The following is a 57,671-nucleotide window of genomic DNA, read 5'->3' as shown; positions in this document are numbered from 1 at the left end:
TGGCTCTCGAAGGTTTCGCCGGCTAAAATATCGGCTTTAATTTTATTGAGTCTTGCAATAATTTCGTTTTTATGCGCATCCGTTAATTTCGGATACATGGAGATTTGGGATAAACTTACCTCGTCTTTCACTTCCGGAAGCTGCTGTTTGAAGGTGTTGAAAAAATCGGTTACCTCATTGGGCGTAACATCGGCTTTATCGGTAATTCTGCCATATTTGCTTTGTCCGTAATAATTATCGCTGTCAATTTTTTCGATGGCGTTTTTCATTTCGAAAGAAGTACGGAATTTGTACGTGGACAACATGGTTCTTTCATCCGGAAACTGGCCCAAAATCTGGGTGTATTTTTGATTGGCGTTTTCTTTCAGCGCCGCCGAACGGTTTTCAATTAAAGTATCGCGTTTGGCTTCGTAAATAAGAAGTTTGTTGCTGATGATGCCTTCGATAAATTCGCATCTGTTCGATACATCTGCACCTTGTTGTTTTGAGAAATTCGCCTGATCCTCAATGTCGGATTCCAGGATAATTTCGTCGCCTACCACCACTGCAATACCATCAACCAAGTCGCCCGTTTTGAGCTGTGCATTCATTTTAACCCCAAAAAAGGAAAAAACAAAAGAAAAAAGTAGGACGAATTTTATATTCTTATTCATATTGGTTTTTTAACGATTTGCAAAATTATCATTCTCCACGATATAACCTGCATTTTTTATTATAATTATTTCTTAAAATTCTTTTCCAAATCCTGACGGAATTGCGGCTGAATGGTGATTTGTGTGCGGGCTTTCTGTTGATTAATTATTTCCTGAAGTTTTTCTTCGGTTACGGCATCTTTCAAAAGATCTGCCGCTTCAGTTTGCGTCATTTGCATCGGCGGAAGAATTTTGTCGATGGCGATCACCAAGGAGCGTGCTTCCATTTTTGTTTGATGAACGCCCGGTTTGAACGGCACTTTGTATTTCGTGAAAACCTCTGCATCTTCGGACATTTCGCCTTTTTCGAAGTTCACGAGCACTTGTTTTTTATCGTTGAGTTTGCCGTAATATTTGGCTTTCAGCACCTCCCAGTTTTTGGGATCTTTAATGCCTTTTTCAATTTCTTTATTGAGGCTTTCGTCCGCGATAATGGCTACCCGACCTTCCGCACGGTTGCCCCACATAAACTTATTTTTGTTTTTATTGTAGTATTCGGTTAACCATTCGGGATGTTTGGCTACTTCTTCATTTAAATATTTCGAAAAAACGTAGTCGGAATAAAGTCCTTTTTTAAATTCGTTCATCTGGGCCCGAATGTCCTTCTGCTGCGGAAAATCTTCACTGTAAAAACTTAGAAGATCCTGCCTGTTTACGCCCTCGATCGCATCGCTCCAAAAAGCCGGACTTAATTTTTCGGCTTCCGCTTTTTTATCGCCGATGATTTTTTTCAGATCAGCCACCGTTGTTTTGTGATTTCTATACTGATAAAGTACCGCGTTGTCCTTCGCCTGCGCAAAATTCGCATAGGATTTCTTCACATTTTGATAGTCCGGAAACTCTTTATAAGTAGGATCCGATTTAAGATAAGCAATCATTTTATCCTGCAGAACTTCTCCGTAGAGAGCGCTGTTTAAATCTCTCAGAAAAAACTCTCTGTTTTTATCCGTCAAAACATAAGGCTCTACATTATAAATGTTAAAAATAAAATAGCTCTCGCCGAAAAGAATCGGTTCGGGCGTATAATAACCTGCTTTTTTGCCCTGAAACAAAGCATAAACCTCATTCGGAAGCGTCGGAGAACCCATAACCACGCCGCCGTTTTGCTTTTCGTGATCATTCGCTCCGTATAATTTGGCAACATCCTGAAAACTTTTGCCGGCTTTGAGATCGGTATAAATCTTGGCTTTCGTGGCTTCGGAATTGGCGTCTTTCGGATAGGAAATGGTTCCGAAAATCATGTATCCTAAGCTTGGGCGGGAATTTAAAACCTTTGCGAAGGCAACAAAACCCGTGTTGTCGAAGAATTTGGTGTAAGAATTATTGGGCACTGCTTTTATTTCTGCGTAAAGATCATTGTCCACACTTCCGGGTTTAATAAAAAGGGCTTTCGGGTTTCCCTTCGTATATTTGGTAATCGCGTCGTCCATCGTTATTTTCCCTGCCTTAACGTCGTTGTAAATCTGCAGATAATTATTCGTGTCTCCCGCGGCTTTTGGAACGATGAACACCTGAACTTCCTTTTCGGTTTGATTATCCTTCATATAGCCGTTCAGGACGGGATTGATGACTTCTTTCGGATAAAAAAACTTCGACCGCAATTCGCCTTCTCTCTCATTCATTTTCTCCCGGAAGGCGGCAGTGGTATCTATTTTTTTCTGTGCTGCAAACTGCTGAAGCAAAAGGAAATCCTGTGTCGCGCTGAGTGTTTTTTCGATTCCGTTATTTTCCAGACCGTACTGATATTCTTTTTTGAAATCAGCCAGAGAAATGCTGTCTTTTCCGATGATCATGTACTGCGCAGACAGGGGATTGCCCAAAGCGGCCAGTAAGGCGATAGCAAATAATTTTTTCATAAGTCCGTCTTCTTTATAAGATGAAAATTAATTGGATTGATAAGAATATGAGATGAAGGGCCGGGCCAAAAGTTAAACTTTTACCTCGAAAGTGGTTAATTCTTTAAAATTTTGAATTCGCGCCACCAATTCCTTTTCTGTGATTTCCTGTAGTCTTTCGGTTCCGAATTTTTCAACCGTAAAAGATGCCATTGCCGAACCTACGATTAAAGCAGATTTCATATTCTCGAAACTGAAATCTTCCTTTTTCGCCAAATAGGCGGCAAAACCTCCGGCGAAAGTGTCTCCGGCGCCTGTTGGATCGAAAACATCTTCTAACGGAAGCGCGGGGATGGCAAATATTTTTCCTTCGTGAAAAAGCAATGCACCGTGTTCTCCTTTTTTAATAATCACGAATTCCGGACCCATTTCGTGGATCTTTTTCGCGGCTTTCACCAAAGAATATTCACCGGAAAGCTGTCTCGCTTCCTCATCGTTGATGCTGATCACATCTGTTTTTGCAATCATTTGAAGCAGAATATCCATTGCAGAATCCATCCAGAAATTCATGGTATCCAAAATAACCAGTTTCGGGCGCGTGTTCATTTTTTCTAGAACAGAAAGCTGAACGCCGGGGTGCAGGTTTCCGAGCAGTAAAATCTCAGCATCCTGCATGGATTCCGGAATTTTGGGATCAAAATGTTCCAAAACATTCACTTCTGTTACCAAGGTGTCTCTGGAATTTAAATCGTTGTGATATTTGCCGCTCCAGAAAAACGTTTTGCCGTCTTTTACGATCTCGATTCCTTCGATGTTCACGCCTCTGCTGGAAAGCATATCCATATCGGACTGCGGAAAATCGCCGCCAACAATCGATACAATGCCAGATTCTACATTCAGGACGGAAGATGCCAAAGTGATATAAGTTGCAGCACCACCTAAAATTTTATCTGTTTTTCCGAAAGGAGTTTCAATGGCGTCAAATGCAACCGATCCTACGACTAATAATTTCATATTTTTTATTGTATTAATGGGCAGTTACCCTGTAAATGTTCTTTTTTTATTTAAAAGTTTTAAACCATCTTATGATTCTCGTCTTTGCCTTAAATTGTGAATCTGATTACTTCCACTCAAAAGTGTCGATCAAATGGAGCAAATCTTTTTTAATATAATCCACAGCCGGCGCCAGCGAATCTGGTTTTGGTCTGGAGTTGAAATATAAATTGGCTGTGACGTAATGTCTTGTAGAATCTGTGACGAAGAACTGCAGATTGGAAGCCGTGGGTCCTTTAAGTTCATAAAAGTTTCCATACACTTTACGTTCGGGATAACTGAACGATTTCGTGTCGATAGAACTTGCCTTGATGGTATGTTCGTAAACCATCTTCTCCGATTCTTTTACGTGAAGCGCCAGATCGTTTTTAACGGGAAAATAGGTGATGAAGACTTTGGCCTTCATTTTCGGGTAGTCAATATAGTACCAGCACGGCTTTTTCGCATTTTCGATTTTTGCAAAGTCGGAATATTCAAACGTAAAATCACAGGGCGAAGAAAATTCTGCATATTTCGCGGTCGGATACTCTAACCGCAGGTCGCCCGAAGGTTTCGGCTGCGTCTCTTCGGCACAGGAAACTAAAGCCAATCCTAAAAAAATGATCAGGAGTTTTTTAAACATTGCGCAAAAATACGAATTAGTTTTAGATTACTAAAAGAGAATAAAAAGCCTAATTAAGCCAATCTTAATCCTGATAAATGTCTTTATAAAGGAAAGAAAGGTAATTTTCCAGCGGTTTTGGAAAGGATTTGCCATGAGATTCCTCAAAATCCGTAATGGTGAAATTTTCTTTCGCGGCAAAATCGGCGAACAATTTTGCGGAGGGTAAGGTGGTCTTCTTAATATGGATCGTTAGATTTTTATGCGTGAGTTTATGTAAAACAACCTTCTCCGCGAAAACGTAACTTTCAAATTCTTCCGGGACCGCGATTGGAAATTCATACAGTTTTTTCCAGATGAAATCCTCCTTTCGCTGTTGGATTAAAAATTGGTCTTCGTATTCCACAAAATAGTACGTAAGCTCTAAACTGGTTGGTTTTGCTTTTTTGGTTTTCACCGGAAATAAAGGAATTTTACCCAAATTAAAAGCGAGGCAATCCTCGTTCAAAGGACAACTTCCGCACAAAGGATTTTTGGGCTTGCAAATTTCGGAACCGAGATCCATCATGGCTTCGTTGAAGTGGCCGGCTTCATTTTCGGGCATCATCTTTAAGGCAAGTACTGAAAAGTAATCGAAAGCTTTGGAGTTGGAAATATCGAAATCATCGGCAAAAACACGCGACAAAACACGGTAAAAATTACCATCGACGGCGGCGATGTGCTTCCCAAAACAGATGCTGGAAATGGCGGCAGCCGTGTACTTTCCCACGCCTTTCAAACTCAGAATATCATTGTATTCTGCCGGAAATATGCCCTCAAAATCGTTAACGATCTGCAAAGAGGCTTTATGAAGATTTAAAGCGCGGGAATAATAGCCTAAACCTTTCCAATATAAAAGAACTTCGTTGATTTCCGCTTCCGCTAAATGTTGAACGGTAGGAAAGCGTTCGATAAAATTGCGGTAATGATTTAAACCCTGTTCGATGCGTGTTTGCTGAAAAATAATTTCGCAGATCCAAATCTTGTATGGATCGTTGGTTTTTCGGAAGGGTAAATCGCGGCCGTGGATTTGGTACCAATCGAGCAGTTTCCTACCAACGTGAAGAAAATCAGCATTTTGTTTTTTTGTTTTCAAAAATAGTTATTATATTTGCACACCAAAAATATAAATAAATAAAGGAAATGACAAAGGCAGAATTGGTAAATACCATCTCAAATAAATTGGGAACTGAAAAGAATGAAACTCAGAAGGTTGTGGAAGCATTCATGCAGGAAATCAGAACATCAATGTATAGCGGAGAGAATGTTTACTTAAGAGGATTCGGTTCATTTATCATCAAAACCAGAGCTGCCAAGACGGGCAGAAACATTTCTAAGAACACCGCGATCGAAATCCCGGCACACAATATCCCTGCTTTTAAGCCCTCGAAAACCTTCGTTGAAAAAGTAAAAACTAAAGTTTCAGTAAAATAATTAACAAACAAAGAATATAAGTTACAAACAAAAAAATTTAAATTATGCCAAGCGGAAAGAAAAGAAAGAGACACAAGGTAGCGACCCACAAAAGAAAGAAAAGAAGAAGAGCGAACAGACACAAGAAAAAATAATCTATTCGCGATTTACAATATAACAATATAGTTGGTGTTTTTATATAGTATAAAATTTCACCGACTATATTTTTGTTTTACCTCAGATTTAGAAGTGGCATACGGACTAAGAGCCGTAAATTTCGCCCCTTTTCGCGGTAAAAACACTTAAAATCCAGAAATAATTAAAATTTTAAAATTGAGTTTTGGAATCGAATTCTAAATCCCTTAATCCCTAAATTTTTTAATTCCGTACTATTACAAATGAAGAAAGAACTGATAATATCACATGAAGATGCGCAATCTAAAATTGCCCTGCTCGAAGACGGCCGCCTTTTCGAACTCCACGAACAGGAGGATAAGAGCGACTTTGTGGTAGGTGATCTATTTATCGGTAAGGTTAAAAAACTGGCTCCCAATCTTAATGCTGCTTTTGTTAGCATTGGGTACGAAAAAGATGCATTTCTGCATTACCAGGATCTGGGACCGCAATTACTCACGTACAAAAAATTTCTGCAGGACACGATCTCTAAAAAACAGCAAAATTCTTCGTTGAAAAACTTTGAAGTTCAAAAAGAAATCGATAAAAACGGAAATATCGAAAGAGTGCTCTCCAAGGACGACAGCGTTATTCTTCAAATTACAAAAGAACCCATCTCCACAAAAGGCCCACGAATTTCTACCCAGATTTCCTTGACGGGTCGGTTTCTCGTTCTGATCCCTTTCGACAGAAGCGTTTCGATCTCCAAAAAGATCGCCAATGCGGAAGAAAGAGAGCGTTTACGAACGTTGATCGAAAGCATCAAACCGGAAGGTTTTGGCGTAATCATTCGAACCGTGGCCGAAGGGAAAAAAGTTGCTGAACTCCACAACGATATGAATCAACTCATTCAGAAGTGGGAGAACACCTTCAAAAACCTTCAGAAAAATAAAGTTCCGAGTAAAGTTCTCAGTGAACAGGATAAAGCCTCCTCTATTTTGCGCGACAATTTTAATGCAGATTTCGTTTCCATTATTTGCGATGATGAGCAGATGGTTGACGAAATGCGAAACTACATTGAAGTCATTGCGCCGGAAAGAAAAAACATTGTGCAGTTTTACGATAAACCCATTCCTTTAATGGAATATTATAACGTAGAAAAGCAGCTGAAACAAAGTTTCGGCAAGCACGTTAACATTCCAAGTTCCAAAGGTGCCTATCTTGTGATCGAGCATACAGAAGCGCTCCACGTCATCGACGTTAATTCCGGTAACAATATTTCCTCCGGAAACGCAGCGAAAAACGAACATGCCTTAAACGTCAATAAAATGGCCGCCACCGAAATTGCCCGCCAGTTGCGACTGCGGGATATGGGCGGAATTATCGTTGTAGATTTTATCGACATGACGAACGCTGAACATCGCAGAGATCTTTTCGAACACCTGAAATCCGAGATGGAACGTGACAAAGCGCGCCACAAAATTTTACCCCCGAGCAAATTTGGGCTCATCCAGCTAACGCGACAACGAACGCGACCAGAAAATCAAATAGAAACCAAAGAAGAAAACCCCAATATCGACGGCGAAATTCTCGCCCCAATTGTTGTGGTGGAACGAATGGAAGAAGTGATCCGAAATATTATTCAAACCGAAAAAGGCAAGATATTTCTGCATGTTCATCCTTTCGTTGAGGCTTACTTAACCAAAGGTTTCCTCAGCATTCAGGTAAAATGGTTTTTAAAATACAAAAAATGGGTTACCATTATTCCACGGGATTCTTTTAAATATCTGGAATACAAACTGATTAATGCCGACAAAACGGAATTGATGAGTTATTCCAACTAAGAAGAAACTCTGAACAAAATTAGAAACTGCGGTACATTATTTACCGCAGTTTTTTTTGCGGCGCGCTGCAAATTTTAACCTTTCTTTAAAACAGATTGGCAATTGCTTTCTTTAAATTTGAAGTATGGAAGTTTTCGGAAGAGATTTACTCAAAAAAATACAAAATGCCAGGCTGGAAGGCGAAAATGCCCACCAAATTTATTCGCCACCATACAGACCAATTTTCACGTACGACCAAATTTTAGCTAAAAACCCGAAGTTTGCCGCGGTAGATATTCTGCTTTACTTAAAAAATAACGAATGGTATTTTCCGCTGATGGTGCGAACGGCAAACGAGCGCGACCGACATAGCGGCCAGATTTCTCTTCCGGGCGGAAAAAAGAAGATTCCGACGAAAATTTCGAGCAAACAGCTAAAAGAGAAACTTGGGAAGAAATGGGCATCGAAATGCATTACAACCGGATTATCCGCGAAATGTCGCCTATTTATATTCCGCCAAGCAACTTTTACGTGCGGGCATTTGTTTCGTACACCAAAAAGAACCCTGAATTTTTTCTTCAAAAAACCGAAGCCGTAGAACTCATCGAATTTCCTGTGACTGCTCTTTTGAGTCTGTCGGAAAAGCCCGAAATGAGGGTTCTGCCAACGTCGCGCGGCGTGGAAGTTCCCGTGATCAACTTCAATAATTACATCATTTGGGGCGCAACGTCGATGATCTTAAGTGAATTTAGCCACTTGCTGAAAAATTTGTAAATTCGCGGATTATGTTAATTAGATAATGGCGAAGAAAAATATATTCACCGACGCTTTCGGTAATCTCTATTTCCTGAAAAGACTGATTATTTTTGCTTTGGGAATGGTTTCCTACAGACGATTTAACGGTTTTAATAAATTGAAAATCACGGGAACCGAAAACCTGGTCGATCTGCCCGATTCCAACGTCCTGTTCGTGTCGAATCACCAGACGTATTTCGCCGATGTTGCTGCCATGTATCACGCCTTTTGTGCCGTCAACAACGGTTACCTCAATTCCATCAAAAATCCGATTTACTTACTCAATCCAAAAGTCGATTTTTACTATGTGGCTGCGGAAGAAACCATGAATAAAGGTTTTATGCCCAAAATTTTCAAACTTGCGGGCGCCGTAACCGTAAAAAGAACCTGGCGCGCTGAAGGCGAAAATGTAAATCGAATGGTAGATCTTACCGAAGTTGAAAATATTATGAAAGCCCTGGACAATGGCTGGGTTATTACTTTTCCGCAAGGCACAACATCGGCATTTGCACAAGGCAGAAAAGGAACGGCGAAATTGGTTAAGAACCAGCGGCCGATCGTAATCCCCATCAAAATAAACGGCTTTAGAAGAGCGTTTGATAAAAAAGGCCTTCGGGTGAAAGTAACCGGTGTAAAACCGACGATGGAATTTAAAAAACCGATCGATATCGATTATGATAAAGATGATTCCCACACCATCATGCACAAAATAATGGTCGCCATCGAACAAACCGAAGAATTTAATATTCTGCACGACTACGATAAAGAATTAAAAGCACAAAAAACAGAAACAGAGCATTAACCAGATAAAACCGATTCATGAGAAATATCCTTTTTGTATTTTTATTAGTGATTTTAACGGGTTGTAAAACGCAAAACAAATATTCGGATTTCGATTACAGCTACTCGCGAAGTGGCGGATTTGCGCCTATCTACGAAAATCTTTTAATCAAAGGCAATACAGCGCATTACTCTTTTGAAGGACAGGGAAAAAATATTAAAAAAGATTTTAAGCTTTCAAATGACGAAGTGCAGAATTTAGAAACCGTAATTGCGCAAAATAATTTTCGCACGATTCAGGAAGACTACAAAAAAGTGTACGATAATGTTGCGACATCAGTCAATGTGAAAACAGGCGAAAATTCCGGCAGCAAAAGCGATGCTTCTTTTATTATGGAAAAGGATAAACCGCGTTGGGAAGCAGTTGTCGCAAGTTTTCGGCAGATTATTAACGCTAAAGTTAAAACGGAAACCACCAAAAAATAATTTTGTTGAATGACGACTTTCCCTGCTGATCTCCTGACCTACTCTCAAAATAAAACCCGCGTCCTGATTTATACATCGCAACCGGCGGTTTCGCAGTTAACGGTGCAGGTTTTAGAATTTTATCACAAAGACTTCGATTTTTTTTCAAACAACGGCTTTTCTAAAAGAGAAGACCATGATTTTGTTGTTTTTGAAACTTCCAGGCTTGAAGAAGCAGCAGCTTTTAAACCCAATATCGTTCTGGTTTCGGATGAAATCGACCTGCAAACCGCTGACGGGCTTCTTCAGAACATAACTCCGGGCGGCGTTCTGATCTACTCCGAAAAATTTGACAACGTGGTAGAAAGTTCTACGAACTTTTTCCGAAAACTACCGTTTGCGCTTTCCAATTTTCAAAAAGACAACACCCAAATCACGCTCTCTACAGAAATGGGCTCTATTCCGCTTACGTCCGGTAACGAAGATCTTATTCGCAATTTGGACGGCATTAAATTACTTTGCCAGCAATTTGGCATCATGGAAGAAGAATTCTACGAACCGGTAATGAGTTTTGCCTGATTTTTCTTAAAAATTTCCGCAGAACTTTCACCTTAAAAATCATTTTCCGAAAGTCTGAAAATTTCATTAATTTTACATAACATCAAAAAGTAGTAAAAAATGAGATATCATCACTCCGGAAAAATTCCGCCGAAACGACATACCGTTTTCAAATCCGAAGAAGATAATTTCTATTATGAGCAGCTTTTCGGGACCGAAGGATTTCACGGAATTTCCTCCTTGCTTTACCATATCCACCGCCCTACGCAAATCAAATCCATCAGCGAACCGAAAGATGTTACGCCGAAGATTGCCGTAGAGAAAAACGTAACGCCGCGCATGTTTAAAGGCATGAACGTGACCGCGGAAGACGATTTTCTGGACAGCCGAAAGATCCTCATGTTAAACAACGATTTGAAAATGGGTCTTGCAAAGCCCCGAAAATCCACAGATTACTTCTACAAAAACGCGGAGTGCGACGAACTTCTTTTCGTACATGAAGGAAGCGGAACCATGAAAACATTTGTCGGAAATATCGAATTTTCCGTGGGCGACTATCTAATCGTTCCGCGCGGAACCATTTATCAGATGGAATTTAACACGGAAAACAATGTCTTTCTAATTGTGGAAAGTCATTCGCCAATCTATACGCCAAAACGTTACCGCAATGAGTTCGGCCAGCTCTTGGAACATTCACCCTTTTGCGAACGCGATATTATTGCGCCAACTTACGTGGAACCCATCGATGAAAAGGGCGATTTCCTCATCAAAGTAAAAAAAGAAAACCAGATCTGGGATTTCATTTACGCCACGCACCCGTTTGATGTTGTCGGATGGGATGGTTATTTTTATCCTTTTAAATTTAACATTAAAAATTTCGAGCCCATTACGGGAAGAATTCATCAACCACCGCCTGTTCATCAGACTTTTGAAGCCCATAACTTTGTTGTTTGTTCCTTCGTGGCGAGAATGTACGATTATCACCCGCTTTCCATCCCGGCGCCGTACAATCATTCCAACATCGATTCTGACGAGGTTTTATTCTATACCGAAGGAGATTTTATGAGCAGAAACCATATCGATCTGATGGACTTTACGCTGCATCCGGGTGGAATTGTTCACGGACCACATCCGGGAGCAATGGAAAGAAGCATTGGCAAAAAATCTACGGAAGAATTTGCAGTGATGATCGATCCTTTCCGACCTTTTAAACTGACGGAAGAAGCCCTTAAAATTGAAGATCCCACCTACAAAACTTCCTGGCTGGAAGGTGAAGATCACAGTTTGAAAGACCGGCTGCAAGAATAAATTTTAAAAACACCAATAAAGAAGCTGACTTTCGGGTTGGCTTTTTCTTTTGATGTTTAAAAATAATTTACATCAAAAAAGTTAAAACTTAGAAAAGACACGACGACCGTTGAAAAATTTCCCATAAACTGATTTTGCTCAGGAAGAATCCGAAGCGGAATAGGTAAATTTGATACAGGAAAACGGATCAATTTAAACTTTAAAAAAAATAACGAATGAGCCAATACGTAAGTGCCGAAGAAGCAGTTTCTCTGATCAAAAGCGGCGACAGAATTTTTTCCCACGGCAGCGCCTGCACACCGAATTTTTTCATCGACGAACTAGCGCGACAGTCCTCCCGGCTTCGCAATGTGGAATTTGTTTCCATCACGCAGCAGGGAAATGTGGAAATTGCAAAACCGCAGTATAAAGACAGTTTTTACATCAATTCGCTCTTCGTTTCAACGCCCGTGCGCGCAGCGGTTAATTCGGAGCGCGGCGATTTCGTGCCGGTTTTCCTCAGTGAAATTCCGCTCCTCTTTAAAAACGGAATTTTACCCATCGATGTGGCGATGGTCACCGTAAGTCCGCCGGATCAGCAGGGTTACTGCACACTCGGAACTTCTGTCGACGTGGCCAGAAGTGCCGTGGATACGGCAAAAATTGTGATCGCACAGGTTAATCCACGGCTCCCGAGAACGCACGGCGACGGCATGATTCATCATACCAAAATCGATAAAATGGTGTGGCATGAAGAAGAATTGCTGACCATCGATTACGGCGCAAAAGTGGGCGAAGAAGAAATGAGAATCGGGCAAAACGTAGCCGAACTCATCGATGACCGCAGCACTTTGCAAATGGGTATCGGCACGATTCCGGATGCGGTTTTAAAATGCCTGCACAATCACAAAGATCTTGGTGTTCATACAGAAATGATCAGCGACGGAATTGTCGATCTCGTGGCGAAAGATATTGTCAATAATAAATTCAAAGGCACGCATCTGAACAAAACCATCACGAGTTTTGCCTTTGGCACCCGGAAATTATACGATTACATTCACGATAATCCTTCCTTTTCTTTTATGGATGTGGAACACGTGAATTATCCCATCAACATCATGAAAAACAAGAAAATGGTCGCCATCAATTCTGCCATCGAGATTGATTTGACGGGACAGGTTTGCGCAGATTCCATCGGCACTTTCCAGTTCAGCGGAATCGGCGGACAGATGGATTTTATGCGCGGCGCGGCACTTTCTGAAGGTGGAAAACCCATCATCGCCATTTCTTCCCGAACCAAAAAAGGCGTCCCGAGAATTGTCCCTTACCTCAAGCAAGGCGCCGGCGTGGTTACAACGAGAGGCCACATTCATTGGGTGGTAACGGAATTTGGTACGGCTTATCTTTACGGCAAAAGTTTAAAACAACGCGCCAAAGCTCTTATCGAAATCTCGCATCCCGACGATCGCGAAATGTTGGAAAAAGCGACTTTTGAAAGGTTTAAATGCCTTTAATCAACACCAATCCCGGAATTTTTCGGGATTTTTTTCTTTCTAAAAAATACGAACGTGCCTGCATTCAAAATAAATCCGTAAAGAAGATGGACGCGGTAGATTTTCCTTAAACCTAAAAATTTTCGTAAATTGGCATATCTAAAATAAAAGAAAATGTCAACACTTACTTTCGCCGAAAAAATAGCCCAGGCAGAGAACTTTCTCCCCATTAACGGAACAGATTATATCGAATTTTACGTAGGAAACGCCAAGCAGGCAGCGCATTTCTATAAAACCGCCTTCGGATTTCAGTCCGTTGCGTATGCGGGACCCGAAACCGGTGTGCGCGACAGAGCGTCTTACGTCGTTCAGCAGGGAAAAATCCGGTTGGTTTTAACTTCGGGGTTGAATTCCGATTCTCCAATTTGCGAACATCAGAAAAAACATGGCGACGGCGTGAAGGTTTTAGCGCTTTGGGTTGACGATGCTTATTCGGCTTTTGAAGAAACGACCAAACGTGGTGCAAGACCTTATTTGGAACCAAAAACATTAACGGACGAACACGGCGAAGTGCGCATGTCTGGAATTTATACCTACGGCGAAACCGTGCACATGTTTATTGAAAGAAAAAATTACAAAGGCGAATTCATGCCCGGCTTCCAGAAATGGGAAAGTGCCTACAATCCCTCCGACGTGGGACTTTTATATGTAGACCATTGTGTTGGAAATGTAGATTGGGACAGAATGGTTCCAGTGGTGAAATGGTATGAGGACGTAATGGGATTTGTGAATATCTTAAGTTTCGATGATAAGCAGATCAACACGGAATATTCCGCGCTAATGTCGAAAGTGATGAGCAACGGAAACGGTTTTGCTAAATTCCCCATCAACGAACCGGCGGAAGGAAAACGCAAATCTCAAGTAGAAGAATATCTGGATTTTTACGAAGGAGAAGGTGTTCAGCACATCGCGGTGGCAACAAAAGATATTGTGAAAACAGTTACGGAATTAAAAGCCAGAGGAATTGAATTTTTACCGGCACCGCCAAATTCTTACTATGAAATGGTTCCGGAAAGAGTGGGAACCATCAACGAAGATCTTAAAATACTTTCGGACCTCGGAATTTTAATTGATTGCGATGAGGAAGGTTATCTGCTTCAAATTTTCACCAAACCCGTAGAAGACCGCCCTACCCTTTTCTTCGAGATTATCGAAAGACATGGCGCGCAGAGTTTTGGTGCCGGAAATTTCAAAGCCTTATTTGAAGCTTTGGAAAAAGAACAGGAACGTCGGGGAAACCTTTAACAAAAAAGACCACAGAAAGAAATTCTGTACAAAGAATATAATTCAACACGAATGAAAAAAATACTTTGCGCTGCAGTAATGCTGATTTCTGCCGCTGCAGTTCAGGCGCAATACGCTTCCATAAACACCATTTTGGATCAGTTGGAAGCACGAAGAGGAATTAACCAAAATCTGAAGAACGTTAATATTGACGACACCAAATTTGTCTTGGTGAAAGACTTTGAAGATCATACGGAAAGAAGTTTTATCGTCCTTAAAGATAATCTGGCGACGTATGTAGAAATGTTTGATGACAAAAAAACCGGTGAAACTTCGTCGAATGTTTTTTCGGGTGACATCGTGAGAACGCAGCACAACATCATTTCGTTACGCGCAGACAAACTAGAAGGGCAAAAAATTGCTTTACCCATTACAAAAACGCTGTTGATGACGAAACTGAAGAAAACACTTTATCTCGTGGATGTAAATACGCGGGAGCGCTGGATTGAAGAAAGCGCGATCAATAAGAACTAAATAATACGCAATAATCAAAAGGTTCGAAGTTTAAATTTATTTACGCTTTGAACCTTTATTTTAAACCTAAAAATGATGCAATCTTTTATAAACTACGACCAGAAGTCCGATTTTTCCATCCATAATATTCCGTTTGGCGTGGCCGTTTTCGCACAGGAATATATTGCCTGCTGTACGCGCATCGGCGATATGGTGGTCGATTTAGCAACGCTTTACGATTATGGATTTTTTGATGACGTAGCTGGGATAACGGAAAATGTTTTCGAAGCTTATACTTTGAATGAATTTATAGAACTCGGAAAACCCGTAACAAACGCCGTACGTTTAAAAATTCAGGAATTATTGATTGTGAATTCCAAACTGGCAAACGATGAAAAATCCATCAAAGACTGTTTCTTTGCGTTTGATGACGTGAAAATGATGATGCCGCTTCATATCCCCAATTACACCGATTTTTACAGCAGCATCGAACATGCCACCAACGTAGGAAAAATGTTCCGCGATCCCGGAAACGCCTTGCTACCGAACTGGAAACACCTCCCGGTCGGCTATCATGGCCGCGCTTCCTCCATCGTGGTTTCCGGTACCGACATCATCCGTCCGAAAGGGCAAACAAAACCCGCAGATCTGGACGCGCCTATTTTTGGGCCCTGCAAGCAACTGGATTTTGAGCTGGAAATGGCCTTTGTGGTGAATAAACACACCGAAATGGGTGAAAGCATTTCCACTTCTGAAGCAGAAGATGCGATTTTTGGAATGGTTATTTTCAATGACTGGTCCGCGCGCGATATCCAAAGTTGGGAATATGTGCCGCTTGGACCATTTTTAGGTAAAAATTTCGGCAGTTCCATTTCTCCCTGGGTGGTCACTTTAGAAGCTTTGGCACCTTTCCGCACCGAATCTCCAAAACAGGAACCGGAAGTTTTAGATTACTTAAAATTTGAGGGCGACAAAAATTTCGATATCAATCTTGAAGTTTATCTGCAGCCCGAAAACGGCACTGAAAACCTGATCTCCGAAAGCAATTATAAATTTATGTACTGGAATATGACGCAGCAACTGGCGCATCATACTGTAAATGGTTGTAATGTGGAGGTCGGCGACCTGTATGCTTCCGGCACCATTTCAGGCGAAAATCCGAAATCTTTCGGCTCGATGCTGGAGCTCACCTGGCGCGGAACTGATCCCTTAAAACTGAACGACGGACAGGAAAGAAAATTTATAGATGATAATGATACGGTGATCATGCGCGGTTATGCGGAGAAAGACGGAATGAGAGTGGGTTTTGGGGAAGTATCGGGAAAAATCTTGCCTGCGAATTAAACCTTAGTGCTTGTTAACACATAAGTATACTTTTCACTCCGCACATTTTAGTCGACATAAGATCACATTAGTTTGAAAGTTCAAATTTTATTTTATGGAAATAACCCAGAAATACATCAATGAACTGACGTATAAAATTACGGGGGCATGTATAGAAGTTCACAAAATTGTAGGACCCGGCCTTTTTGAAAATGTTTACCATGAATGTTTAAAAAAGGAATTGGATCTACTTAAATTGCAATACAAATCAGAACTCGAAATTCCGCTAAATTACAAAGGCAAGATTATTAATTGTAAGGTAAAATGTGATTTTCTGATTGAAAATTTAATTATTTTAGAGATAAAATCCGTTACTGATCTAAATAATGTACATCGCTCTCAAACAATAAACTATATGAATTTATTAAAGATTCCGAAATCTATCTTGGTCAATTTTAATGTAAATAATCTTTATTATGAAGGGCATGAAACTTTTGTCAGCAAATATTTTGCAACTTTAAAATAACGGTATCTTAAACACGCTGATGTGATCTAAAATATTCTCAAAATACTCCACTTAAACTTATATGACTTATGTGTTAAAGAGTCACTTCCAAAATATGAAAACAATCTCACCTCAAGAACTTAACAATTTTCAACTGCAAACGCTTCTGCAGACAGCGATTGCGCCGCGACCGATCGCTTTGGCTTCCACGGTTGATCAAGAGGGCAACATCAATTTGAGCCCTTTCAGTTTTTTCAATATGTTCAGTTCCAATCCGCCGGTTGTCATTTTTTCGCCGGCGAGAAGAGTGCGCGACAACACAACGAAACATACGCTGGAAAACGTTCTGGAGGTTCCGGAAGTGGTAATTGGAATTGTAAATTATAAAATCGTGCAGCAAATTTCGCTCGCTTCAACAGAATATTCAAAAGCCGAAAACGAGTTCATCAAAGCGGGTTTAACGATGAAAGACGCAGATTTAATTCGGCCGAAACTGATCGAAGAATGTCCCGTAAATTTAGAATGCAAAGTTCTCGAAATAAAACATTTAGGCACCGAAGGCGGCGCTGGAAATCTTGTTATCTGCGAAATCGTCAAAATCCATGTGCGCGAAGAATATCTGAATGATGACGGAAACTTAGATCAGCAAAAGTTGGATCTCGTTGCAAGACTGGGCGGAAACTGGTATTCCAGAAACAATGCAGATAACCTTTTCGAAGTGCCGAAACCATTAATTACAAAAGGAATAGGTTTCGATCGACTGCCGGATGAAATTAAATTAAGTAAAATCTTTACCGGCAACGATTTGGGAATGCTCGCCAACACAGAAGAATTGCCCGCGGGAAAATTTTACGGAGAGGAAAGTAAACATTTGGAAGCCCAGAAACTTCTTGGCGACAGCAAAATTGCGGAGGCGTGGAGAATTTTAGTAATTTAAAACCGACCTATTTCCGTATTAATAAAAAAGAGTGAAAAAATTCACTCTTTTTTTATTAGTTATCATCTTCTTTAAGGCTTAAATCTTTATTCAGATCAGGATTTAATTTCAGTTGTTTTTTATTTTGATTATTTCGAAATCTGATATTTAAAAATTCGACGAGCAAACTGAAAGCCAAACACGAATAAATAATATTTTTACTCACGTGTTGGTGAATTCCTTCCGCAACCAACATAACGCCGATCACCACTAAAAATGAAAGCGCAAGAATCTGTAAACTCGGATATTTATTGATGACATTCGAAATCGGGCCGGCAAAAGCCATCATCATTCCAATCGAAATCACCACCGCGATAATCATCAAAACCACATTATCCACCAAACCAATCGCGGTAAGAATGGAATCGAGGGAGAAAACCATATCGACTAAAATAATTTGAACTATTACCATCGTCATCAACGTAGAAGCGGCTTTTTTCGGCGCATGACTTTCCTCGTGCCCCTGCATCTTTCCGTTAATTTCCAACGTGCTTTTTGCAATTAAGAAAATGCCACCGACTAAAAGAATAATGTCTTTCCAACTCAATGAGAGCGGCAAATCGCTTCCGGGTTCGTCGATGAACGGAATTGTTACAATTGCTTCCTTCAACCCGATAATCCAGCTGATCATTAAGAGAAGTGCGATGCGAAAAAGCATCGCGAAGGTTAAACCCAAATTCCGCGCAAACTTTTGTTTTTCCTTTGGTAATTTATCGGAAATGATGGAGATGAAGATAATATTGTCGACCCCCAGAATGATTTCCAAAAAAGTAAGCGTGAGTAAACTGATCCAAATTTGGGGCTGCGCAAAATCCGGAAATTCGAGGACCGATAAAAGCATCATTGATTAAATTTTGAACCGATAAAACTACACCAAATCAGAAGAAATTTTATATTAAATTTTATTCATATTAAAACTTACAGATGCGCCTTTAAAAAAGCGATCATTTCAGAAGTTGCTTTATTTAATTCAGGGGGCAGTTCAGTTTGCGCCCACGGTTCTTTCGCGCCGAAGGTGTGATTGGCGTTTTCTATCAATACCAATTCCGAAGTTTTGCACCATTCATTCAGCAAAAAGGCTTCTTTATCCTTCACTGCATCGTCATCTGTTCCCTGAATTATTAAAAAAGGCTTCTCGAAATGCTGCGCGGCATATTGAATGGTAAAACGCTCTTCGTTCTGTTCAAAATCTTCAAAAAACTGAAAGTAATGCGGCATTTGCTGGTGCGTTCTTTTATTTTCGGAATACATTACGCCGGAAGTTTTCCAGTCTTCAAAACGCTGCTGGTTCGGAAAACGGTATTTAAAATTACTCACCCCCGCAAGCGAGATCAACAACTTTATACGCTCGTCTTCGAAAGCTTTGATCACCGAAATTCCACCACCACGACTGTGCCCGATAATGGCAATTTTTTCGGGATCTACGTTTGGATGCTTTTCGAAGTAATTTAAAACCTCATCATAATCCGACATTTCTTTGGAGAAATTATTATGTCCAAAAGCTTCTAAATCGCCGAAATCTTTGGGTTGTTCAACCGTTGTTCCGTTATGCGAAAAATTAAATTTAACAAAAAAGAAACCGGCTTCGGCAAATTTTTCCGCCATCAAATCCCAGGCACCCCAGTCTTTATAACCTTTGTAGCCGTGCGCAAAAACTACAAGTGGCAGCTTTTCAATGTTTTCGGGGTAAAAGGCATCGGCCAAAAAATCCCGGGTTAGCGGGTTTTTAATGAGGATATTTTTTTGGAAAGTAATCGGATTACCCATTATTTATAAATTTAAGTGGGGTTGTTACCGTTCTCCGGCATTTGAGGTTTAATTTCGGACTTTACCTCTTTGGTTACCGCTGGGTGTTTTTGTGCAGGGTATCGATTTGTTTCATCATCAGATTTTCCCTTCAGATAATCCGGCAGGTTTAATCCCGCCATATTAAAAAGATCATTAAGAGGCGGCACCGTTTTCATCATTCCGGACACAAAATTGGCGGTGGAGTTATTTCCGTCGCCGTTATTGCCACTGTCCCAAACCGTAATTTTATCGATCTTAATATTTTTCACGGCTTCAACCTGCGTTTTCACTAGTTCCGGTAGTTTTTCGATCAGCAAGAGCTGGAAGGCGTTTTTGGCATCGCCACCCGCAGCCTTTACCACCGCATCATAACCTTCGGCCTGCTTCGTCAGGATCTCATAAAGACCTTTTGCTTCGGCTTCCATCTTTAAGAAAATAGCATCGGCTTCACCTTTTGCATTTAATCGAATTCTTTCTGCATCTGCCTCTGCATCTATAATTATTTTCTGCTTGGAAATCTGAGCCGGCACCACAACGTTTGCCAGTTGCGTAGAGCGTTCCCTTTCGGCTCTGGCTGTTTCTGCTTTCTGTTCTGCTAAATAGGATTCTTCCAAAGCTTCTGCTGCCTGCACTTTTTCTGCGGTCATCGCGATTTTAAGAGCTTCTGCCTCTTTTTCCCGTCTTTGTGCATCGGAATTTGCGATGGTAATTTTCGCGTTGTTTTCTCCCTCAACGGCAATGGAATTCGCGAGAGAAGTCGCAATCCTGGATTCGCGCATGGCTTCGGCTTTTCCGATGGATTCATCTTTTTCTGCGGCGGCAATACTTACTTCTCTGTCTTTTTGAGTAACCGCAATGCGGACATCACGATCACGATTTGTTTCGGCGATCTCAATATCTTTGGAGCGGTCTGCTGAAGCTTTCCCCGTTTCCCCGATTTTTTCTTGCTCGGCCACGGAAATTTTCGCTTCGTTTATGGCTTTTGCAGCAGCTTCTTTTCCTAAAGCTTCAATGTAACCGGATTCATCTCTGATATCGGTCACATTTACATTGATCAGTTTCAACCCGATTTTCTTTAATTCGGTATCGACATTTTTAGAAATATTATCAAGGAATTTATCACGATCCGTATTAATTTCTTCAATGGTCATTGTTGCAATTACCAAACGCAGCTGGCCGAAAAGGATATCTTTAGACAATTCCTGGATCTGCTCCGGAGTGAGGCCCAACAATCTTTCTGCGGCATTTCCCATGGTATCGGGTTCCGTAGAGATGGCAATGGTAAAGCGACACGGAACATCAATCCTAATATTTTGTTTAGAAAGGGCATTTGTTAAATTGGTGTCAATTGAAATGGGTTTCAGATCAAGATAAGCGTAATCCTGAATAACCGGCCACACAAACGCGCCGCCACCATGAATGCATTTGGCAGAGGATCCGCCAGTTCGACCATAGATGACCAAAATTTTGTCGGACGGACATCTTTTATAACGTGAAATCAGGGCTAAAAAAGTAACGAAAAAGACGAATACCGCTACTAAAATGAGAATAATTGTTCCAGACATATACATAGTTTATTTTGTTTGAATTTATACGGGAGCTACGATTAAAATACCCTCGGAGATTTCTACTACTTTTACCGATCGGCTGGAAAGCAGGGGGATTTCAGAACGCGTCATCGCCTGAAGTTCGTGATTAGAGCCATTCACAGAGATTAACACTTTTCCTTTCCCCGACATTCCTGCCGGAATCGTAAGATAAACTTCGCCACTTTTTCCGGCTAAATTTTGAATGTTAAACGTATTGTCTTCTGTGAGTTTCATAATCTGCACAATCAGAAGAAAGAAGATAAAAATGAATGCGACTCCTACCGCGAAAGCGAGCGTTACAAGGAGCGTTTTGTTTGTAATTGTGTGGAAGAAGGCAACTCCGGTCCACCCAAATCCGAGGAGAAAGTTGACTAAATTCCGGAAAGAAAATAATTGAAAAGGAGCATCTGCATGATCCAGATTGCCATCGAAATCAGCATTTACGCTGTCCGACGAATCGCTGCCGATAAAAGTAAGAATGGTTTGAACCAAAAATATTAAACTGGTGATGAGCGCGATATACCAAAATCCTTTTTGGAGCGGCTCCATTCCGTCGAGAAAATCTAACATCTTGTTTTTTACAAATATAGCTTTTTAAGGGAAATATTAGGAGAAATTCGTAACTCTGTTTCTTAAAAAACTGCATCATCTGCAATAAAAAACCCTTTCAGCCTTTGAAAGGCTGAAAGGGTTCTGAATATTTACAATCTAAATTTTACCAGATCTTAATCCGTTCTTCCGGCGCGCGGTATAATTTGTCGCCTGGCTTGATGTCGAACGCCTTATAGAAGGAATCCTGATTCACCAACGGCGCAAAAGCGCGGAAATATCCCGGGGAATGTGGATCGGTTTTCACCTGGTTTACCATGTATTTCTCCGTCGATTTGGTGCGCCAAACGGTTGCCCAGCTCATGAAAAATCTTTGGTCCTGCGTGAATCCGCTAATGGGTCCCGGATCGCCTTTATCTTTCAAATACATTTGCAGCGCGGTGTAAGCCACCGCGACACCGCCAAGATCGCCAATGTTTTCACCACTCGTAAACTTACCGTTGATGAAACTTCCCTTTACAGGTTCGTAAGCATTGTATTGCTCCGCCAGTTGACCAACTTTTTCGTCGAAATTTTTGCGGTCGGCATCCGTCCACCAGTTGTTCAGGTTTCCGTCGCCGTCGAAACGCGAACCCGAATCATCAAAACCGTGGGAGATTTCGTGTCCGATCACGGCACCGATTCCACCGAAGTTAACGGCCGGATCTGCTTTGAAATTAAAGAAAGGAGGCTGCAAAATCGCCGCCGGGAAAACGATTTCGTTGTTAGAACCGCTGTAATAAGCGTTCACGGTTTGTGGCGACATTCCCCACTCCGTTTTATCGACGGGTTTTCCGACTTTATCCAGGTTTTTAGCATACTGCCACGCACTGATGTTCTGCAGATTGGTAAAATAAGTTCCACCATCATCGGGCGACGTTAGCTGCAGTTTCGAATAATCTTTCCATGTATCGGGATAGGCGATTTTCACGGAGAATTTCGCGAGTTTTTCCTGGGCTTTCACTTTTGTTTCCGGCGACATCCAGTCGTTGTCTGCGATGTGTTGCTGGAAGGATTTTTTCAGATAACTGATGTAGGTTTCCATTTGGCTTTTGGCTGCTGCCGGGAAATATTTCTCTACATACAATTTACCGAAAGCTTCGCCCAAAACACCATTAATAACGCCCAAACCTCTTTTGTTCATGGCTCTCTGCTCTTCCTGACCCTGAAGGTATTTGGAGTAGAAATTGAAACTGATATCGTCCAATGCTTTGTTCAAATTCCCTGCGTTGCTAGAAACCATTCTCGCCTTCATATATTCTTTCAGGAGCGGCAGCGTTCTTTCATTCATCCAAGAATCCATGTTCTGGTAATATTTCAGTTGGCTTACGATCACTTTATCGGTTTTTACACCGGCGTCCGTTAAATATTTCGGAAGATCTACGTGCTTCACCATTTTTGAAAGTTCCGGCAATGTTTTCGGGTTGTACCGCAAATTAGCATCGCGGTTTTGCTCGTTCGTCAACATATCGTTGGCCAGTTGTTTTTCGAAAGCGACTACGCGCTGGGCGGTTTGATCGGCATTTTTATAACCAATGGTTTCGAAAAGCTGCGCCAAATAGTTTTTGTATTCTGCTAAGGTTTTCGTGTTCGCGTCATTTTCTTTCTGATAATAATCGCGACCCAAACCTAAGGAAGCGCCACCCAAATAAACAGCGTTCATGACGGAGTTTTTCATGTCGGCACCCACACGCCACGCGTAGAAAGGATTATCGCCGGTTTTCGTGGCTTCGGTTAAATAAGTTTGTAATTGCGCAACCGATTTGATGTTATCGATTTTTTGCAAATCGCTCTTGATCGGGTTAATACCGTCGGCGTTGCGCTTGTCCCAATCCATGTAAGAGCCGTAAAGGTTTTGAATTTTTTGTCCTTCGGAGCCGGCTTCGAATTTGTCTGTCAGAATTTTATTCAAAATTTCTAACGAAGAATTATCTACATCTTCTCGAAGCGCGTTGAAACTTCCCCAACTGGATTTGTCTGCGGGAATCGTGGCCGTTTTCATCCAGTTCCCGTTAACGTAATTAAAGAAATCGTCCTGTGGGCGGACAATGGAATCCATATAGGAAAGATTGAGCCCTTCTTCGGCGATGGCGGCTTTCGTTTCTACGGGCGTTTGCTCGCTTTCCTGCGTCGCGGACGTCGTGGTGGCGCAGGAATTAAGAAATACGCTACCTGAAAAAGCAAGCACAGCAATTGTTATTTTTTTCATAAGACTGATGGTGATTTTTGATTTATTTCAAAGATAGTTAATATTTTGCGGAATTGTCATACTTAAGCGCCTCCTATTGCGTAAGCGATTGCAGCGGCATCCTTTTTTTGCCGGGCGGTAGCCAGGCAAAAAAAGATAAAGCGGAAAGCGCGGCCTGAAGGAGGGATTGGAGCGCGAGCGAAGCGAGCGCGTAAAGACCGACTGAAGGATACGCCCCAAAAAAATCACCCCAAAATGGAGTGATTTCAAATTATTTAGTCCCAAAACTTACCAGATTTTAATACGGTCTTCGGGTTTTTTGTAAAGCTTGTCGCCTTCCTTCACATCAAAAGCTTTATAGAAAGCATCGGTATTTACCAAAGGTCCGGTCGCTCTGTAAAGTCCCGGTGAATGCTCGTTGGTTTTAATCTGATTGAGGAGCGAAGCTTCTTTTTGCAAAGTTCGCCAAACGGTTGCCCAACTCATAAAAAAGCGCTGATCCTGCGTATAGCCGCTGATTAATCCGGGATTTCCGTGATCTTTCAGATACATTTGAAGCGCATCGTACGAAATATTAACGCCACCCAAATCGGCAATGTTCTCCCCGTTTGTAAAGGTTCCGTTCACGAAAGTTCCTTTTACCGGTTCATACTTATCGTACTGCGCGGCGAGCGCTTTTGTGGCTTTTTCGAAGTTCGCTTTATCTTCTGCGGTCCACCAGTCGACAAGATTGCCGTCGGCGTCGAACTGTGCGCCGGAATCGTCGAATCCGTGCGTCATTTCGTGACCGATTACGGCTCCGATTCCGCCAAAATTAATGGCTGCATCCGCATTCGGATTAAAGAATGGTGGCTGTAAAATTGCGGCCGGGAAAACGATCTCGTTGTTCAACGGATTGTAGTAGGCGTTTACGGTTTGTGGCGACATACCCCATTCGGTTTTGTCCACAGGTTTCCCAATTTTGTCCAGATCTTTCTGGTATTGCCACGCCGTTACATTCTGAAGATTTTTGTATAAAGTTCCGCCGTTAGCCTCCGAGTTGATGGTGAGTTTGGAGTAATCTTTCCATTTGTCCGGATAAGCAACTTTCACCGTAAATTTGTTGAGTTTGTTCAACGCTTTTTCCTTGGTTACAGGCGACATCCATGCTAAATTGGTGATGTGCGAAGCAAAACTTTTTTTCAGATAGTCGATGAGTTCCACCATCTGCGTTTTTGCGGAAGCGGGGAAATATTTCTCTACATACAACTTACCGAAAGCTTCGCCTAAAACACCGTTAATGACTTCAAAGCCGCGTTTGTTTTGCGCTCTCTGCTCTTGTTGTCCTCTCAGATATTTGCCGTAAAAATCGAATTTTTTCTGGTCCAGATCTTTCGTAAGGTAACTTGCACTGCCCGAGATCAAATGAAATTTCATGTAATCTTTGATCAGCGGAAGGTTTTTCGCGGTAAGGAACTTGTCCAGATTCTTGTAGTATTTCAGTTCGCCTACAATCACCTGATCCGTATTCACGCCTACTGAAGTTAAATATTTCGGAAGATCCACGTTTTTTACCATGGCAGCAAGCTGCATCATCGTTTCCGGATTGTACTGCAAAGTTGCGTCGCGAATCTGCTCATTCGTGAGATAAGTCTGTGCGATACTTTTTTCGAAGTTGACGATATTCTGCGCCGTTGCAGAAGAATTTTTGTAACCTAAAACATCCAGCATCGATGCTACATATTTTGTGTATTCCGCTAAAGCTTCCGTGTTTTTCGGGTTTACTTTCTGATAGTAATCGCGGCCCATTCCAAGAGATGCGCTGCCTAAATAAACGGCGTTCATCTTCGAATTTTTCAAATCTGCATCAATTCCCCAGGAATAGAAAGGATTTTCGCCGTTTTTCGTGGCTTCGTTCAGGTAGTTTTGAAGGTCGGACATATTTTTAATCGCGTCGATTTTCGATAAATCCTGCTGAATCGGCGCAAGGCCATCGGCATTTCGCTTATCCATGTCCATGTAAGTCTGGTACAGATCCTGAATCTTTTTTCCTTCGCTACCGTCCGCAAACTTGTCATTCAACAGGGTGTTAAGGATGGTCATGGAATTGTTGTCGGTATCCTCAGCGAGTTTGTTGAAACTTCCCCACGTAGATTTGTCGGCCGGGATTTGGGCGGTTTTCATCCAGCTTCCGTTTACAAAATCGTAAAAATCATCCTGCGGACGAATCGATTTGTCGAAGGTGGTGAAGTCCAGACCTTTTTCAGGTGCTTCTTTCGGCGATTCCAGCGGCGCAGGCGCGGCCGGCGTTTCGGGTGTCATCGGTGGTCTTGTTGCACAGGAATTCAGTGCAATAATTCCTGCAAAAGCAAGAACACTTATGTTAAATTCTTTCATTGGAGTAGATTATTATAATTATTTAGTCTGATTTTTTTTAAAACGTTACACTCCAACTCATACAATGCTATTTAAAGTTGATTTTGCCGCCGATAACGTTTTTCACCTGGCGGTCGTCCGGATCACCATAAACATCGATAACGCCGCCGGCTCTTGTGGTGGCACTCACAGAATCTGAAACGTTGACTTCCGCAATTCCGCCCGCATTTACAGCAACCGTTGCGGTTTGAGAATCGATATTTTTCCCTAAAAATTTTCCGCCTGTATTCACCAAAACATCCTGATGATTTGCCGTGCCGGAAAGCTCCAGCTGGCCGCCCGAATTGGTTTTCGCGTTCAGGGTTTCGGCCTCGAGGCTTACATTTATTTTGGAACCTTCGTTGGCCACAAGCGTGAGCATTTTGGATTCCAAAACATCGCGCGAGGAAATGGAGGAACCCTGACTTGCCTGAACATCATTTAAATTTTCGTAAAAAACTTTTACGGAAACGTTATCGCCCTGCATTACTTTCGTCGGAGCCATGCGGATTTTGAGCTCACCGTTTTTGTTCACGGTTTCCAGATCGGCATTTCCATCCGTTTCGACTTTGCTTTTTTCGGAATGAACTAAGACGACATTGATTTTGTCGTACACTTTCAGAGAGGAAAAATCACCCACATTTCTCGTGTTTTGCGAGAACGCGAACTGTGCCGCAACAATTAAAAAACTTCCAAGTATTTTTTTCATAATTAATTTTATTTTTAAAGAAACGTTTTTGGCAGCCGAATATTTTAAAATATAAAAAGAATTAGAATTTTTCCTGTAAAATCACTTCCACCAAATCCTGCAAAACCCGCTGAGAAACGAAATTTGCGAAATCATTTCGCTCCAGATGCGGCAGAAAAAGCCGTGTTGTTCTTTCGAAATTTTTCACGCGAACTGAATAAAATACGGTTCCGACTTCGCTGTTGAATTCGTCGGAATTAGGGCCGGAAACGCCGGTCGTGGAAAGGGCGATGTCGGTTTTGAACAAATTTTGGCAACCCAAAGTCATTTCCTCTGCGACTTCGGCTGAGACAACGCTATTTTCCGAAATGGTGGTTGCGGAAACACCTAAAATTTCGATTTTCTTCTGGTAATCATATGGAATAATTCCACCCACGAAATAGGCAGAACTGCCGGAAACAGATGTAATTAAACGCGCCAACTCGCCACCGGTGCAGCTTTCGGCGAGGGAAAGACTGAGTTTTTTCTGCGTTAAAAGTTCTTTCAGGATTTCCTGAATTTCGTTGCCGTTCCAGGAGATGACCCTGTCGCCGATCAAAGGCTTTACTTTTTCAGCTTCGTCGTCGAGTTGTTTTTCTAAAGCGGCTAAATCACTTCCAACCGCGGTTAAGCGAAGTTTTACGCGGTTTCCGATGGGAAGATAGGATAATGAAATATTTTCCGGAAGTGCCAATTCCCACTCCTCGATCGTTAATGCGAGCAGACTTTCGGGGAAATTGACGACGGAAATCATTCGCGAAACGATATGATCTAAAGCAAATTTGTCTTTCAGAAAAGGAATAATTTTGTCCTTAATCAAAGGTTTTACTTCGTACGGAACGCCGGGAAGACAAATGGTAATCTTGCCGTTTTCTTCGATCATCTGGCAGGGCGCGGAACCGTGTTCATTCTGAAAAATATGCGCTTTGGACAAAACCACCGCCTGGTTTCTGTTGATTTCTAACAGATGCTCTCTATTTCGTTTAATGAAAAGTTTCCGCAAATGATCGAAGGTATCATCATCCAGCTGGAGTTCATCGTTGAAAAACCGGGCGAAAGCGATTTTTGTTTTATCGTCTTTCGTCGGACCGAGACCGCCAGTTGTGATGACGAGATCGGCGATTTCGTGGGCGGATTTTAAGGCATTAATGATGGTTTCGATGGTGTCGGAAATCGTAAAGATCTGAACGACAGGAATGCCGATGTTTTTGAGGTGGTTAGCGATAAAATTGGAATTTGTGTCGACGGTGTTGCCGGACAAAATTTCGTCGCCGATGGAAATAAGAGCTGCTTTCATTTAAAAATTTGAGATGATAAAATTAGGGAATTAGGAAAGGGCAGCGCGTTTTTTTTGCTCGAATTTGGATTCGAATGACAGCAATAGATTATGTAAATGCCGCCCTTTGTCTTTATTTAAGGCGAAAACGGCGTTGGCGCCGTTGGATGGTTCAATTCTTGTTGAATGGTAGGGGAAATTATTTCGGAAGAAAAACGCTCCTTCATTTTAGCCCCGATTGAGCGGTATGTTTGAGCTCTCCCGGTTTGGCTCCCGAAAATTCGGGAGCCAAACCGGGAAGCGAGTAGTGAAAGCGGGCACGATTTTCGAAAGAAACTGAAACTTTATTGCTTCAAAAAAATTAAAAAAAATAAATTATGATTACTTTAATCCCCGACGTGCCCGAAAATGTGGCCGCGTTTAAAGCCAGCGGAGAAATTACGAAAGAAGATTTTGAAAATCTTGTGATTCCGCACGTGAAAGCAAAAGTGAACACCTTCGACGAACTGAATTACCTTTTTTACATCGACACCGATCTGGACCAGTTTACGGTGGGTGCGTGGATGAAGGATATTTTGGTGGGCCTGAAAAATCTTACGAAATGGAACCGCGCCGCAATTGTGACGGACAAAAAATTTGTGCAGAACTTCACCGATGTCTTCAGTGTTTTGATGCCTGGCGAATTTAAACCTTTTCCGCAGGACGATGTGGAAAACGCCCTGTACTGGTGCGCTAATGGAAATGAAATTGGAGATCATTAAAAAAATAAAAATATGTCAACAGAAAATTTAAATCAGGCGGAAGCCATTGAAAAACTAAAGGAACTTTCGGAAAGTGCGAAAATCTGTATGTTCTGTACGAATCTCGAAATGCTTCCCATTACTGCACGGCCAATGGGTTTGCGCGAAACGGATAAGGACGGAAACCTTTGGTTTTTGAGCAGCGACGCGAGCAACAAAAATTTTGAAATTAAGGAAGATAACCGCGTACAACTATTTTTCATGAACGACAGCAACTCGGAGTATCTGTCTGTTTTCGGGAAAGCCTTTATCTACAAAGACAAAAGCATGATTGAAGAAAAGTGGACGCCCATCGCCAATGCGTGGTTTGAGGACGGGAAAGAGGATCCGAAGGTTTCAGTAATCCGCGTGGCACCGGAAGAATCCTATTACTGGGATACAAAAGCCGGAAAATTGGTATCGTTCCTCAGTTTTGCCGCTGCTGCAATTTCGGGCAGAAAGACGGACAATGACGATGGCGTGGAAGGTAAACTTCATGTATAATTAAAAATCAAATACTATCATATTATGAAACCAGACTTAGGAATAACACAAAAAAACTTAACCGCAGTTAACGAAATTTTAAATAAAGTTTTGGCGAACGGCAACATTTTATACATCAAACTGAGAAAATTCCACTGGAATTTATCGGGCGATAACTTCATGGAGCTTCATCTTTTATTTGAAGATCAATATACAGCGGTTGCAGAAGCCGTGGACGAAGTTGCTGAAAGAATCAGTACTTTAGGGGGAACCGCCATTGGAACAACCAGCGAATTCGCGGAGCAGTCTGAATTGAAAGAATCGCCGGGGGAAGTTCCGAATACGCAGGGAATGCTGAAAGAATTAGTGAGCGATCACGAAACCATCGTAAAATCTCTTCGCGAAAATTTAGACAAATGTGAAGAGGATTATAACGATGCAGGAACGGCAGATTTCCTTACCGCATTGATGCAGCAGCACGAAAAAATGGCGTGGAAACTGCGAAAATATTTTAAAGAATCTTAATGATGTCAATGCGCACGGGAAAAGTTAAACCTTCCTTACCGCAGATTTCATTGAAACAAAATCCCTCTTTTACGGAGGGATTTTTTGGTGTTTTTATTTAAATATTTCATCAAAGAAAGCTTTCATATCCTTCCAGGATTTTTCGTCGGCTTCTTTGTACCAGTGCCCTTTTTTAATCGTACCAGAATAAAGCCCGAAAAATGTTATTTATTTTTTAAGGTTCATCTGTTAAAACCTCATCTTTGCACTTAAATATTTTTTATGAATTTAATTTACGAGCCGTGGCCGTGGTACGTAGCGGGACCTTTAATTGCTCTAACGATGTTTACTCTGCTTTTTTTCGGGAAGCGGTTTGGCATGTCTTCGAACCTCCGAACGGTTTGCGCGATCGGCGGCGCGGGCAAAGTTTCCGATTTTTTTAAATTTGACTGGAAGAAAGAACGCTGGAATCTTACTGTGGTTATAGGCGCTATGATCGGTGGATTTTTCGCGTCTCATTTTATGTCTAACAATAAAGTGGAAATCAATCCGGAAATCGCACAGGAACTATCGCGGAATTATGGCATTACCAGCGCGAACAAAGCCTATTTACCGCCGGAATTGTTTGGCACCGAAAATCTAAGCGACCCATTTGTTCTGGCGGTTTTAATAATCGGTGGATTTCTGGTGGGTTTCGGTACGCGTTACGCAGGCGGCTGAACATCGGGCCACGCTATTTCGGGCCTGAGTAATCTCCAAATACCCTCGCTGCTTGCCGTTATCGGTTTCTTTGCAGGCGGTCTGGTGATGATTCATTTTATTTATCCCTTAATTTTTTAAAAAATGAAATACTTTAAATATTTAGTTGTCGGCATTTTTTTCGGCATTATCATGTATAAATCGGAGGCGGCTTCGTGGTTCAGAATTTACGAAATGTTTAAATTCGGGTCCTTCCACATGTACGGCATCATTGGTTCTGCAGTATTATTGGGCGTTATCGGTGTTCAAATTATCAAACGAAAAAATATCAAAACATATAAAGGCGGGGAAATGGCTTTAGAGCCGAAAGATAAAAGTGTGGTGCGCTATCTTTTGGGCGGATTTCTTTTCGGCTTGGGTTGGGCTTTGGCAGGCGCTTGTCCCGGACCGATGTACGTTTTGGTTGGCGCGGGATTTCCGTCGATGCTCATTGTAATCGCTGCCGCAGTACTCGGGACTTTTGTTTATGGTGTAATTAAAGATAAACTGCCGCATTAACCGAAATTTTAGAAAAACTATAGATTTCTTTTGACGTTTTTAAAACAGAAATTTTTCGGGTTTTAATTCATAGTTCTACCCGTTTTTCTCATTGTAAATAAAAAAAACCAAAGCAAAATAAATTGCTTTGGTTCCATGAAATGCCTTGTCTGAAGACGGTTTCCTGCTAAGGAAAATCATTCCCAGATCAACTTCAAAACTGTTCTTAGTTTTTAATAAGTTTCGTGGTTTGAAGTCCTTTGTCTGTTTTTACTTTTAAGATATAAAAGCCTTTCGTCAGCGCAGAAAGATTAATCTGATTATTCGCAACTTTCTTCGAAGAGAAAACCATCTGTCCGGCCGCACTGTAAACTTCGGCAGATTCTATTTTATCGGCCGTCTTAATCGTAACGATATCTACAACCGGATTCGGGTAGATACTCATTTTTGCAGAAAGTGCAGTATCATTCGTGGCTAAGTCTTCTGCCGGCAGTTTGATCAAAAATCCTTTTGCATCGCCTTCGGCAAAATTAGCACCGATTCCGCCCAGGTACTTTCCGTCCGGCGAAATTCCGGTGGGCACTGCGAAAACAATTCCCAGATCATCGAAGCCTAAACCTGCAACGTAGTCGTTAAGATTTACTTTGCCGCCTTCTTTCGTCCAGATGAAACCTTCGGCCAACAAAATACTCTGCGTAGGATCGAAAGACAAGCCCAGCGCTGTTTTACCGTCATCGGACAAAACCGACATGCTTGTAATGTAGTCCGGATTATCGCTGCTTACGAAAACTGTTCCGTCTGTTTCATTCCAGATATATCCTTCGCCGGTTGTATTTTTAATGCCGACCACCGTTTTTCCGTCTGCACTTACGCCGGTTGCGGCGCCGAGAATATTTCCGTCATTATCTTTCAAAAGTTCCTGTACACCGTTTCTCCAGATTGCACCCTGACGAACGCCGTTGATTGCATCCTGCCAGCCTACGATAACGGAGCCGTCTGCACTTACTGCATCAGCGCGCGAACTTCTGATAGGAACGGTGGTCCCCAGGCCTACGATGGGTTCACCGTCTTTCCAGTAAACGCCTTCTGCACGTGCGGAAGTTGTCCAGGCCAGACCGACAATGTTTTTTCCGTCGGAGGACATGCCCCACGCGGAGGAGGTCCCGCCACTGGAGGAAGCTCCCAAATGCCCCAAAAATGATAATTCCTGTGTGCCCACATTATAAAGTACGGCTTCTTCCTGATCAGCGTTCGAGGGATTGGGTACAGACATGGAGATGACCGAGCCGTCGGCAGAAATATTCGCATTTCCCGAAACACCGGTTTCGCCACCCTCTCCTATTATTGTTCCGCTGTTCGCTTCGGACCACATAAAAAATGCACTGCCGTAAACATTACCAACTGCGACACCGGTATTCGAAATATCGCTCACCTGCACATAACTTCCAAGATCGCTCACCTGAGCCTTTGATAATGCAAGCGCACAAACTCCCAGCGCCAGAGTGTAAATTTTTTTCATGATATTTTTATTTTTAATTAATTAGTGACAAACAGAGTTTTTCCGGGTTCCAAAAAGAAGAACATGGCTTGTGAAATGCATGAAAATAGAAAATTTACAAAACTGCACTACTGAAAATCAGTTGCTTATATTTTTAAAGAACTGGTCTTACGTTTTCCGTTCTATGGTAAGTCGTGTATTTTTAGGATTTTTACAGCCGGAAGATTGGGAATTTCAGGCTCAAAAATCTTTTTGATAAGGATATAAAAAAAGAGTCTGCACGCAGACTCTTTTAATAATATTTTTTTCTAAAACAGGCTTTTTAAAAGCAAGCCGAAACCGCTTTATTAATGGTTTAGTGAATATGTTTTTCCGCGTGATATGAACTTCGCACCAAAGGCGAACTTTCGACGTGGCGGAAACCCAAATCTTTCGCGAAAAGCCGGTACTCTTCGAATTCCTCCAGATCCACAAAACGTTTTACGGGCAAATGTTTTTTTGTCGGTTGTAAATACTGGCCTAACGTAATGATATCCACGTTCGCATTTCGAATGTCTTCGATGGTTTGCATCACTTCATCTTTCGTTTCGCCGAGTCCCAGCATCAAGCCTGTTTTGGTGCGGTTTTGTCCGGCTTCTTTCATATATCGGAGTACTTCTAAACTTCTTTCATATTTGGCCTGGATCCTTACTTCTCGCGTCAAACGTTTTACGGTTTCCATGTTATGAGAAATAACTTCCGGCGCAACACCGATCAGGCGGTCGATATGTTTTGTAATTCCCTGAAAATCCGGAATCAAAGTCTCCATTGTGGTTCCGGGCGAAATGCGACGCACGGCATTCACGGTTTCGGTCCACAAAATGGAACCCATATCTTTCAAATCATCGCGGTCAACAGACGTCAGCACCGCATGTTTTATTTTCATCAGTTTAATGGAACGCGCCACTTTTTCCGGCTCTTCCCAGTTGACATCCAAAGGTTTTCCGGTCTTCACGCCGCAGAAGCCGCAACTTCTGGTGCAGATGTTTCCTAGAATCATAAAAGTCGCCGTGCCTTCGCCCCAACATTCGCCCATATTCGGACAGCTTCCGCTTTGGCAAATGGTATTGAGTTTATATTTATCGACCAAAGTCCGGAGTTCGCGGTAATTTTTTCCTGTCGGAAGTTTTACGCGGATCCATTTTGGTTTTTGAATGGGAGTTGCGGTAAGGGTTTCGTTCATTTTTAAGAATAAGTTACAAATTTAGGGATTTCAGAATTGTTTTCATCAATCCTCGAACTCGTTTGTTTTCAATAATTCCGAAAGGACTTTTTTGGCGCGCATAATGCGGACTTTCGTGTTGGCAATCGTAATGTTAAGCTCTTCTGCAATTTCTTTGATGCTTTTCTCTTCAAAAAACCGCAGGCGCAGGATGTCCTGATATTTGGAATCCAGACTTTCGATGATGGTAACAATTTGCTTTTGGTCTTCCGCAGAAATTAAAAGTTCTTCGGGCGAGAGCGCAAAATGATTTTTAAAATCATCGAAATTATCGGTCGAATCTTCGTTTTCGCGGCTTTTCTTTCGCCAGTAGTCGATGACAGAATTTTGGGCAATGGTGAGAATCCAGGTTTTAAACTGGAAATTGGGATCGTACAAATCGAGTTTCGCCAAAACTTTAGAAAAGACCGAAACCGTGATCTCATCGGCCACATTTTCGTTCTGCACTTTTTTCATTACAAAACTGAAAACATCCACCCAAAATAAATTAATAAGCTGGGTTTGCGATTTCTGATTTTTACTTTTAGCCAGCGAAATCAACGTAGAAAGATCTTTATTTTTCATGAGAGGTACAAAGATAATCAATTTGAAAGCCATTTTTCGCTACTCTGTGTAAAGTAGTTGAAGGAGGATTCGCAGTAAAATTAATTTAAAATCCTTACTATTGCATAAATAAAATGTACCAAAATGAATCCTAAGAAAAAATATAAAAAACAGATTTTAAAAACATTAAAAGAACTTGCTATTTCCGAAAATGTTTTGCTGGAAACGATGACCAATTTAATGTTATTGAAGGAATTGAAGGAGAATAATATATCGTTCAAAAAAGGCGATACTTTTTCGTTTGAAGATAATATTTTCGATTACAGCGAAGATAAAAACATCCGCAGAATCTCTAAACTCCGCAACAAAATGCTGAAAACGATGTTGAAACTTGTGGACAAGAATAGTTTAAAGGATAAAGAAATTGAATTTTTAGCTTAATAATCGGCTGATTTCATTTTCCGTTTATACATTAATAATGTTTTCAAAATACTGTTTCATCATTCTAATTCCTAAAAAATGAAATTCGGACAAGTTGAAGACCCATCGCAGGTAGATTTTACGCTGCCGAAAGATCACAAAAGCACCACTGCTCTTCTGAAAAAATCGAAGACAAAAAAACTCGAGATCTGCATTGGTTGTGCGAAATGGAACAAAACCGACCTGAAAGGTTTTTACCCAAAAGGCACGAAAGACGAACTCACTTATTACGCGACACAATTCAACTCTGTAGAGCTGAACGCCACCTTTTACCGTATGCCGAGTGGCGAACAGGTGAAAGAATGGAAGGATAAAACACCGGCTAACTTTAAATTTTTCCCGAAAATCAGCAATACGATTTCGCACTTTCGGCGTTTGCTGAACATCACCGATGTGGTGACGAATTTTGCGACGGCAGTTTTAAACTTCGACGAAAAACTGGGCATGGTTTTTTTGCAACTCCACGATAATTTTAAGCCGAAAGATTTCGACAGACTCGAAAACTTCATCAAAGACTGGCCAAAAGAAGTTCCACTGGCGGTGGAACTCCGCAACAACGAATGGTTTGCCGACGAAGAAATTTTCGACAAAACCTGCGGTCTTTTCGAGAAACATAAAATCACGAACATTATTGTGGATACGGCCGGACGACGCGATATGCTTCACATGCGTCTTACAACGCCCGTTGCCTTCATCCGTTATGTGGGTGCCAATGCAGAAAGCGATTATGAGCGTTTGGATGATTGGTTGGAAAGACTTAAAATCTGGAAAAAGGAAGGTTTGGAAAAACTTTATTTTTTCGTTCATCAAAATATTGAGAAAGCTTCTCCACTGCTTTCCGCTTACTTTATCGAAAACCTCAACAGAGAATTTGACACCGAAATTCACGTGCCTCAAATGGCAGAGGTAAAAACTAAATTTTAAAATATTTACGGCTTCAATCATTCAAATTCAGAAAATAAAAGATAAAAATGTCTTTTATTACGGTTTTGTTTTATAAATTAGCAAAAGATATGTTTTCAAAATCATGTGAATATGGGATTCGGGCGGCAATTTACATTGCAAAACAATCCATGAAAAACCGGAAGGTAAGCCAAACCGAAATTGCGAAATCGATAGACTCTCCCGTAGCTTTCACCGCAAAGATTTTGCAAAAACTAAGCAAAATGAATGTGATCCGCTCTTCAAAAGGACCCACGGGCGGTTTTTTTCTGGAGATACCGGATCTCGATCGGGTAAAACTTTGGAACATTGTGGTCGCTATTGATGGTAACAGCTTGCTGGAGGACTGCAGTTTGGGACTTCAAAAATGCAATGCTTTAAGACCCTGTCCGTTGCACGCAAGTTTTGTAAAAATACGCGAGGACATTCGGATAACTTTGGAAGGCACTTCGCTGCGATTTTTGGCAGAAGAGGTTTCCGGCGGTTTAGCATTTTTAAAAAGGTAAATTTTTCTCTCACAATAAAGGACCTTCGTCCGCTAATTTATTATTTATGAATAATTCGTTATTTGGAGAATCCGGAATACAGCTGACACTTTTGTTAATCGTAATTCCAGTTCTCGTCGGCTTAGTGATTGCCGTGGTGAAAACCTTCTCTACCTACAAAAATCTTCGCGCCAGGCATCAACTTCGGGAATTTGAAAAAAAATAGAACACTTATCACCGCAGGAAATTGAGCAGTACGAAAAGCGCAAGAAAGAACTCGAATATCAGCTGCCGAAGAATGAACTGGCGGGAACAATCCCGGCTTCCGACGAAAAAGGCATCATCAACAATATTAATACGATTGAAGACATCCGCGTAATTCCGCACAAGAGAAGTCCGCTTGCACAAAATTACGTTTCACCCGAACTTTCAAAACTGATCCTTTATTTTCTGGGTTTTGCTGTGCTGTGGCTTCTGGTTGGGACTTCCGTGGGAGAATATTTAGGAATTAAATTTGTGGCGCCGGATGTTGATCATCAAAGTTGGCTGAGTTTCGGGCGGCTTCGTCCCGTTCACACGAATCTCGTATTTTGGGGCTGGTCCTCCTTCGCGATGGTGGGTTTAGCCTACTACGTGATACCGCGCGTGAGCAATGTAGAAATTTATAACCTGAAACTGGGTTATTATACTTTAATTTTAATGAATGCTTCGGTGATTTTGGGTTCTCTTTCTTTAATGGCGGGCATCAACAACGGCGGCGGCGAATACCGGGAATACATTTGGCCCATTATGGCGCTTTTTGCTGTGGCAATTATCCTTACCCTTTATAATTATTTGATGACGATCGCGCGGCGAAAAACCACAGAGATTTACGTTTCCAACTGGTATATCGTGGCCGCAACAATGTACATCATTGTGATTTTAGTCGTGGCTTATTTGCCCTTCTGGCAAAATGGTTTGGGCGAAACGATTATTCAGGGCTATTATATGCATCAGGGCGTCGGAATGTGGTTTATGTTTCTTTCTTTAGGGTTGATGTATTATTTTCTGCCCCAACAGCTGAACCGGCCTATTTATTCTTACAGTTTAGGAATTCTGGCGTTTTGGACGCAGATTCTTTTTTATACCTTAATTGGAAGTCATCATTTCATCTTCAGCGCCATTCCGTGGTGGATGCAGACGGTCGCCATCGTGGCGAGTGTCGGAATGGTAATCCCGGTAGTTGCGGGAACAACCAATTTTCTTTTAACCTTTAAAGGAAACTGGTACCAATTGAAAACCAGTTACACCTTACCTTTTTATCTGATTTCGATTATTTTTTATTTTACAGGATCGATGCAGGGAACCGTGGAAGCTTTTCGGTTTACAAATCTCGTTTGGCATTTTACCGATTTTACGGTAGCACATTCGCACATGACGATGTACGGCATCATCACGTTTATGCTGTGGGCATTTATGTATACTCTGGTTCCGCGCCTCACCGGAAAAGAACCGCCAAAAGCCTGGGTTGGGATCCATTTCTGGCTGGCTTTAATTGGCCTGATATTTTACACCTGGTCTTTAATGATTGGATCTACGGAAAAAGGTTTGCTGTGGATGGCGAAAAAACCCTTCATCGACAGCGTGGTAGCGATGGCACCTTTCTGGCTATGGCGCGCGATAGGCGGAACCATGATGTGGATCTCCCATTTTGTTTTTGCGTATAATTTTTACAAAATGGTGAACGGAGAAAAAGAAATTAAAATCCCAACATCGCCGGCGGAAATTCTGGCTGCGAAGCGAAAACTTCAGAACACTGAATTTAATCCAACAAAATAAAATCCGTAAGATGAATTTTTACAGCAATCATAAACTGCTATTTTGGACAGCATTGATATTTTTTCTCTTTCTGACTTTAAATATTGCCATCTTACCGGCGATTCAAAACCAGCAGGTCTACAAACCTCTGCCCAACGCAAAACCGTTGACGAAAGATGAGCTAGCCGGAAAAGCGCTGTACGTAGCCAACGGTTGCATCGCCTGCCATACGCAACAGGTGAGAAGTGTTGAAATGGACAAAGTTTTTGGCAGCAGACCGAACATCCCGGCAGACTACGCCATGAACCGCCGTACCGATGTCTGGAGAAATACCGCCAATTTGTTGGGTTCGGAGAGAACGGGGCCGGATTTAACCAACATCGGTGAAAGACAACCGAGTGTCGACTGGCAATTGCTGCACCTTTACCAACCTCGCGCCGTGGTAGAACAATCGGTGATGCCGGCTTTCCAATGGCTCTTCGAAGAAAAACAATATACGGATAAGGGCGATGTGGAAGTAAAAGTTCCCGAACAATTCTTAAAACATAAATTCAATAAAATTGTTGCTAAGAAAGAAGCGCTTCAGTTGGTTGCCTACATCCTGTCCTTAAAACAGACGAAACTGCCCGACGGCGTTGTAGCCCCGGAATTTCTTTACAAACAGAAAGAAAAAGCGCAGGCCGCGGTTGCCGCGGGAGGCTTGCCGGATGGCGCAGAAATTTACGCCGGTAACTGCGTTGCCTGTCATCAGGCCACCGGCGAAGGTTTGCCCGGCGCGTTTCCACCGTTGAAGGGAAGCCCCGTGGTTTTAGGTGATGATTTAAAATTATATGTAACCATTATTATGAAAGGTTACAGTGGCAGACCGGGATTTGGCGTGATGCCGCCGGTGGGAACAACCGCCAACTTTACACCCGAGATGGTTGCCGCGCTGATGAATCACGAAAGATCCAGTTGGGGGAATTCCGCGAAACCCGTAACAGCCGCGGAAGTGAAAAAAATTATGGACGAAATAAAATAAGTTCAACATTAAAAAAACGTTATGAAAAATTATAGAAATCTCATTTCCTTTTTATTAATACTTTCGGCGAATTTTGCTTTTGCGTGCGACGCCTGCAAACTTCAGCAGCCAAAAATAACGCAGAGTTTCACACACGGCACAGGGCCTGAAAGCAAATGGGACTGGGTGATTGTGGCAGTGATTGCAGTTATTACGGTGTACACTTTAATCTATTCGCTGAAATACCTCATCAAACCCGGCGAGGAAGATAAAAATCACATCAAACATTCTATTTTAGATTAAAATTTAAAAAGATGACCAAAGATAAAACCAACGTTCTGCTTTTCATCGACGACGATCCGAAACCCATCGCCGATCTGGAGACGCCCATCGTCTTCGATTTCGATACGACAAAACTTACGGATGGCGAACACGCGCTGAAGATTGTGAGCCAGTCGCCGACGGGACGGGAAGGAATTCGGCACATTAAATTTACGGTGAAAAACGGCCCTTCCATCAGCATCGAAGGCTTAAAGGAAAACGACATTGTGGATGGCTCTTTTCCGCTGATGATTAATGCTTATGATAAAGGAAACCAGAAGAGTTTCGTTATTGAGGGCAGCGAGACGCCGCAAACCATTCCGGTCTGGATGTGGGTAATTATTATTTTAATCGCGGGCTGGAGCGCTTACTACGGCATTACTTACTTCAACGGATTTCCGGAGTAATTTTCTATTTTATAATTGTTATCGGCTTCAAAATAATTTTGAAGCCGATTTTTTATAATAATAAACCACAGAAAAATTCTGTGGTTTAATTATTTATCAATTATGAAGTTTTACGCTTCACAACTCGAGCAACTGACAAAATTCACCATCATTTCTTTCGAAACTGACGAACTTCTTTGGTAATACAAAGTTTTTACGCCTTTTTTCCAGGCTTCGATGTACAGATAATTTACATCTTTCACAGGCATTGTGGAAGGAATTTGCAAATTCAAACTTTGCGCCTGATCGATGTACTGTTGCCTTTGCGCGGCCTGCGAAATAATTTCCATCGGCGAGATCTCACGGAAGGTTTTGAAAACTGCTTTTTCCTCGTCACTCAACTCTTTCAATTGCTGTACAGAGCCGTGGTTCAACATGATGGTTCTCCACGTATCTTCGTTGTCCAGACCTTTTTCCTGAAGCAACTTCGCGAGGTATTTGTTTTTGCGCATAAAGTTGCCCTTCGCCAAACCTGCTTTGTAATAGTTGGACGCAAACGGCTCTATTCCGGGTGATGTTTGTCCCAGGATCGCAGAACTTGAAGTCGTCGGCGCGATGGCCATAGTCGTTGTATTTCTCATACCGTAACCCTTCAGAATTTCCGGTTCCCCGTAAATGTTGGCCAGTTCCTGAGAGGCGAGGTGAGATTGCTCTTTGATTTGGCGGAAGGCTTTCGCGTTGAACTGTGTTGCTTCAAAAGATTCAAACGGAATCATATTTTTCTGAAAATATGAATGATATCCTAAAACCCCCAAACCAAGCGCTCTGTGACGCAACGCAAAATTTCTGGCACCGGTCAAATAGTAATTTCCCTCCGTTTTTTCAATAAATTCCGACAAAACTGCATCCAGGAAATAGATGGCAAGTTTCACCGCATCGGTGTCTTTCCACTCGTCATATAATTCCAAATTCATGGAAGACAGACAGCAGATAAAGGATTCCTCTGCATTCGAAGGCAACATGATCTCCGAACAGAGATTACTTGCATTGATGGGTAATCCAAGGTCTTTGTAGACCTGGGGCTTGTTTCTGTTCACGTTATCGGTAAATAAAATATATGGCAAGCCTTTCTGTTGGCGGCTTTCGAGCACGCGTGCCCAGATCCTGCGCTTGTCCATATCGCCATCAATCATATCCTGCATCCAGTAATCCGGCACACAAATTCCTGTAAACAAGTTTTGGATCGGACTTCCAATATCTTTGATCGATAAAAATTCCTCAATATCACCGTGATCGACATCCAGATACGCTGCAAAAGCACCACGGCGAACGCCGCCCTGCGAAACCACATCCATAGCGGTATCATAGAGTTTCATAAACGAAACGGCACCCGAAGATTTACCGTTGTCGGTAACGGCGGTTCCTCGGTTCCGAAGTTCGCCAAAATAACCCGAAGTTCCCCCGCCAATCTTCGTCTGCATAATCACCTCGCCCAATTTGTGCGTAATTCCTTCGATATTGTCCGGAACGTGCACGTTGAAACAGGAGATGGGCAAGCCGCGTTCTGTTCCCATATTGGCCCAAACCGGCGAAGAAAAACTGATCCAACCTTTCCTGATCATCTCTTCAAAGGCTGGCTGTAACTCAGGTTTGTATAATCTTTTTGCCGCTGCGGACGTAATTCTCAGGATTGCACCGTCTACGGTTTCTCCTTTGAGGAGATATCCGCGGTTAAGCATTTGCTCGGACTCTTCATTGAGCCACCAGATTTTTGATTGTTCTTCCATTTTACTTAAAATAATGGGTTAAAAAATTAGTGAGGAATGATGGCAATCCATCTGAACCTAATAAAAAAACGACTAAAAAAAGTAATATAAATACTACTTTCTTAGAAATTGAAATTGATAGGCCATTAAGACTACCCCATTTCTCGATTTTAATTTTAACCATAATATATTTGTTAAATTAACTCGAGATCTTCGTAGAAGCTTTTCCACGATACTTTTATAAATCAGCCCCGCTTTCCACTCTATCTTTTTCGGTGATTTCGGCTCCGCTCAATCACCAAAAAAGGATGCCGTTGCAATCGGGGCTATTACCTCTGTCGTTTGTTTTTCGAAGATTTTTTTTACCAATAGGTCGCCGCTCCGCGGCTTTCTCTTCCAAGATCTGATGTCTACCAACAGGTCGCCGCTCCGCGGCTTTCTCTTTTCAAAAACATTTCTTTACCAATGTGTCTCCGCTCTGGCTTTATGCCTCGTGTAATGATCACTCGCTACCAATTGGTCACCGCTCCGCGGCTTTCTTATTCTAACCTCTGTTTTACTACCAATGTATTGCCGCTCCGCGGCATTTTCTGTTTAAGGTTATTTCAGTTTCATTTAAATCTTATAGAACTTTTTAATTTTTTGTAAGTTCTTATTTAAGGCCTATTATTCGTCACGCTCAAAAGGATAGTTCACCATTGCTTAATACTTTCGCAGCTTTTGGCGCTCGCTTCGCTCGTGCCACTATTACTTCAATTTCCTCGAGGCTTTTCTAAAACCTTGACAAGGTTTCGAACCGTGACAAGGTTAAATCCCGAAAGAGCTTTTATCAACGAAATATTTTTATTCTTCTAAAAATATTTTTCTACAGGCTCAGAAGGATATTTTTTTGTTCCTGACTACTTTTCATACCTATTGGCGCTCGCTTCGCTCGCGCCACCATTACTTCAATTACCTCGAGGCTTTTCTAAAACCTTGTCAAGGTTTCGAACCTTGACAAGGTGGAATCCCCAAAGAGCTTTTATCAAAGAAATATTTTTATTTTTCTAAAAATATTTTTCAAGAGACTCAGAAGTATAATTTTTTTCCTGCAGAATACTTTTCATACCTGTTGGCGCTCGCTTCGCTCGCGCCCCCTAATATTTTCTAATCCCAACCGCGCTCCGACTTGAACGGAGCTCTTTTTTGCAAAACGAAGTGGCGCAAAAAAAGCGGGAGTGGAAGGCGGAAAAAGGCGCCCAAAACTCCTAAAACAAATCGTTCTCCGTAATGCTCTTGTCGTGTTTCGTGTAATCCACCGGTCTTTTCGCGAAGAAATCATCCATGGAATTGGCGAAAACCTCTTCCTCAAACCAAACCATTGGGCGGTATTGCTCCGGCGTAATGTTGTAGCGCGGTTTCATACCGATCTTTTTCAAACTGTCGTCTACGCGGTATTTCATAAAGTTCAGCAAATCATCCTTGCCGATATTGTCGATTTCGCCAAGCTCGAAGATCCAGTCCAGGATTTCTTTTTCGAGCTCGATGGAATGATCCACCAACGTGTAAATATCTTCGATGTCGGAATCCGTTAAAAGATCCGGCTGCTCCTCGCGGATTTTGTTGATGAGGTACATGCCGGCATTCGCGTGAATCTGTTCATCAACGGACGTCCAGGCGATGATGTTGGAGACGTTTTTCATATAGCCTTTGAACCTCGTGAAGGATAAAATGATCGCAAACTGCGAAAACAAAGACACGTTTTCAATTAAAATACTGAACAGCAACAGGGAAGAAACATATTCTTTCGGTGTGGTTGAATTCGCGTGTTTTAAAACATTGGACAGAAAATCGATCCTCTTTTTGATCGCCGGAATTTCCACCACCTGATTAAAGGAATCGTTATATCCCAAAACTTCCAGCAATCTGGAATAGGCTTCGGAATGGCGGAATTCGCACTCCGCAAAAGTTGCACCCAAACCGTTAAGTTCCGGCTTCGGCATGTGGTTATACAGGTTTCCCCAAAAAGTTTTTACGGAAACTTCGATTTGAGCAATGGCTAAAAGAGCATTTTTGATGGCATTTTTTTCGTGCGGCTCCAGCTGCGACTGAAAATCCTGAACGTCGGCCGTGAAATCTACTTCGGAATGCACCCAAAACGATTTGTTGATGGCTTCTACGAACTGCAGAATTTCCGGATATTCGAAAGGTTTGTAGCTTACTCTTTTGTCAAAAATTCCCATGCTCAAGTGTTTATAATTTATAATGTAGTGATCTTTGTGGATAAAACCAACGTTTTATTTAAAACGCTGATTTCCTGAATTTTAAATATTAAATTTATCCGCAATTCACCGAATATTTTTTCGGAAGTGTGAATCACAAAAATAGAAAATTGAAGCTGATTTAAAAAGGTCTAAATACTAAAAGGCTGACTTTGAAGCCTAAAAGTTTTCCACAAAGACACAGACGATGCACTGCGAGTGGCTTTACGACCAATAAAGGGGCGATTGAGCAGCGGAAGGCAGTTTAGTCTTAAACAAACCTGCAGTTTCCTTTTTAATACAGGCCGTAGCGGTTAAACAAAACTTTTTTGAAAAAGGAAAAACTTCTTTGTAACAAAGCCCTTAATTTTCATACTTATATTTTAAATCAATTCTACCGCTGAATGTTAGTAATTAAGGACTTACATAAATCATACGACACCGGAAAAAGTAAACTCCACGTTTTGAAGGGTATAAACCTGAATATCGACGAAGGCGAGTTTGTCTCCATCATGGGAAGTTCGGGTTCCGGCAAATCGACGCTCCTCAATATTATTGGGATCTTAGATGAAAAAGACGAGGGAATTTATAACCTCGACAGCATTCCTATTGAAGATCTTACGGAAATTAAAGCCGCCGAATACCGCAGTAAATTTCTCGGATTTATTTTCCAGTCTTTTAATTTGATCGGCTACAAGAATGCTTTGGAAAACGTAGCACTTCCGCTTTATTATCAGGATGTTCCGCGTAAACAAAGAAATCAGAGAGCTTTGGAATATCTGGATAAAGTTGGGTTGGCAGATTGGGCAACGCATATGCCGAATGAACTTTCTGGCGGGCAAAAGCAAAGAGTCGCCATCGCGCGAGCTTTAATCACGGACCCGAAAGTCATCCTAGCAGATGAGCCAACCGGCGCCTTAGATTCGAAAACAACGTACGACATTATGAAACTGCTGCAGGAAATTAACAGCACAGGAAAAACAATTATCGTTGTGACCCATGAACCCGACGTGGCTGCGGAAACCAAAAGAAATGTTATCCTAAAAGATGGCATTATCGAGAGTGATGAATTTATTATTCAAAGAGTTTTAGCCTAAAACGCAAGTTAAAAAACAGCTACAAAAGCAAACCTGAAGATTATGTTTGATATCGACCGCTGGAGAGAAATTTTTGAATCCATTCGCAGTAATGTATTGCGGACGGTCCTTTCGGGTTTTACCGTGGCGTTGGGCCTCTATATATTCATCGTCCTTTTTGGGATTGGTACGGGATTGAAAAACGCTTTTACAGAAGGTTTTGCGCGCGACGCCACCAACTTAATTACCATTTTTACGGGTAAAACAACCATTGGCTATGGTGGTTTGCAGGCTGACCGTAAAGTGATCCTTAAAAACAACGATTACGAACAGGTAATTAAAAGCGATCCTGAAAAAGTTGAAAGTTCTACGCCGCGATATTCGACGAACCTTACCGTGAAATATGGCAAAGAAAGCGGCAGTTACCAGATTAGCGGCGCAAATCCGGACGAGAAGATTATTGAAAACCGAAAACTTACCGAAGGGCGTTACATTAATGCACTCGACATGAACCGCAAGCAAAATGTAGCAGTAATCGGACGAATGGTGCAGCGCGATCTCCTAAAAAATGGCAGTCCCATCGGGAAAGATCTGGATATTAACGGCACATTTTTTAAAGTGGTCGGCGTCTTTTCAGATGACGGCGGCGATTTCGACGAACGCATGATCACCGTTCCCATCACGACGCTGCAGCAAATGAAGAAAGGCTCTGATACCGTAAGCACCATTTTTATAACGTACAATACGGCGCTTTCTCCGGATCAGGCTATCAAATACGGCGATCAGCTGCAAAAGGAACTAAAAATAAAAAATAAAGTATCTCCCGACGACGAGAATGCTATCGTAGTCCGCAACAACGCGAAAAACATGGGCGAAACCTTTCAGTTTTTATTCATTATCACCCTTATCGTAAGTTTCATTGGCATGGGAACGTTGCTCGCCGGCATTATCGGCATCAGCAACATCATGGTGTATATCGTAAAGGAAAGAACGCAGGAAATTGGCGTGCGAAAAGCCATCGGAGCAAAGCCGAGCACTATTGTTGGCCTAATTATGCAGGAAAGTGTTGTTATTACTGTGGTTTCCGGATTTATTGGTGTGGGTTTGGGGGTTTTATCTTTGAGTTTGATTGGCGACAGTTTAGAAAAATATTTTATTAAAGATCCGTCCGTCGGTTGGGGACTTATTTTCGCGGCATTCATCAGTTTGATCATTTCCGGCCTGATTGCAGGATTTGTTCCCGCCTACCGCGCCAGCCGAATTAAACCGATTGAAGCCTTAAGAGCTGAATAACGAATAAGGAATTCCAAAAAAACAAAGTTTTTATATGAACATTATTTTCAAAATAGATACGTGGCAAGAAATTTATCATTCCCTTCGGAATAATAAGTTGCGTACCTTCCTCACCATGATCGGTGTGGGTTGGGGGATGTTTCTGTTTGTTTCACTTTTGGGTGCAGCAAAAGGCATGGAAAATGGTTTCGATAAAATTTTCTCCGGCTTTGCCACCAATTCCATTTTCCTTTGGGCCCAAAACACCACCATTCCCTATAACGGTTTTCCAAAAGGTCGAAAAATGGATCTCCATTTGTCTGATATCGATCTGCTTCCAAAAAAAATACAGGAAATCGATTATATTTCGCCCCAGAGTTCGCGCGGCAAATTTGGGTCGCCGGGCGAATCGTTCTCCCGAAACGGCAAAACCGCCACGTATACGGTAACAGGAGATTTTCCTGTAGGAAACAAGATCTCCGAAAAGAAGCTTATCTATGGCCGGTATTTGAATGATGCCGATATCTCCGGCAACAAAAGAGTAATCGTTATTGGCGAAGAGATTTACAAAAATTTTTTCGATGCCAAAAAAAATGAGAACCCCATCGGAAAATCCGTCAATGTAAAAGGATCTTTTTTTAACGTCGTCGGCGTTTTCCGCGTGAAAAAAAATGGTGGCCCCGATAATGATCAGTCCGCATTTATTCCTTTTACAACCTATTCTAAAATGTACAATGAGGGCGATAAAGTAGGTTTCTTCGCTATTGTGAGCAAACCTAACGCCGATCTGTCCCTTGTAGAAGAGGAGATAAAAAATCAACTCAAAATTAAATACAATGTTTCGCCGGAAGATACCAATGCTTTCGGGAGTTTTAATCTGGGAAAAGAATTTGGTAAACTCACCGGATTTTTAACTGGGATGCAGCTTTTAACCATCGTGGTGGGCAGTCTTACCATTTTGGCAGGCGTTATTGCCATTTCCAACATTTTGCTGATCACGGTAAAAGAACGAACAAAGGAAATCGGAATCCGGCGCGCTTTGGGCGCAAAACCCGGCGAAGTACGCAATCAGATTTTGCTCGAAAGTGTGGTAATTACTTTGTCCTCGGGGATTTTAGGATTTATATGCGGTATTTTTGTGTTGATGATTATTAATCTGATCACGAAAGACCAGGATGCCTTTCCGTTTTATAATCCGACGGTAAATTACGAACAGGTTTTCGGCGCCATGGCCGTGATGGTCATTTTGGGCTTAATTATCGGAATGATTCCGGCGCAAAGAGCCGTGCGGATTCGTCCGATCGAAGCGCTGAGATCCGAATGATGATGGATGTTGTATAATAGATTTTGAGTGATGGATGATGATGGGCTTTTTATTGAAAAACGAAACTGCGACCCGACCTGAATGGAGCTCTTTTTGCGAGGAGGCACGACGAGCAAAAAGCGGGAATGGAGGGCGGAGAAGTCGCCCAAAAAAATAGAAGAATATAATAAACTAATAATATGAAAAAGAAATTCACTTTAAAAAAAGGAATTTATCTCTTTTTGGGGTTGATTTTAGCAGGCGCTTTAATCATGGGAATCAGCTACCTCATTAAATCGAACAGTACCGAAAGCGAGGCCTTTCTTACCAAAAAACCCGTCGTGCAGAATATGGACGATAAAGTGATGGCCACCGGCGACATTGTGCCGCGCGAAGAAATTGAAATTAAACCCAACATCTCGGGCATTATCGACAAAATTTTGGTGGATGAAGGCGATCATGTAACCGCAGGACAGCTGGTAGCGACGATTCGGATTGTACCAACGATCCAGAACATCAACGCTGCGCAACAGGAGATCAACAGCGCGAATCTGCAGATCAGCAACGCGCGAATTAATATGGATACGCAGCAAAAGCAATTTGCCATGCAACAAAGGCTTTTTTCGCAGGGCGTGATCTCTAAACAGGAATACATTTCTGCGCAACAGCAACTGCAGTCTACGCAGCAGCAACTGCGGAACGCGCAACAAACCCTACAAACGGCGCAAAAAAACCTGCAGATTGCGCGAACAGGCACCACACCGGAACTGGCGAGTTTAGCGACGACACAAATCCGGTCCAAAGCCACCGGAACGGTTTTGGAAGTTCCCGTGAAAGTGGGAAGTCAGGTAATCGAAGCGAACTCGTTCAACGCCGGAACCACTATTTGTTCTATTGCAGATCTTAATTCCCTCATTTTCCAGGGCACCATCGACGAAGCGCAAGCCGGAAAACTGAAAGAAGGCATGGAAATGAATGTCGTGATAGGAGCGTTGCAAAATAAAACCTTTCCGGGACGCGTCACCATGATTGCACCAAAAGGAAAAGACGAAAACGGAACCATTAAATTCCCTATTGAAGGCGATGTTTTTAACAAAACCGATGAATATATCCGCGCAGGATTTTCTGCGAACGGCGAAATTATTTTGAGTTCTCAGAAAAATGCGCTTCTTTTGGATGAATCTTTAATCCAATACGAAAAAGTGAAAGGCAAAGACAATTCTTTTGTTGAAGTAAAACAACCCGACGGCAAATTCAAAAAAGTGAATGTAAAACTGGGCGCGAGCGACGGAATTAACGTGCAGATTTTATCTGGAATCACGAAAGATTCGGAAGTAAAAGTTTGGAATCCATCCGATAAAGACAAAGAAGCATTAAAGGAAAAGAAAGCTAAATAGAGACGAAGACACGCTCCCACAAATAGATCATCCCGAAACTTTTCGGGATTTTTTTATTTAGCTCTGCGAATCAGTAACACCAAATTTAGAAAAAGCAGGAGGAAATCGAGCGTGATCCAAATAGCGGTTTTCATGTTTTCGACCTTCAAGGCGGTCACAAGATCTTTTGAAATGTCGGAAAGTTTTGCGCTTTGATTGATGTAGTTCCGGATTTCCACAATCTGGTCTTCATTTTTATTGGGAACGGCATGTTGGGAGAAATACACGAGATTCTTCTTGCCCATAAATGCAGCAATCCAAAACTGATCGGAGTTTTTCATATCGAGATGATCGATCCTGTAGAAATCGCTGCGTATGTTTCCCACGTGTCGAGTTTCGTATTTTGAGGCTGTCGAATCCGCACTATTCACTTTTATGATATAGAAATCCAGGGGAAAAGGAAGTTTGTTGATTACCTGAACCGTTAGCGCATTCGGCTTAAACTGCGCTAAACTTTTGGTAATAAAATAATAGCCAAAAATCGCCACCGCAAAGGTGATGGCAGAGATTCGGTAAATCCGCGACCATTTCTTCATCCTTCCGCTTTTAAACACGGAAAAAAACAGACCGGCTGCAAGAATGATAAACAGCAGAAAAAAGAGGTAAAACATGCAGCAAAGATAAATTAAAATTACACAGATTGATTAACGGCGGCATTAATTAGCACTGAAAACTCAAAAGGAAAAATACGTTGTTTTGTTTCTGAATTTTAGCTCACGTTCCATTCTTTTTCAAATTCCGACAGGAACTTCAGCATAAAATCGTGTCTTTCCTGCGCGAGGGCTTTTGCGGTTTCCGTATGCATTAAATCTTTTAGAAGCAGAAGTTTTTCGTAAAAGTGATTGATTGTGGTGCCTTCACTTTTTTTATATTCCTCCTTCGTCATATTTAATTTTGGCGCAATTTCCGGATGATACATTAAGTTATTTTTGAATCCGCCGAAATTGAATGTCCGCGCAATGCCGATGGCACCAATGGCATCGATACGGTCGGCATCCTGAACAATTTTCAGTTCGATGGGTAAAACTGCAGGAACTTCGTCCCTGTTTTTGAACGAAATATTTTTAATAATAAATAAAACCTGCGCTATCATTTCCGGTGATCCATTTTGACTTTCCAGAAATTTCCCTGCAATTTTTAAAGCTAAGGTTTCGTCGCCTGCATGAAATTTGGGATCCGCGATATCATGAAGCAAAGCGGCAAGTTCCACCACGTCCAAGTTGCAGTTTTCGTTTACAGCGATTTTTTTGGAAAGTTTCCACACGCGTTCGATGTGAAACCAATCGTGCCCGGCTTCCGCGCCTTTAAGCTGTTCCTGAACGAAAGCGACCGTATTTTGAATTAAATTTTCTGTCATAATTTTTTTAAAGGATATATTCTGGATTTCCGCTAGTTCGCAGCGATTCCTGTCGTAATTTTTCAAGCTGAAAATACCTTATTTTAACGAAATTCTACTTCTTAACTTCCACAAACTGATAAACTATTTCTGTTTTCGGATTATAGATGATCGTACTGGCGTTGGGAAAGCGTTTTATTTTATAATATTCAATGCTTTTGTCATTTTTAATATCATCTAAAAAACTCGTATCGATGGTATTTGCAGGCAAAAATTTTTCGAAAAATGTAATTTTCTCGAGGATTGAATTTCCGTCTACTTTCTGAAATTCTTTCGTCGATTTGGCTTCCTCCGTCGTTGGTTGCTCTACTAAAGTTTTCAGCAGCAAATCTTTTTGGGCCGTTTTATATTTGAAAACAAAAAACGGCGTTCCATTCGGAAACTCAACTTTTTTCCCGGTCACATTTTCCAGCGTTAAATTATTTTGGTGCGGAAAGATCTCATTAAACTCTGCGTTTTCGGCGTTCACAAGTTTCCCGAGCTGTTCGTTCACGGTTTCCTGAATCGTTTCCTGCGCTTTTTGCTGGGCTTTCTGTTTCGTTTCCGTAACGATAGTGCTAACGCTTTCTTCGATCTTGTCGCAGGAAGTTATAGCTAAAACGAGCAAGGTGGAGAGAATGATTTTTTTCATTGATTTTGTTTTATGATAAGAGCAGATGGTTTTTTTAAAATTTGTAAAGCCTTTCAGCCTTTTAAAGGCTGAAAGGCTTCCTCACTTAGTTTTCCCGATAAGAACTCATGAGTTTATCAAGATTTAAACTTCGCGCCGACGCGTCGAAAATTTCGCGGTACGTCCCATGCAAACCGATAAGGTGATCATGTGTTCCACTTTCTACAACTTCGCCTTTTCTCATCACGTAAATTGTATCGGAATCCAGGATCTGGGAAAGCGAGTGCGAAATGATTACCACCGTTCGCCCCTCTTTAATGGCATCCAAAGAGTTTTTAATCTGCTCTGTTGCAATCGCATCTAGACTCGCTGTGGGCTCGTCCAGAAAGATGATTGGCGGATCTTTCAGGAATAACCTCGCGATGGCGATCCGTTGCTGTTGGCCGCCGGATAATTGGGTAGCATCGTGTGCGTATTTTTCCGGAAGTTCCACGATTTGATCGTGCAGATAAGCTTTTTTCGCCGCAGTTTCAATTTCTTCAAAACTGGCGTTCATATTGCCATAGCGGATATTATCTTCGATGCTGCCCTGGAAAATATGGTTCTTTTGTAAGACCAAACCGATATCGCTTCGAAGAGACGTGTTATCAAACTTATTTAAACTCACGTTATCCAGATCGATAAATCCGGAATCGGGCAGATAAAATTTGCACAACAAGTTAATAATTGTGGATTTTCCCGCGCCACTCAAGCCCACCAGTGCGGTTGTTTTACCGTGCTCGATGAGCATCGAAACATTATTAAGCGCTTTCGTCCCGTTTGGATAGGAAAAATTGACATTTTTCAGTTCAAATTTTCCTTTGATATTTTTCTCCACGAAAGTTCCGTTCGGTTCCGTTTCTTCGTCGGCATTTAAAATATCGAAATAACCTTCCGCATAAATCATGGCATCATTCATATCATCGTAGATACGGTGCAGCTGGCGGATTGGCGAGGAGACATTATTAAACAGCAAAATATGCAGCATGATGGCTCCGATCGTCATCTGCTGATCGAGAACCAGATAAACGGTGAGCAGAATAATCATCACGACGCCAAACTGCTCGATAAAAGTTTTTAAACCATCGTAAATAAAATTCGTTTTACGCGTGAACATTTGGCTTCCCATTAACTGCATCTGCAAATCGTACTGCTTTTTACCTTCAAATTTTTTCGCGCACGAAACTTTTAATCACCATAATGGAATTGATTAAGTTTAAAAGTCCCGAGGTTTTTTGCTCGCGCTGGTTTCTTAAAGTCCGGCGGACGCCTGATAATTTCTTGGCCTGTAATGAACTGATGACGAAATAGATGGGCACCACCACCGTCGATACAAGCCCAACATATACATTTTGCATGTACATGATGATCAGCGCGATAAAAGCGTTGGAGAAAAGCGGTAAAATATCGATAAAAAAGTTCTGCACCAGTTTTGTTAAACTTTCGATGCCGCGGTCGATGCGGATCTGCAACTTGCCGGATTCGTGGTTTTCATCGTTGAAATAGGCCACCTGATACGTCAGAATTTTGTCGATGGCCGATTGTGCCAGGACAGAGCTCGTGCTGATGCGGATTTTTTCACCATAAAATTTTTGTCCAAACTGTATGAAAATGTTGAGCAGTTCTTTCCCCAGTAAAATCGCCGAAATCACCACCAAAACGTGAATTCCGTCTTCCATCGGATCCGGCAGTTGTGTCAAGGCCGTAACTTCATCAACCGTATACTTTAAGACCAAAGGATTTACCTGCGCCAACAAAGCTCCGATAAACGTCAGCAAAAGCGTTCCGTAAATCATTAGCCGATAGGGTTTAATAAACGGTATCAGCTGTTGATAAATGTGGTAAAGCGTAATGGTTCTGTTGAAAGGTTTCGGCATATTTGCGGAGGGCTCAGATTAAATTGGTCGGAAAAATTATTTATGAATTTAAGCTTCATAATAAAAGGACGTTAAATAATGCATTTTTTCCGTGCTGTGATTTTTTGCTTCAGATTCCACTGCGTCCAGCGTATGAGAATCATTGACCTCTTTCTTCTGGAAAAGGAAAGCATTATTCGCGTTCTTATCCACAACTTCTTTAAAAATATGTTCAATTTCAGAATTGGACAGGGTGGCGAAACTGATGTCTTCGAACCCGTAAAGCAATCTTAGATTTTCCATACCACGGAATTCAGCCTCCACACTATTTTGAAACTGTGTTTTCGACTCAAAATTTCCTGCCCAAATATTATAAACGAACGATTTCTTTTTTGGTTTGTTCAAAATATCCTGGTACACAAAGTTTTCTCCCAGATAAGCGTCCCGAACCTGCGGATCGTTCGCCAGATCCTGCGGCAGTCCTTCTTTCAGAATTTTTCCTTCAAACATGATGTAGGTTTTATGCGTGATGGCCAAAGTTTGCTGCACATTGTGATCGGTAATTAAGATGCCGATGTTTTTATCGACGAGACTTCGCACAATTTTCTGGATGTCTTCTACCGCAATGGGATCTACGCCCGCAAACGGTTCATCCAACAAAATAAAATTCGGACTGGTGGCGAGACAGCGCGCGATTTCGGTTCTTCGTCTTTCCCCGCCAGAAAGAAGGTCGCCACGGTTTTTACGCACGTGCTGCAAAGAAAATTCTTCAATTAATTCTTCACATTTCATCTGCTGTTCGCGTTTTGAAAGTTTGGTAAGCTGCAGAACGCCCAGAATATTATCTTCTACGGAAAGTTTGCGGAAAATAGAGGCTTCCTGCGCCAGGTAGCCAATGCCTTTCTGCGCCCGGCGATACATGGCATCAGTCGTGATCTCTTTATCATCAAGAAAAATTTTGCCCGATGTTGGCTTTACCAATCCCACGATCATGTAAAAAGAAGTGGTTTTTCCGGCACCGTTCGGGCCTAAAAGTCCGACGATTTCGCCCTGTGCAACTTCCACTGAAACGCCTTTGACAACCTTTTTCGGGCCGTATTCTTTAATTAAATTTTCTCCGCGTAAAATCATAAGACAAATATATCATTTTTGAACGAGAACTCAGGCGGCGCGTAGTCTTCGAATATGCCTACAAAATGTGCGGAAGCGCGCCGCCTCAAAGCAAAAAAATGTTATCTTCGTTCCCATAAAATTCCTTCCGTTTTGAGCGCCAAAGAAAAAGAATTTTCGAAGCTAATAAAAGATAATCAGGGTCTGATCATCAAGGTTTCGCGGCTTTATACCAATTCTCTGGAGGACGAACAGGATCTATTTCAGGAAATTGTGTTACAACTCTGGCGTTCTTACGACACATTTAAAGGAAACTCGAAAATTTCCACGTGGATGTACCGTGTTGCCCTCAATACCGCCATTACCCTTTTTAGAAAAAAAACAAAATCGCCGCAAACGGATGAGCTGATGGATTATCATCACCGCGATTTTTTGGAAGATGACGACGAAAAACAAACGCAAATCTCGCTGCTTTATAAGGTGGTGAAAATGCTTCCACATGTAGAAAGAGCCATTGTGATGATGTATCTGGACGATTTGCCCTACCGCGACATCTCCGAAAACTTAGGGATCACCGAGGTAAATGCGCGCGTGAAAATGAACCGACTGAAAAAAACCTTAAAAGAACTAATGGAAAAGCATGCCTGAATTCGATATAGATAATTTCAAAAAAACCTGGCAAGAGCAGGAAGTTCTGCCTAAATACAACAGCACGGAAATCGAAGAAATGCTGAATAAATCCTCGCGGAATTATGTGAAATATATTCTCTGGATCAGCACCGCTGAATTCCTCGTAATTCTTGGTATGAATCTTTATTATATGCTGTTGGGAAACGATTCGAACAGTTTCATGAACATTCTCACCAAACTCGGCGTTAAAAATTCCGTTGATATTCAGGCGAATTTCGCTCACCTTTATTTTTGTCTGAAAGTGATCAGCCTGGCGATGACAGCGTTTTTCGTGTATAAATTTTACAGAAACTACAAAAAGATCAATATTGAGTCGAATTTAAAGAAACTGATCATCCAGATCATTAAATTCAAAAAAACGGTTAACTATTTTATTTTAGCGAATATCTTACTCATCATTCTGTACACCATCGTTTTAACCATCTTTACGTTTGTCACGCTGTCATCCCAAAAGATTGAGCTGAATCATCCAACATTAATCGGCTTCTACGTCGGATTGACGTTGATGACGGCTTTAAGCATCATACTGATTTGGATTTACTACCGAATTGTTTACGGAATCATCCTGAAAAGACTGGGCAAAAATCTGGCGGAACTTCAGAAAATAGAAACCGAGCAGGTATAAAAAAAGGTCACTTTTCAGTGACCTTTATGTTTACAGTTCTTTTCGCAGACGCGCAACCGGAATATTAAGCTGTTCCCTGTATTTGGCGATGGTCCGTCTAGCAATGTTATAGCCTTTTTCTTTTAAAAGTCCCACCAAAGCGTCGTCCGTTAAAGGTTTCCTTTTGCTTTCCGCGTTAATGATGTCCATCAGGTGGTTTTTAATTTCTTTTGTGGAAACTTCTTCGCCATCATCGTTGGTTAAAGAATCGGAGAAAAGATTTTTCAGGTACACAATTCCGTTCGGCGTATCGGCGTATTTGCTTTTTACGACGCGCGAAATCGTCGAAATATCGAAACCGGTAATGTCGGCAACATCTTTTAAAATCATCGGCTTTAAAGATTTGTCGTCACCCGTGATGAAATAGTTTTTCTGCAGTTTCACAATCGCAGAAATCGTTTGGAGCAAAGTGTTCTGTCTTTGATTAATCGCGTCGATGTACCATTTTGCGGCATCTAATTTCTGTTTGATGAAAAGTGCAGCCTGTTTGTGTTCGGCAGATTTTTTATCGTGAGAGTAAGTGGTTAAAATATCTTTGTACTCATCGGAGACGCGTAGCGATGGTGCGTTCTTGCTGTTCAGCGTTGGATGAACTTCCACGCCTTTTTCGCCATTGTCTTTCACATGAATAACGAAATCGGGAATAATCTCCTGATTAATTGTAATCGTCTGCGTATCGAAGTTTCCGCCGACTTTTGGGGAGAGTTTCGAAATAACTTCCAGAGCATCTTTCAGATCTTCTTCTTCAATATCGTATTTCTGAATAATTTTGTTGTAGTGCTTATTCGTTAAGGCATCGAACTGATTTCTCAAAATATTCGCGGCTAAAGTAACGGCTTTATCCGAACTTACTTTCTTCTCGATCTGCAGCAACAGACATTCCTGCAAACCTCTGGCACCAACACCGGGCGGATCCAGTTTCTGCACGTAGTTTTCCAGGATATCCTCAGCTTTTTCCTTCGTGGTATAAACGCCTAACGAGAAGGCCAGATCATCGACGATCTGCTTAATCTCGCGGCGAAGATAGCCGTCGTTATCAAGGTTTCCAATGATGTATTCGGCAATTACCAAATCATCACCATCCACATTAATAAGGCGGATTTGCTCCAAAAGATAATCGTACAGAGACTGACCCTCGGTTAGAAGGGATTGGTTATCGAACTCTTCGTCGTCCGCGGAATAATTGCTGGCGGTTGTTTTATACGCCGGTTCGTCATCAAAAATATATTCGTTCACATCGAAATCGGTATCGATGCTTTCGTTTCCTTCCTCTTCAAAAGCTTCGTCTGTGGAAGAAAAATCTTCTTCGTCTTTGGATTCCTCTGCTTTTTCCAGCGCCGGGTTTTCTTCCAACTCACGCTCCAGTTCTTCCTCAAATTCCAGTGTATGAAGCTGAATCAATTTCATGAGCTGAATTTGCTGAGGCGCCAGTTTCTGGCCGAGTCGCATTTGAAGGTTCTGTTTCAACATATTATGATGCTATTTCTCTAATTTTTTAACTTGAATTTAAGGTCTAATTTAACCTAAACATACGATATTTTTTAGAACTCCGCGTTATGAGGCGTTCTGGGGAAAGGGATGACGTCGCGAATGTTCGTCATTCCCGTCACGAAAAGAACCAGTCTTTCCAAACCAAGTCCGAAACCGGCATGCGGAACAGACCCGAATTTTCGCGTGTCCATATACCACCAAAGTTCCTCTTCATCAACGTTCATTACTTTCATTTTTTTCTTCAGCACATCGAATTTATCTTCCCGCTGCGATCCGCCAATGATTTCGCCAATTCCGGGGAAAAGAACGTCCATCGCGGCTACGGTTTTCCCGTCCTCGTTCAGTTTCATGTAGAAAGCTTTGATCTCTTTTGGGTAATCAAATAAAACCACAGGACTTTCAAAATGTTTCTCCACGAGGAAGCGTTCGTGCTCGCTCTGCAGATCGGCGCCCCATTCTTCAATAGGGAACTGGAATTTTCCTTTTTTATTTTCTTTTGAATTTTTCAGGATGTCGATGGCTTCAGTGTACGAAACTCTTTTGAACCGCTTCGCGATAACGTTCTCCAGTTTTTCGATCAGTCCTTCGGAAGCTCTGTCTTTCTCAGGTTTCTGCTTTTGCTCCTCGGCGAAGCGTTTGTCTAAAAATTCAAGATCATCTTTACAGTTTTCGAGAACGTAATTGATGACGTATTTTAGGAAATCTTCTGCGAGATCGATGTTGTCTTCTAAATTATTAAAGGCCACTTCGGGCTCCACCATCCAGAATTCCGCCAGGTGACGCGTTGTGTTGGAATTTTCTGCGCGGAAGGTCGGGCCGAAGGTGTAAACTCTGCCCAAGCCCATCATTGCGGTTTCCACGTTAAGTTGTCCGGAAACCGTTAAATTGGTTTTCTTGCCGAAAAAATC

Annotated in this window: 52 protein-coding genes and 5 pseudogenes (2 of these 57 running past the window's edge); 32 read left to right on the top strand and 25 right to left on the bottom strand. The window is 41.8% G+C overall.

Annotated features, from left to right (window positions below):
- The 5 genes from L0B70_RS08715 to mutY form a co-directional block, all read right to left on the bottom strand.
- Positions 1-653, bottom strand: the 5' end (the start) of a protein-coding gene (locus L0B70_RS08715) for a peptidylprolyl isomerase (protein ID WP_407929689.1). The gene continues 715 nt to the left of window position 1, outside the view; 653 of the gene's 1,368 nt are visible here — the first part of the coding sequence; it begins with the start codon at positions 651-653; its stop codon lies beyond the left edge, outside the window.
- A gap of 65 nt (positions 654-718) precedes the next feature.
- Positions 719-2,548: a peptidylprolyl isomerase gene (locus L0B70_RS08710; RefSeq protein ID WP_235141425.1), complete on the bottom strand. Its 1,830-nt coding sequence runs from the start codon at positions 2,546-2,548 to the stop codon at positions 719-721.
- Positions 2,549-2,620: 72 nt separating this feature from the next.
- Positions 2,621-3,541, bottom strand: a complete 921-nt coding sequence (locus L0B70_RS08705; RefSeq protein WP_235141424.1) for a PfkB family carbohydrate kinase — start codon at positions 3,539-3,541, stop codon at positions 2,621-2,623.
- Positions 3,542-3,647: 106 nt separating this feature from the next.
- Positions 3,648-4,202, bottom strand: coding sequence for a gliding motility lipoprotein GldD (gldD, locus tag L0B70_RS08700; protein ID WP_235141423.1), 555 nt, complete (start codon positions 4,200-4,202; stop codon positions 3,648-3,650).
- Between the two features lie 64 nt (positions 4,203-4,266).
- Complete coding sequence (gene mutY / locus L0B70_RS08695) at positions 4,267-5,316, bottom strand: A/G-specific adenine glycosylase (protein ID WP_235141422.1); 1,050 nt, start codon at positions 5,314-5,316, stop codon at positions 4,267-4,269.
- A 47-nt stretch (positions 5,317-5,363) separates the two neighbouring features.
- Between mutY and L0B70_RS08690 the strand changes: the two genes are divergently transcribed.
- From L0B70_RS08690 to L0B70_RS08630, 13 genes and pseudogenes are all read left to right on the top strand, one after another.
- Positions 5,364-5,654, top strand: coding sequence for an HU family DNA-binding protein (locus L0B70_RS08690; protein WP_076384729.1), 291 nt, complete (start codon positions 5,364-5,366; stop codon positions 5,652-5,654).
- 377 nt (positions 5,655-6,031) lie between these two features.
- Entirely contained in the window at positions 6,032-7,591 is a 1,560-nt protein-coding gene (locus L0B70_RS08685) for a ribonuclease E/G (protein ID WP_235141421.1), read from the top strand.
- 124 nt (positions 7,592-7,715) lie between these two features.
- Positions 7,716-8,344, top strand: a pseudogene (locus L0B70_RS08680) (NUDIX hydrolase).
- A gap of 25 nt (positions 8,345-8,369) precedes the next feature.
- The gene (locus L0B70_RS08675; protein ID WP_235141420.1) at positions 8,370-9,167 is read left to right on the top strand and encodes a 1-acyl-sn-glycerol-3-phosphate acyltransferase; all 798 of its coding nucleotides are present in this window, start codon (positions 8,370-8,372) and stop codon (positions 9,165-9,167) included.
- 17 nt (positions 9,168-9,184) lie between these two features.
- Positions 9,185-9,631, top strand: a complete 447-nt coding sequence (locus L0B70_RS08670; protein WP_235141419.1) for a hypothetical protein — start codon at positions 9,185-9,187, stop codon at positions 9,629-9,631.
- A gap of 9 nt (positions 9,632-9,640) precedes the next feature.
- Positions 9,641-10,189: a hypothetical protein gene (locus L0B70_RS08665; RefSeq protein ID WP_235141418.1), complete on the top strand. Its 549-nt coding sequence runs from the start codon at positions 9,641-9,643 to the stop codon at positions 10,187-10,189.
- Positions 10,190-10,288: 99 nt separating this feature from the next.
- The gene (locus L0B70_RS08660; protein ID WP_235141417.1) at positions 10,289-11,476 is read left to right on the top strand and encodes a homogentisate 1,2-dioxygenase; all 1,188 of its coding nucleotides are present in this window, start codon (positions 10,289-10,291) and stop codon (positions 11,474-11,476) included.
- A 215-nt stretch (positions 11,477-11,691) separates the two neighbouring features.
- Positions 11,692-12,969 carry an acetyl-CoA hydrolase/transferase family protein gene (locus L0B70_RS08655; RefSeq protein ID WP_235141416.1) on the top strand — a complete coding sequence of 426 codons (1,278 nt, stop codon included), beginning with the start codon at positions 11,692-11,694 and terminating at the stop codon, positions 12,967-12,969.
- Between the two features lie 153 nt (positions 12,970-13,122).
- Positions 13,123-14,253 (top strand): 4-hydroxyphenylpyruvate dioxygenase, encoded by a 1,131-nt coding sequence (hppD, locus tag L0B70_RS08650; protein WP_235141415.1) that lies wholly within the window; start codon positions 13,123-13,125, stop codon positions 14,251-14,253.
- Between the two features lie 51 nt (positions 14,254-14,304).
- Positions 14,305-14,766, top strand: a complete 462-nt coding sequence (locus tag L0B70_RS08645) for a hypothetical protein (RefSeq protein WP_235141414.1) — start codon at positions 14,305-14,307, stop codon at positions 14,764-14,766.
- 75 nt (positions 14,767-14,841) lie between these two features.
- Positions 14,842-16,089, top strand: coding sequence for a fumarylacetoacetase (gene fahA, locus L0B70_RS08640; RefSeq protein WP_235143578.1), 1,248 nt, complete (start codon positions 14,842-14,844; stop codon positions 16,087-16,089).
- Between the two features lie 94 nt (positions 16,090-16,183).
- Positions 16,184-16,594, top strand: a complete 411-nt coding sequence (locus L0B70_RS08635; RefSeq protein WP_235141413.1) for a GxxExxY protein — start codon at positions 16,184-16,186, stop codon at positions 16,592-16,594.
- A gap of 94 nt (positions 16,595-16,688) precedes the next feature.
- Positions 16,689-17,510: a flavin reductase family protein gene (locus tag L0B70_RS08630; RefSeq protein WP_235141412.1), complete on the top strand. Its 822-nt coding sequence runs from the start codon at positions 16,689-16,691 to the stop codon at positions 17,508-17,510.
- Between the two features lie 55 nt (positions 17,511-17,565).
- On the opposite strand, the gene L0B70_RS08625 is transcribed toward L0B70_RS08630, so the two are convergent.
- From L0B70_RS08625 to L0B70_RS08590, 8 genes are all read right to left on the bottom strand, one after another.
- Entirely contained in the window at positions 17,566-18,393 is an 828-nt protein-coding gene (locus L0B70_RS08625; protein WP_235141411.1) for a TerC family protein, read from the bottom strand.
- A gap of 74 nt (positions 18,394-18,467) precedes the next feature.
- A complete protein-coding gene (locus L0B70_RS08620; protein ID WP_235141410.1) occupies positions 18,468-19,316 on the bottom strand; it encodes a S9 family peptidase in 849 nt (282 codons plus the stop codon).
- 11 nt (positions 19,317-19,327) lie between these two features.
- Positions 19,328-20,908 (bottom strand): flotillin family protein, encoded by a 1,581-nt coding sequence (locus L0B70_RS08615; RefSeq protein WP_407929688.1) that lies wholly within the window; start codon positions 20,906-20,908, stop codon positions 19,328-19,330.
- A gap of 18 nt (positions 20,909-20,926) precedes the next feature.
- On the bottom strand, positions 20,927-21,496 hold the full coding sequence (locus L0B70_RS08610; protein ID WP_235141408.1) for a serine protease: 570 nt from the start codon (positions 21,494-21,496) through the stop codon (positions 20,927-20,929).
- A 145-nt stretch (positions 21,497-21,641) separates the two neighbouring features.
- Positions 21,642-23,723, bottom strand: coding sequence for a M13 family metallopeptidase (locus L0B70_RS08605; protein ID WP_235141407.1), 2,082 nt, complete (start codon positions 23,721-23,723; stop codon positions 21,642-21,644).
- A gap of 267 nt (positions 23,724-23,990) precedes the next feature.
- Positions 23,991-26,078 (bottom strand): M13 family metallopeptidase, encoded by a 2,088-nt coding sequence (locus tag L0B70_RS08600; RefSeq protein WP_235141406.1) that lies wholly within the window; start codon positions 26,076-26,078, stop codon positions 23,991-23,993.
- Positions 26,079-26,145: 67 nt separating this feature from the next.
- Positions 26,146-26,805, bottom strand: coding sequence for a head GIN domain-containing protein (locus tag L0B70_RS08595; RefSeq protein WP_235141405.1), 660 nt, complete (start codon positions 26,803-26,805; stop codon positions 26,146-26,148).
- A gap of 61 nt (positions 26,806-26,866) precedes the next feature.
- Positions 26,867-28,120 carry a CinA family nicotinamide mononucleotide deamidase-related protein gene (locus L0B70_RS08590; RefSeq protein ID WP_235141404.1) on the bottom strand — a complete coding sequence of 418 codons (1,254 nt, stop codon included), beginning with the start codon at positions 28,118-28,120 and terminating at the stop codon, positions 26,867-26,869.
- A gap of 356 nt (positions 28,121-28,476) precedes the next feature.
- Here L0B70_RS08590 and L0B70_RS08585 point away from each other — a divergent pair, with 356 nt between their 5' ends.
- The 5 genes and pseudogenes from L0B70_RS08585 (at position 28,477) to L0B70_RS08565 (ending at position 31,122) form a co-directional block, all read left to right on the top strand.
- Positions 28,477-28,860, top strand: a complete 384-nt coding sequence (locus tag L0B70_RS08585) for an STAS/SEC14 domain-containing protein (protein ID WP_235141403.1) — start codon at positions 28,477-28,479, stop codon at positions 28,858-28,860.
- A 12-nt stretch (positions 28,861-28,872) separates the two neighbouring features.
- Entirely contained in the window at positions 28,873-29,382 is a 510-nt protein-coding gene (locus L0B70_RS08580) for a pyridoxamine 5'-phosphate oxidase family protein (protein WP_235141402.1), read from the top strand.
- A gap of 24 nt (positions 29,383-29,406) precedes the next feature.
- Entirely contained in the window at positions 29,407-29,886 is a 480-nt protein-coding gene (locus L0B70_RS08575) for a Dps family protein (RefSeq protein ID WP_235141401.1), read from the top strand.
- 261 nt (positions 29,887-30,147) lie between these two features.
- A pseudogene (locus tag L0B70_RS08570) lies at positions 30,148-30,705 on the top strand (YeeE/YedE family protein).
- Positions 30,706-30,708: 3 nt separating this feature from the next.
- Positions 30,709-31,122, top strand: coding sequence for a DUF6691 family protein (locus tag L0B70_RS08565; RefSeq protein ID WP_235141400.1), 414 nt, complete (start codon positions 30,709-30,711; stop codon positions 31,120-31,122).
- A gap of 205 nt (positions 31,123-31,327) precedes the next feature.
- Here L0B70_RS08565 and L0B70_RS08560 read toward each other — a convergent pair whose 3' ends face one another.
- Positions 31,328-32,620: a T9SS type A sorting domain-containing protein gene (locus L0B70_RS08560; protein ID WP_235141399.1), complete on the bottom strand. Its 1,293-nt coding sequence runs from the start codon at positions 32,618-32,620 to the stop codon at positions 31,328-31,330.
- 79 nt (positions 32,621-32,699) lie between these two features.
- Here L0B70_RS08560 and L0B70_RS08555 point away from each other — a divergent pair, with 79 nt between their 5' ends.
- Entirely contained in the window at positions 32,700-32,855 is a 156-nt protein-coding gene (locus L0B70_RS08555) for a hypothetical protein (protein ID WP_235141398.1), read from the top strand.
- Positions 32,856-32,954: 99 nt separating this feature from the next.
- On the opposite strand, the gene lipA is transcribed toward L0B70_RS08555, so the two are convergent.
- Positions 32,955-33,821, bottom strand: a complete 867-nt coding sequence (gene lipA, locus L0B70_RS08550) for a lipoyl synthase (RefSeq protein WP_235141397.1) — start codon at positions 33,819-33,821, stop codon at positions 32,955-32,957.
- A gap of 45 nt (positions 33,822-33,866) precedes the next feature.
- Positions 33,867-34,424 (bottom strand): RNA polymerase sigma factor, encoded by a 558-nt coding sequence (locus tag L0B70_RS08545; RefSeq protein WP_235143577.1) that lies wholly within the window; start codon positions 34,422-34,424, stop codon positions 33,867-33,869.
- Between the two features lie 123 nt (positions 34,425-34,547).
- Between L0B70_RS08545 and L0B70_RS08540 the strand changes: the two genes are divergently transcribed.
- The 7 genes and pseudogenes from L0B70_RS08540 (at position 34,548) to L0B70_RS08510 (ending at position 39,835) form a co-directional block, all read left to right on the top strand.
- The gene (locus L0B70_RS08540) at positions 34,548-34,844 is read left to right on the top strand and encodes a hypothetical protein (protein ID WP_235141396.1); all 297 of its coding nucleotides are present in this window, start codon (positions 34,548-34,550) and stop codon (positions 34,842-34,844) included.
- A 78-nt stretch (positions 34,845-34,922) separates the two neighbouring features.
- Positions 34,923-35,807, top strand: a complete 885-nt coding sequence (locus tag L0B70_RS08535; RefSeq protein WP_235141395.1) for a DUF72 domain-containing protein — start codon at positions 34,923-34,925, stop codon at positions 35,805-35,807.
- A 47-nt stretch (positions 35,808-35,854) separates the two neighbouring features.
- The gene (locus L0B70_RS08530; protein WP_311195376.1) at positions 35,855-36,331 is read left to right on the top strand and encodes an Rrf2 family transcriptional regulator; all 477 of its coding nucleotides are present in this window, start codon (positions 35,855-35,857) and stop codon (positions 36,329-36,331) included.
- Between the two features lie 46 nt (positions 36,332-36,377).
- Positions 36,378-38,128 (top strand): annotated as a pseudogene (locus L0B70_RS08525) (cbb3-type cytochrome c oxidase subunit I).
- A 10-nt stretch (positions 38,129-38,138) separates the two neighbouring features.
- Positions 38,139-39,128, top strand: coding sequence for a cytochrome c (locus tag L0B70_RS08520; RefSeq protein ID WP_235141394.1), 990 nt, complete (start codon positions 38,139-38,141; stop codon positions 39,126-39,128).
- A gap of 21 nt (positions 39,129-39,149) precedes the next feature.
- Positions 39,150-39,410, top strand: a complete 261-nt coding sequence (locus tag L0B70_RS08515; RefSeq protein ID WP_235141393.1) for a hypothetical protein — start codon at positions 39,150-39,152, stop codon at positions 39,408-39,410.
- 11 nt (positions 39,411-39,421) lie between these two features.
- Positions 39,422-39,835: a cytochrome C gene (locus L0B70_RS08510; protein WP_235141392.1), complete on the top strand. Its 414-nt coding sequence runs from the start codon at positions 39,422-39,424 to the stop codon at positions 39,833-39,835.
- A gap of 110 nt (positions 39,836-39,945) precedes the next feature.
- On the opposite strand, the gene L0B70_RS08505 is transcribed toward L0B70_RS08510, so the two are convergent.
- Complete coding sequence (locus L0B70_RS08505) at positions 39,946-41,601, bottom strand: ribonucleoside-diphosphate reductase subunit alpha (protein WP_235141391.1); 1,656 nt, start codon at positions 41,599-41,601, stop codon at positions 39,946-39,948.
- Between the two features lie 1,226 nt (positions 41,602-42,827).
- Positions 42,828-43,802, bottom strand: a complete 975-nt coding sequence (locus tag L0B70_RS08500) for a ribonucleotide-diphosphate reductase subunit beta (RefSeq protein WP_235141390.1) — start codon at positions 43,800-43,802, stop codon at positions 42,828-42,830.
- Between the two features lie 422 nt (positions 43,803-44,224).
- On the opposite strand from L0B70_RS08500, the gene L0B70_RS08495 reads away from it, so the two are divergent.
- The 4 genes from L0B70_RS08495 to L0B70_RS08480 all read left to right on the top strand — a co-directional run bounded on the left by L0B70_RS08495 (position 44,225) and on the right by L0B70_RS08480 (position 48,868).
- A complete protein-coding gene (locus L0B70_RS08495) occupies positions 44,225-44,917 on the top strand; it encodes an ABC transporter ATP-binding protein (RefSeq protein ID WP_235141389.1) in 693 nt (230 codons plus the stop codon).
- Between the two features lie 42 nt (positions 44,918-44,959).
- Complete coding sequence (locus L0B70_RS08490; protein ID WP_235141388.1) at positions 44,960-46,189, top strand: ABC transporter permease; 1,230 nt, start codon at positions 44,960-44,962, stop codon at positions 46,187-46,189.
- Positions 46,190-46,223: 34 nt separating this feature from the next.
- Positions 46,224-47,492 carry an ABC transporter permease gene (locus tag L0B70_RS08485; protein ID WP_235141387.1) on the top strand — a complete coding sequence of 423 codons (1,269 nt, stop codon included), beginning with the start codon at positions 46,224-46,226 and terminating at the stop codon, positions 47,490-47,492.
- 179 nt (positions 47,493-47,671) lie between these two features.
- Complete coding sequence (locus L0B70_RS08480) at positions 47,672-48,868, top strand: efflux RND transporter periplasmic adaptor subunit (protein WP_235141386.1); 1,197 nt, start codon at positions 47,672-47,674, stop codon at positions 48,866-48,868.
- A gap of 53 nt (positions 48,869-48,921) precedes the next feature.
- On the opposite strand, the gene L0B70_RS08475 is transcribed toward L0B70_RS08480, so the two are convergent.
- The 5 genes and pseudogenes from L0B70_RS08475 to lptB form a co-directional block, all read right to left on the bottom strand.
- Entirely contained in the window at positions 48,922-49,443 is a 522-nt protein-coding gene (locus tag L0B70_RS08475; protein WP_235141385.1) for a hypothetical protein, read from the bottom strand.
- Positions 49,444-49,616: 173 nt separating this feature from the next.
- Complete coding sequence (locus L0B70_RS08470; RefSeq protein WP_235141384.1) at positions 49,617-50,264, bottom strand: HD domain-containing protein; 648 nt, start codon at positions 50,262-50,264, stop codon at positions 49,617-49,619.
- Between the two features lie 94 nt (positions 50,265-50,358).
- Positions 50,359-50,934 (bottom strand): hypothetical protein, encoded by a 576-nt coding sequence (locus L0B70_RS08465; protein ID WP_235141383.1) that lies wholly within the window; start codon positions 50,932-50,934, stop codon positions 50,359-50,361.
- A gap of 85 nt (positions 50,935-51,019) precedes the next feature.
- Positions 51,020-52,748 (bottom strand): annotated as a pseudogene (locus L0B70_RS08460) (ABC transporter ATP-binding protein).
- Between the two features lie 465 nt (positions 52,749-53,213).
- A pseudogene (lptB, locus tag L0B70_RS08455) lies at positions 53,214-53,939 on the bottom strand (LPS export ABC transporter ATP-binding protein); the annotation flags it as partial.
- 132 nt (positions 53,940-54,071) lie between these two features.
- Between lptB and L0B70_RS08450 the strand changes: the two are divergent.
- The gene (locus tag L0B70_RS08450; RefSeq protein WP_235141381.1) at positions 54,072-54,566 is read left to right on the top strand and encodes an RNA polymerase sigma factor; all 495 of its coding nucleotides are present in this window, start codon (positions 54,072-54,074) and stop codon (positions 54,564-54,566) included.
- Positions 54,559-55,233: a beta-carotene 15,15'-monooxygenase gene (locus L0B70_RS08445; RefSeq protein WP_235141380.1), complete on the top strand. Its 675-nt coding sequence runs from the start codon at positions 54,559-54,561 to the stop codon at positions 55,231-55,233. Before L0B70_RS08450 ends, L0B70_RS08445 begins: the two co-directional genes overlap by 8 nt.
- Positions 55,234-55,263: 30 nt before the next feature.
- Here L0B70_RS08445 and rpoN read toward each other — a convergent pair whose 3' ends face one another.
- Together rpoN and asnS are read right to left on the bottom strand one after the other, a co-directional pair.
- A complete protein-coding gene (rpoN, locus tag L0B70_RS08440) occupies positions 55,264-56,742 on the bottom strand; it encodes an RNA polymerase factor sigma-54 (RefSeq protein ID WP_235141379.1) in 1,479 nt (492 codons plus the stop codon).
- A gap of 71 nt (positions 56,743-56,813) precedes the next feature.
- A protein-coding gene (gene asnS, locus L0B70_RS08435; RefSeq protein ID WP_235141378.1) for an asparagine--tRNA ligase crosses the window boundary here: on the bottom strand, positions 56,814-57,671 show its 3' portion. It continues 588 nt past the right edge of the window; 858 of the gene's 1,446 nt are visible here — the last part of the coding sequence; its start codon lies off the right edge, out of view; the stop codon is at positions 56,814-56,816.

Source organism: Kaistella sp. 97-N-M2 (assembly GCF_021513235.1).
In the GTDB taxonomy this organism is placed as follows: domain Bacteria; phylum Bacteroidota; class Bacteroidia; order Flavobacteriales; family Weeksellaceae; genus Kaistella.
Note: the sequence above shows the minus strand (reverse complement) of the source record. Positions and strands in the feature narration are given on the sequence as shown.

Bases quoted from the DNA above. Each gene is read 5' to 3' on its own strand.
- L0B70_RS08500 (WP_235141390.1), bottom strand. From the start codon at position 43,802: ATGGGAATTTTTGACAAAAGAGTAAGCTACAAACCTTTCGAATATCCG.
- L0B70_RS08475 (WP_235141385.1), bottom strand. From the start codon at position 49,443: ATGAAGAAATGGTCGCGGATTTACCGAATCTCTGCCATCACCTTTGCG.
- L0B70_RS08530 (WP_311195376.1), top strand. From the start codon at position 35,855: ATGTCTTTTATTACGGTTTTGTTTTATAAATTAGCAAAAGATATGTTT.
- L0B70_RS08645 (WP_235141414.1), top strand. From the start codon at position 14,305: ATGAAAAAAATACTTTGCGCTGCAGTAATGCTGATTTCTGCCGCTGCA.
- L0B70_RS08555 (WP_235141398.1), top strand. From the start codon at position 32,700: ATGAAAATAGAAAATTTACAAAACTGCACTACTGAAAATCAGTTGCTT.
- L0B70_RS08560 (WP_235141399.1), bottom strand. From the start codon at position 32,620: ATGAAAAAAATTTACACTCTGGCGCTGGGAGTTTGTGCGCTTGCATTA.
- L0B70_RS08635 (WP_235141413.1), top strand. From the start codon at position 16,184: ATGGAAATAACCCAGAAATACATCAATGAACTGACGTATAAAATTACG.
- lipA (WP_235141397.1), bottom strand. From the start codon at position 33,821: ATGAACGAAACCCTTACCGCAACTCCCATTCAAAAACCAAAATGGATC.
- L0B70_RS08505 (WP_235141391.1), bottom strand. From the start codon at position 41,601: ATGGAAGAACAATCAAAAATCTGGTGGCTCAATGAAGAGTCCGAGCAA.
- L0B70_RS08510 (WP_235141392.1), top strand. From the start codon at position 39,422: ATGACCAAAGATAAAACCAACGTTCTGCTTTTCATCGACGACGATCCG.
- L0B70_RS08590 (WP_235141404.1), bottom strand. From the start codon at position 28,120: ATGAAAGCAGCTCTTATTTCCATCGGCGACGAAATTTTGTCCGGCAAC.
- L0B70_RS08585 (WP_235141403.1), top strand. From the start codon at position 28,477: ATGATTACTTTAATCCCCGACGTGCCCGAAAATGTGGCCGCGTTTAAA.
- rpoN (WP_235141379.1), bottom strand. From the start codon at position 56,742: ATGTTGAAACAGAACCTTCAAATGCGACTCGGCCAGAAACTGGCGCCT.
- L0B70_RS08535 (WP_235141395.1), top strand. From the start codon at position 34,923: ATGAAATTCGGACAAGTTGAAGACCCATCGCAGGTAGATTTTACGCTG.
- L0B70_RS08490 (WP_235141388.1), top strand. From the start codon at position 44,960: ATGTTTGATATCGACCGCTGGAGAGAAATTTTTGAATCCATTCGCAGT.
- fahA (WP_235143578.1), top strand. From the start codon at position 14,842: ATGCAATCTTTTATAAACTACGACCAGAAGTCCGATTTTTCCATCCAT.
- gldD (WP_235141423.1), bottom strand. From the start codon at position 4,202: ATGTTTAAAAAACTCCTGATCATTTTTTTAGGATTGGCTTTAGTTTCC.
- L0B70_RS08610 (WP_235141408.1), bottom strand. From the start codon at position 21,496: ATGTTAGATTTTCTCGACGGAATGGAGCCGCTCCAAAAAGGATTTTGG.
- L0B70_RS08620 (WP_235141410.1), bottom strand. From the start codon at position 19,316: ATGGGTAATCCGATTACTTTCCAAAAAAATATCCTCATTAAAAACCCG.
- L0B70_RS08625 (WP_235141411.1), bottom strand. From the start codon at position 18,393: ATGATGCTTTTATCGGTCCTCGAATTTCCGGATTTTGCGCAGCCCCAA.
- L0B70_RS08660 (WP_235141417.1), top strand. From the start codon at position 10,289: ATGAGATATCATCACTCCGGAAAAATTCCGCCGAAACGACATACCGTT.
- L0B70_RS08615 (WP_407929688.1), bottom strand. From the start codon at position 20,908: ATGTATATGTCTGGAACAATTATTCTCATTTTAGTAGCGGTATTCGTC.
- L0B70_RS08600 (WP_235141406.1), bottom strand. From the start codon at position 26,078: ATGAAAGAATTTAACATAAGTGTTCTTGCTTTTGCAGGAATTATTGCA.
- L0B70_RS08515 (WP_235141393.1), top strand. From the start codon at position 39,150: ATGAAAAATTATAGAAATCTCATTTCCTTTTTATTAATACTTTCGGCG.
- L0B70_RS08495 (WP_235141389.1), top strand. From the start codon at position 44,225: ATGTTAGTAATTAAGGACTTACATAAATCATACGACACCGGAAAAAGT.
- L0B70_RS08545 (WP_235143577.1), bottom strand. From the start codon at position 34,424: ATGAAAAATAAAGATCTTTCTACGTTGATTTCGCTGGCTAAAAGTAAA.
- L0B70_RS08565 (WP_235141400.1), top strand. From the start codon at position 30,709: ATGAAATACTTTAAATATTTAGTTGTCGGCATTTTTTTCGGCATTATC.
- L0B70_RS08665 (WP_235141418.1), top strand. From the start codon at position 9,641: ATGACGACTTTCCCTGCTGATCTCCTGACCTACTCTCAAAATAAAACC.
- L0B70_RS08480 (WP_235141386.1), top strand. From the start codon at position 47,672: ATGAAAAAGAAATTCACTTTAAAAAAAGGAATTTATCTCTTTTTGGGG.
- L0B70_RS08705 (WP_235141424.1), bottom strand. From the start codon at position 3,541: ATGAAATTATTAGTCGTAGGATCGGTTGCATTTGACGCCATTGAAACT.
- L0B70_RS08470 (WP_235141384.1), bottom strand. From the start codon at position 50,264: ATGACAGAAAATTTAATTCAAAATACGGTCGCTTTCGTTCAGGAACAG.
- hppD (WP_235141415.1), top strand. From the start codon at position 13,123: ATGTCAACACTTACTTTCGCCGAAAAAATAGCCCAGGCAGAGAACTTT.
- L0B70_RS08445 (WP_235141380.1), top strand. From the start codon at position 54,559: ATGCCTGAATTCGATATAGATAATTTCAAAAAAACCTGGCAAGAGCAG.
- L0B70_RS08710 (WP_235141425.1), bottom strand. From the start codon at position 2,548: ATGAAAAAATTATTTGCTATCGCCTTACTGGCCGCTTTGGGCAATCCC.
- L0B70_RS08630 (WP_235141412.1), top strand. From the start codon at position 16,689: ATGAAAACAATCTCACCTCAAGAACTTAACAATTTTCAACTGCAAACG.
- L0B70_RS08580 (WP_235141402.1), top strand. From the start codon at position 28,873: ATGTCAACAGAAAATTTAAATCAGGCGGAAGCCATTGAAAAACTAAAG.
- L0B70_RS08595 (WP_235141405.1), bottom strand. From the start codon at position 26,805: ATGAAAAAAATACTTGGAAGTTTTTTAATTGTTGCGGCACAGTTCGCG.
- L0B70_RS08465 (WP_235141383.1), bottom strand. From the start codon at position 50,934: ATGAAAAAAATCATTCTCTCCACCTTGCTCGTTTTAGCTATAACTTCC.
- L0B70_RS08520 (WP_235141394.1), top strand. From the start codon at position 38,139: ATGAATTTTTACAGCAATCATAAACTGCTATTTTGGACAGCATTGATA.
- L0B70_RS08675 (WP_235141420.1), top strand. From the start codon at position 8,370: ATGGCGAAGAAAAATATATTCACCGACGCTTTCGGTAATCTCTATTTC.
- L0B70_RS08655 (WP_235141416.1), top strand. From the start codon at position 11,692: ATGAGCCAATACGTAAGTGCCGAAGAAGCAGTTTCTCTGATCAAAAGC.
- L0B70_RS08685 (WP_235141421.1), top strand. From the start codon at position 6,032: ATGAAGAAAGAACTGATAATATCACATGAAGATGCGCAATCTAAAATT.
- L0B70_RS08670 (WP_235141419.1), top strand. From the start codon at position 9,185: ATGAGAAATATCCTTTTTGTATTTTTATTAGTGATTTTAACGGGTTGT.
- L0B70_RS08485 (WP_235141387.1), top strand. From the start codon at position 46,224: ATGAACATTATTTTCAAAATAGATACGTGGCAAGAAATTTATCATTCC.
- L0B70_RS08605 (WP_235141407.1), bottom strand. From the start codon at position 23,723: ATGAAAAAAATAACAATTGCTGTGCTTGCTTTTTCAGGTAGCGTATTT.
- L0B70_RS08690 (WP_076384729.1), top strand. From the start codon at position 5,364: ATGACAAAGGCAGAATTGGTAAATACCATCTCAAATAAATTGGGAACT.
- L0B70_RS08575 (WP_235141401.1), top strand. From the start codon at position 29,407: ATGAAACCAGACTTAGGAATAACACAAAAAAACTTAACCGCAGTTAAC.
- L0B70_RS08540 (WP_235141396.1), top strand. From the start codon at position 34,548: ATGAATCCTAAGAAAAAATATAAAAAACAGATTTTAAAAACATTAAAA.